This is a genomic window from Providencia sp. NPDC089933, assembly GCF_049545585.1.
In the GTDB taxonomy this organism is placed as follows: Bacteria; Pseudomonadota; Gammaproteobacteria; order Enterobacterales; family Enterobacteriaceae; genus Providencia; species Providencia huashanensis.
Genome location: NZ_JBMWDT010000004.1, coordinates 118,874 through 176,544 on the forward strand (window position 1 = coordinate 118,874; position 57,671 = coordinate 176,544).

The window sequence follows — 57,671 nt, forward strand, 5'->3', positions numbered from 1 at the left end:
CACCTCAGAGCCTCAGACTGAAATTAATATCTAATCGTCTAAATAGTTCAGTTTGTGGCTAGGCGGCAAACAAGAGCAACGCAGGGAGCATACATAAGTATGTGACCTGTGTGGTCGAGTGCAGCCAACAACGCCACAGACTGAAATATGACGACGATTTAGATTAGCCCGGCTTCTTTGGCTAACCTATGTAAATTGTTATAGCCCAATGTCGCGTAAGTCAACGGGTGGGCAATCGCTGGGTCTTGCTCCGCTTCTACCACTAACCAACCATTTTCGTATTGGCTATTTTTTAATACTTTAAAGACTTCTGGGTAGTTAACACAGCCATCACCGGGTACTGTAAACACCCCAGCTAATACTGCATCTAAGAAACTTGTTTTGCGGTTTTTAACATCTTTTAATACATCTGCACGCACATCTTTGCAATGCACATGATTAATTCGTTTTGCCCAACGTTTAGCGACTTCTACTGGGTCCGCACCTGCAAATGTTAAGTGCCCTGTATCCAGTAATAAGCCTACTTCATCACCGGTATGTTTCATCAGGTTATCAACATCTTCTGCTGACTCGATAACCGTCCCCATATGGTGGTGATAGGCGATTTTAACCCCTTGAGATAAGGTATATTTCGCAAACTCAGTCAGCTTCCTGCCGTATTCTTCCCATTGGTCATTTGGAAATAGTGGTCGCATATGAACGGGTTTATTTTGATCGCCATGAATACAGTGAGTCACTTCGGCAAATACCATCACTTTCGCGCCTAAATCACGCAGTAATGCTAAGTGACCTTGTACCGCTTCAATTTCCTCTTCCACGCTGCGAGTCAACAATTCACCCGAATACCAGCCTGAAACCAGTTGTAAATCATGCTGTTTTAAAATTGGCCCTAAGATTTCCGCTTTACGTGGAAACTTATTTCCTAACTCAAAACCAGCAAACCCTGCTTGACGACCTTCAGTTAAACATGTTTCTAGAGACGTTTCTGCCCCTAAAGTGGGTAAATCATCATTGGTCCATGTCAAAGGGTTAATACCAAGTTGGATTGCCATGATGAAGCTCCTGTGTAGGTAAGAGTAATATTATTTACGCTGACGCCATAAGGCGATCAGATTTAAGTAATTGCTTTTTATTTTCTGAACCAGCTCGTCGTCATTGATTTCACCTTTCATCCACTCATAAGAAGGCTTACCAAATAAAGTACGACCAACGGCAAATCCTTTTACGATTGACTTCCCAGCAGCGGCATTAAAGCCCGCTTGTAATTCTGCTTGTGGCGCATCAAGCCCTAGTAATACAACACCACGACAATAAGGGTCACGCTCTTGGACCAATGCATCAACCTCATCCCAATTTTCTGCCTGTAGCGGTGGTAATTTCCACCAGTCTGGCTTGATGCCTAAGTTATAAAAACGTTTAATGGCTCGTAAATACAGCTCATCATTACGCTCCATATCAGCTGGTAATATTACTTCCAGTAATAATTCATGGCCTGATTGGCAGCATGCGCTATACACCTCTTGAACGGTTTTCTCTTGCTCTAAACGCAGCGGATGATTATCTTCAGGGTGGAAAAATACTAAGCATTTCACGATATGCTCTTTCGGCCAGCTAATCAGCTGCGAACCAATATTGCCATGCTCTAAACATAGTGGTCTGGACGCTGGTAGCTCAATGGGTCGCCCTATCCACCAACCACGCCCTGTCACATCATTCAAAACATCCTGACCAAAAGTGCTATCACACAATAAACCTGCTTTACCCTGTAAGTTTGCCTCTTCAGCTACTTCACGGCTGGCACGGAAAATCAATTTTTTCAAATAAGGGATACATGAAATATCTGCACCTGCATTACGTGCCATATCGACAAATTGGATCCGATGGTCAAACGCCATTACACATAATTCATCCCACTGAGTGCTACGTGATGTCACTCGGTGCAAGTGATTAAGCATCGGGTCGAGATCAGGACGCGGTACAGCCGCAGCGCGCTCAAGGTAGTTATCCAGTTCAACTTTCGTTGGCATCGCGGGCGCACAACCGTGGCGCGAAACAACTAATGCCCCACATGCGTTAGCAAAAGCGCAGGCTTTTTCCCAACCATCTCCATTCAAATAACCGCGTAATAGACCAGACATGAAGGCATCACCTGCACCTAATACATTAAGGACTTCCACCCTCACGCCATGTACTGTAATCCCTTCGTCTAAGGTCTCTGGGATCTCACCACTGAACACTGAGCACCCTAAAGAACCGCGTTTACACACTAGTTCAGCATTTGTTAATTGACGAATATTTTTAAGGGCTTGAACAGTATCCGTTGTCCCACCGGCAATATGAAACTCTTCTTCGGTTCCGACAATCAAATCAAACAGTGACAACACGTCTTGTAATTGCTGAGTTACGCTTTGAGAAGCAATAAAACGCGTTTCACCATCACCTAGGGAAGTTAGCCCCCATAAGACTGGGCGATAATCTATATCAATGGCAGTTTTTACATCATTACGTTTGGCATATTCCAATGCTTTTAGCACAGCGGCACGGGTTTTAGGGTTAGATAAATGCGTCCCTGTAATTGCCAGACAACGAGAGGATGCAATATATTCTTCCGTAAAATCGTCTGGACTAATTGCCATATCAGCACAATTATCACGATAGAAAATCAATGGAAAAGTGTCTTGATCTTTGATCCCTAATATTACCAATGCCGTTAATCTATCTTTATCAGTAATAAGATGACTGGTATCGCACCCTACACGCTTTAATTCCTCACGTAAAAAACGGCCCATATGCTCATCACCAACACGGGCAAGCATTGATGACCTTAATCCTTGTATCGCAGTTCCAAATGCCACATTCCCCGAAGAGCCACCTAAATATTTGGCAAATGTACTCATATCTTCTAAACGAGAACCTATCTGTTGTCCGTACAGGTCAACGGCAATACGGCCCATACAGATAACATCTAACTTCTTCTGCTTATCCATTAATCACCCCTTAACTACAACAGAATTAATTGATTTCTTTGACTTTAACCCAGCGCTGTTCTTCATATGAGCGCGCGATTGCATCTAAAATTCGCGATACTTTCCAGCCTTCTTCAAAATCAGGCCACATGGGTGTGCCTGTGGCTACCCCATTAATGAGATCGCGCACTTCTACGGTTTTTTGATCGTTAAAGCCAATACCATGGCCTGCACCACCACAAAACGGTGCATAATCTGGATGTTCAGGCCCAACTAAGATTGTTTTAAAACCTTGACGGTTACTTGGGTCGTCGTGACGATATAGTTTTAGTTCAGCCATTCTTTCTTGTGTGAAGGTTAATGTCCCTTTAGTACCCGTCACCACATAGGTCAGCCCCATTTTACGTCCAGCTGCAATGCGTGAAGTTTCGATAACCCCCATCGCTCCGCTTGAAAAACGTACCATCGCATGTGCTTGGTCTTCATTTTCAACAGGCACCATCACAGATGAGCCTTCTTTCTCTGGGCGTTGTTTAATAACAATTTCCATGTCGCCACAAACGGTTTCAATATCGCCAACTAAAAATTGTGCCATATTGATAATGTGTGCAGATAAGTCACCCAGCGCCCCTAAACCCGCTTTTTCTTTGAAACAATGCCAATGAATGGGGGCATTGGGATCTGCCATATAATCTTCATTATGGGTACCATAAAAATGGATAACCTCACCAATCTCACCATTAGCAATAATTTCTTTTGCGAGTTGTGATGTTGGGTTTTTCATGTAATTAAAACCCACCAAGGTTAAAACACCGGCTTTCTTTGCCGCTTCTACCATTTTTTTTGCATCATCAGAGTTAAGCGCTAATGGCTTTTCACAATAAACATGTTTGCCATGTTTAATTGCTTCCATTGCCATTTCTTTATGCAGAAAATTAGGGGAACAAATATCCACCACATCAATATTTGGGTCAGCCACGAGTTTGCGCCAATCATTGGTTGAACGATTGAACCCCATTTCTTGAGCCCGAGCTTGAGCTAGCTCTGGTGTAATCTCGGCAATCATTTCGCGAACCAATTTTCCTTGTAGTGGAAAAACAGTAGGGGCCTGTGCATAAGCAATGGCATGAGCTCGCCCAATATAGCCAGTACCAATCATACCGATACGGATTTCCTTCATTTGTTCTTCCCCTCGCTCATTTTTAGTGGCGCACTGGCTAACCCAATGCGGGTCTGATTTATTCAGAAGTTGATAATAATGTTATACGGAATATTCATTTCATTTTCAATGGAATCAGGAATATTAGTTTCATTATGTGATCTAGCGTTAATTTTTTATGTAATTAGCTAATATATAAAGAATTAACTCTATTACTCAGGAACCTAAAGAGGTAAGGCGGAGATAAATGATGAAATAAAAGAATAAAAAATGGAATGAAAAAGCAAAAAATGAAATGAAATGAAACATTGCACCTCAGTTGTTCATTGTTGTTTTACACAGCTAAGTAAATAAACAATGTGTTTATTCCCTGTATGTTTGCAGACCATACCGTTCCTTGGGCTCGTAAGTTATCATCGCTGGTTTGTTCTAGGTGTACATTAACTTAGTTAGTTGGTATATGAAATGACATCAATGACTTCCTATCAATTAAGGTAAAGGAGCAATATCATTTTATAAAAAGAGCGACTATCTTCCCAATATTGTCCCTATTGTTACTTTTTCAGTGAATATAAAAAACCGTCATGAGTATGTTATTGTTCTCATAACGGTTTAAGATGAAAACAGTATAATTAGCGATGTAAAATACTGAGAAATTCTTCTTTACTCGATGTTAAAGATAATGCATTAGCAATAAACTCATCACTGAAAATCAATGCAATCTCTTTGAGTACATCAATATGCTCCCTTGATTTAGCAATCACACCGATGGCAATGAACATCACATTGGTTCTATCCCAAATCACCCCATCAGGGAATTGAAAAATTTCCACTCCCGTATGTAAGATGATGTCATTCGCTGATTTAGGTAAATGTGGCAGAGTGATACCATTGCCTAAAAAAGTCGAGATTTGTTGCTCTCTTTCAGTTAGAAAATGGACACAGTCCCTATCTACGTAGCCTTTATTTTTAAACTCGGTACCTACCATCTTTAATACTTCAGCTTTATTTCTGGCCTGACACCCTAAATGCAGATTATTTGTGGTCAGTTGTTCAATCATATCTAACCCTCTTTTAAGTTAACTAGGTACATTCGTATCATGAATGGTTAACAACTACATTGATGACAACTCTTCTTCTAACTGCTCTAACGATTTATTCGATGTTTCAGGAAGTAGTTTCACCACAAAGACAATTGCTAAGTAGTTTATTACCGCGAAAATTAAGAATACAGGTCCTAAACCAAGTTCGGCTTGCAATACAGGGAACAAGTAACTCACGATCGCATTCATAATCCACATAAAGAACACAGAAATCCCCATCGATAACCCACGGATTTTTAATGGGAATAACTCGGCTAATACCACCCAAGTTAAAAAGCCCATTGTCCCTTGCATCACACCAACAAATACCGCACCAAGTAACCAGATCAACGTTGCTTTAATATCCCCAGTTAAGAAATAATCCGTTGCTGCGATTAATAAATGTAACGATGCCATTAAAGCAAAACCACCGACAATTAATGTCTTGCGCTTAAATCGGTCAACTAAGAACAGTACCCCGATAACCATTCCCCCAACAGAGAACACACCATTTAATACGTTAAAAACCAAAGAAGTTTGTTCAGAAAAACCAGCCGTTTTCAGTATTTCTGTACCATAGTACATAATTACGTTAACCCCTGTGGTTTGCTGTAAAGCAGCCCATACCATCCCAATCAAAACTAATTTAAAAATCCAAGGGGTATTGAAAATTAAAGCTAGATTTTGTTTTTTTCCATTTGGGTTTTTCTTTGCTTCTGCGGCTTCAACATCTAACAATGTGACAATATCTTCATATTCCTGAATAGCACGTTTTTCTGGGCGAATTTGTTTTAAAATGTTCAATGCTTCTTCACGACGATTTTTACTCATCAACCAACGCGGGCTTTCCGGAGCTTTCCACATACCAAAAAGTAAGCATAAAGCAGGTACAGCTTGCACTAACAACATATAACGCCAAACGTCTGGTAAATGCCCCCAAATAGAACCAATAATCGCATTAATCGCAAAGGCAGCAAGTTGACCTATCACAATTGCCACTTCGTTTAACCCGGTGAGTTTGCCTCGCATTTCTGTAGGCGCAACCTCTGAAATAAATGTTGGTGCAGTGACTGATGCACCACCAACAGCAAAACCGAGAATAAATCGAGCTACAAGGAGAATTTCAATATTCGGTGCAGCGGCAGATAAAAAAGCGCCAAATAGGAAAAGAAACGAAAGGTAAAGTAAATAGGTGCGTCGCCCGATAAAATCAGCCACTCGCCCGCCGCAAACACTTCCAAGTGCGGCACCAACCAACAAGACACTCATCACAAGGCCTTCAGTGGTCGGTGTTAACCCCATGTTTTCTTTCAGTGAGGAAAATGCCCCGTTGATTACACCAGTATCATAACCAAAAAGTAACCCACCAAAGGTTGCTACCAAGGTGATTTGGTGCAACCTTTTTCTCTGTTGTTCATTGAGATTCATTATTAATGACATATTATTACCTTATTATTTGAATCATTATGTCTACCAAAAAAGCAAATTTTCAGTATTTAAATAAATTCTTTACATGTTAAGTATTAAATAATGAAAAATTTTTGGCGCTCTTATTGAATCACTACTTGCAAGCTTCAAGACTATTTTATAAATCAAAATTCACAAATAAAAACAAATACTTAGATTGAATTTAAAAATTAAACAGTAAAATAGCCACAAATTTTATAGAAGCATTACTGCTTGTAGGGTATTTAATTAATACGTAAGACAAATATTAATGTATATATTTATTAAATAATCGGATGAACATATCTGAATTCTATTGCGGGCGAAAAATCATTTTTTCGTCCGCATATTAATAATCAATTAAAATATAATTTAAAAATATAAATTAGAGTTTAACTTCTTTTCCTGTTTTTAATGATTCAAGTGCTTTGTCTGCAAGATATAATGCAAACTCACCATCGGTACCTGTGGTTTCTGATTCAGCACGTCCAGCTAAAATATCAACAAAATGTTCCCATTCAGCTTTGTATGCCTCATGATAGCGTTGTAAGAAGAAATATTCGGGTTTAGCAGACAAACAACCGACTTCGCTTAATAACGCAACGCTATTTTCTTTTATATTCCCAGCTGTCAGCAGCCCCTTCTCACCATGCAGTTCAATGCGCTGGTCATAACCATACCCTGAGCGGCGGCTATTCGATATGGTCGCCATGGCCCCTGAAGGGAACTTCAAAATAATGAATGCGGTATCGATATCACCCGCAAGGCCAATCGCAGGGTCTACTACATTACTTCCTTGGGCAAATACAGAGCAAGGTTCTTCACCAATCATAAAGCGCGCCATATCAAAGTCATGAATCGTCATATCTCTGAACATACCACCGGAGACTTTGACATACTCTGCTGGTGGCGGTGACGGGTCTCTAGATGTAATAATTAAAGACTCAGCTTTACCAATCGCCCCTTGCTGGAATAAATTTTTGAGATGGCGAAATTGCGGGTCATAACGGCGATTAAAACCAATAAACAATGGGACATTATGTTGTTTAACACTTTTAAGGCATTGTCTTACTCGTTCAAGATCGAGATGAACTGGCTTCTCACAAAAAATGACTTTTTTATGTTGAGCCGCTAACTCAATTAAATCAGCATGTGTATCTGTGGCAGAAGCAATTAAAACGCCATGCACATTTGGGTCTTGCATCGCTTCTTCTGTGGTTTGTACTTTAGCTTGGTACTTTTCAGCCAACGCAGATGCATTAGCTTGGTACGGATCAATAACAGAATAAAGTGCGGTTTCTTTATGGCCGGCAATATTAACAGCATGAACCTGTCCAATACGTCCTGCGCCGAATAGTGCTATGTTGAACATTCAAATGCTCCTTGATACCTTAAATCCACTATTTGGATATTACGAAATATACCAAATAAAACATTCATTTCAATTTATAATTTTTTGGAAATTATGTTTTTGGGCTCTAGGTAACAAATGTTGCATTAAAGTGTATTTTTAGTGTTATTTAGATCACAAAATAATAATGTAACTCATCACTATCTGACAATAAAGTATGTACTTTACTGCAACTTTATTTTCTGTTTCTGTTTTATTAATTCCGACTAACTTAAATTTAAAACATACATTTCAACAAAAAGAAAATTAAACTATTAAAACCATAAAAAAACCCAGCAAACGCTGGGTTTAAAAATACACATGACGACAACTCATAAACACAATAAGTGAAATCCTTGCGGATATTCACAATAATACCCGACGAAATGAGGCCTACACCATCACTCAAAATAAAACACCTCCTCAATGGCATAACACCATCGAGTTATTTTGATGATACGTAAACCACCAATAACGCGTTAATTAATAAAGCCGTACCTTATGTTCAACTTTATGTTTAATTTCCTCAGCCGCCGCAACAATTTCAGGCTTTTTAGCAACTTGAGCTGTTCCTGTACGCCACCACGCTTCATAACCATTAGTCATGGTTTTTGGAAGCACTTTAATATCAATCAATACACAACCTGAATGCGTTTTAGCATCCTCCAAAGCAGAGATCAGCTGAGCTTCATCATGAACTCGATAACTTTTACAACCATAGCTTTCTGCATTTTTAGCGAAATCCACTTTCACTAATGGCCCATCCAGTAGGCCTGTTTGTGGATTGCGTTGGCGATTTTCAGTCCCAAAACTCCCCATGCCTTGGCTCATTTGTAAATTATTGATGCAACCAAAGCCCGCATTATCAAATAATAAAATAGTGATTTTAATATTTTCTTGAATTGCCGTTTGCAACTCACTGTGTAGCATTAAATAGGAGCCATCCCCGACCATGGCATATACAGGTTGTTCTGGAGCCGCAATTTTCGCGCCAACAGCCGCAGCAATTTCATACCCCATACATGAATAACCATATTCTAGATGGTAAGTATCCCGCTGCTTTGGTAGCCAAATACGCTGTAAGTCCCCCGGTAATGACCCCGCTGCCCCCACAATAATCGCGTCACTCTCCATGTGCTGCTGCATCAAACCTAGAACCCGAGTTTGCGCAAGTTCAGTGCCGAGTGTTTTACTGTATTCTTCAAGTTTATCATCAAGGTGGCCTGCAATTTCTGGGATAAAATCCAACGGCCGATACTGAATGCTAAACAACCGGTCTAATTCGTTCTTCCATTGTTGCTTCGCCAGTTGAATTTCATGCCCCCATTGGGCCTGATAGCCTGACCCCTTCATTTTTGCATCAAGAGCTTGCAAAGCTTCTTTTGCATCTGCTACCACTTTTAATGCATCTAACTTACTGGCATCGAATTCAGCAACGTTAATATTTAAAAACCGCACACCTTCCTTACTAAACAATGACTTAGATGCCGTGGTAAAATCAGTAAAACGAGTCCCAACACCAATAACCAAATCAGCTTCTTTTGCAAGTAAGTTTGCCGCAAGCCCACCTGTCGTGCCTATTCCCCCTACATTTAAAGGATGGTTGGCAACAACAGCACTTTTACCCGCTTGAGTTTCACCAAACGGAATACCGTAAGCCTCCGCAAATTGAACGAAATCATTATGTGCTTCTGAATAACGCACACCACCACCACATATCAGAAGCGGCTTTTGCTTACTTTGAATAAGATGAGCGGCTTCCTCTAGACTTACACTTGTTGGCGGCCGGCGTTCAATGCGATGAATTCGCTTTTCAAAGAAGTAATCAGGGTATTCCCATGCTTCCCCTTGAACATCCTGAGGTAAGCAAATGGTAACGGCCCCCGTATCAGCAGGGTCAGTTAATACACGCATTGCATTAATCATCGCTGCCATTAGCTGTTCAGGCCGCGAAATCCGGTCCCAATAACGAGATACAGGGCGGAAACAATCATTCGTGCTGATTGTCCCATCACCATATTGTTCGACTTGCTGCAAAACAGGGTCTGGTTGACGAGTGGCGAAGGTGTCTCCTGGTAGTAATAACAACGGAATACGGTTGGCTGTGGCTGTTGCCGCCGCCGTTACCATATTAGCTGCCCCCGGCCCTACCGAAGAAGTCACTGCAAAAATTTGTTTCCGTTTTTTCTGTTTGGCAAAGCCAGTCGCAATATGCGCCATACCTTGCTCATTACAACCTTGATAAACTCGCAGATGTCCAGGCGCTTCTTCAAGCGCCTGACCCAAACCGACAACGTTACCATGGCCAAAAATCGTAAATATTCCCTGAATAAACGGATACTGCTCACCATCGACATCAACATATTGTTGGTTAAGAAACTTTACCAATGCTTGGGCTGTAGTCATTTTCTGCTTATTCATATGGGTCTCCATTTATTCCATGGTTGGCATTGTGAAACTACTTTCATGATGTTCTAAACGTACACTAGCAGGCCAACGACTAGTCACTGTTTTCATGCGAGTATAGAAGCGAACACCATCATTTCCATGAACATTGAGAGGCCCAAAAATTGAACGTTTCCAACCACCAAAACTGTGGAAAGCCATTGGTACTGGGATTGGGATATTAATTCCGACCATTCCAGCTTGAACATTTTCTTGGAACTCACGGGCTGTTTCACCATCACGTGTAAAAATTGCGGTTCCATTACCGTATTCGTGTTGGTTAATTAGTTTCAACCCTGTTTCAAAATCAGGTACTCGTACAACAGCTAATACAGGCCCAAAAATTTCTTCTTTATAAATATCCATTTCAGGAGTCACATTATCAAATAATGTTGGCCCAACAAAATAACCCTTTTCAAAACCCGTTACTTTGAAATCACGACCATCAACCAATAATGTCGCCCCTTGTTTTTCACCACTCGCAATATAGTCGCAGATTTTCGCTTTATGCTGTGCTGAGATTACTGGCCCCATATCATTTTCTTTGCCATCTGTAATACCGGGTCCCACGGTCATTTTGGCTATCTGAGCTTTCAAATTAGCAATTAATGTATCTGCCGTTTCATCCCCTACGGCTAATACAACAGAAAGTGCCATACAACGCTCACCCGCAGCCCCAAATGCAGCGCCCATTATTGCATTCGTAGCCTGCCCCATATCCGCATCAGGCATTAAAATACAATGGTTTTTTGCTCCACCTAACGCTTGGCAACGCTTACCATGCTGAGATGCTGTGGTATAAATATATTCGGCAATCGGAGTTGAACCAACAAAGCTTACCGCTTGAACTTCTGGTGCAGTTAGCAGCGTATCAACAGATTCTTTATCCCCTTGAACGACGTTAAATACACCGTCAGGTAAACCAGCTTGCTTTAACAATTTAGCCAATTCAAGAGCCAAAGACGGGTCTTTCTCAGATGGTTTTAAAACAAAAGTATTACCGGTAGCAATTGCCACTGGGAACATCCACATCGGTACCATAGCAGGGAAGTTAAACGGGGTAATACCAGCACAAACACCTAGTGGTTGCATTAATGAATGACTGTCCACACCTGTGGCGACATTGGCCGAGTGTTCACCTTTTTGTAAGTGAGGAATGCCACAAGCAAATTCAACAACCTCCAGGCCTCGTGTAATCTCACCCACCGCATCAGAAAACACTTTACCGTGTTCTTTAGAAATAAGGCGCGCTAAATCATCCATGTTATCTTCAAGTAACGCTTTAAATTTAAATAAGATTCGAGAGCGCTTTAATGGCGAAAGTTTCGACCATTTTGGAAATGCTTTATGAGCAATCGCTATGGCGTGTTTCGTTTCATCAGCACTGCTTAATACCACCTGTGCAATTTGCTCGCCCGTTGCTGGGTTGAATACAGGTGCAAATCGACCGCTTTTGCTCAAAACTATTTCACCACCGATGAAATTATTAATCTGTTCCATGTTGCCTCTCTTTAACTGACAGGATTACGTTGTTACCCAATGTATATGAAATATTTGTTTCATTTGCAATGAAATTTGAAATAACATTCAATTTATGTGATCTAGACAAAGTTTTTATGAAATTTCTAATTCAAGATAGAAAATGCCATTTTAAAAAGTCTCCTAATCACTTATTTAATTAGGTATACACGTCTATTGCAGTGCAGACAGAAGCACTTACCAACTAGGCACAATAAGAAAAGCAATCAATGTAACTCATTCAATTTGCTAACCGAAATTCAAATTATTTTAGATATATAAAGATAGAGAATGTAGAAATATGAACTAACCGTTTCAAAATAATTCGACTAACCGTGCAAAACAACTACAATTAGAGCCAAATCATGGAGGTTATATGTCAAGTGCATCAAATTTAAATGAGTTTCAAGAGCAAGTTCGCTCTCGTTATGATGAGCTAAGTAAACGCTTGCAACAGGTGGCTAGGTACGTACTCGATAATACAAATAGTGTCGCATTTGATACCGTTGCCGTTATTGCAAAAGAAGCCAATGTTCCACCATCAACACTAATTCGTTTTGCAAATGCGTTTAATTTCAGTGGCTTTAATGAAATGAAACAATTGTTTCGTATGAACCTTGTTGAAGAAACGGCAAGCTACACTGATAGAGCAAGGCTATTTCGCGAAATGGATAGTGCTCAAGAATTGAGTGATGACCCCGCTCAAATTTTAAAAGAATTTGCTCACTCCAATGCACAAGCCTTGCAGCAAATGGCAGCTAGGACCTCTGCCGAAGATTTAGAAAAAGCAGTTTCATTATTAGCTAATGCACAAAATGTCTACATAATTGGCTTGCGTCGCTCATTTAGTGTCGCGACCTACCTCAGTTATGCATTAAGCCATTTGGAGTGCCGCCCTGTTCTGATAGATGGTCTTGGGGGAATGTTTAAAGAACAGATCAGTAAAATTAGTGAAAACGATGTGGTTATTTCAATTAGTTTCACCCCCTATGCATCAGAAACAGTAATGGTTAGTGAAAAAGCAGCACAGTCTGGTGCTAAACAAATCGTAATTACTGACAGCCAGATTAGCCCACTCGCCAGTTTTAGTGACGTTTGCTTTGTGATTAAAGAAGCGCAAGTGGATGCATTTCGTTCCCAGTCAGCAACGTTATGTTTAGCTCAATCATTGACAGTCGCCTTAGCCTACCGTCAAGGAAGTAAGTTAGTTTAACGCTACTTTGGCTCGAAAACTAAATACCTCCATTAGTTTAGAGCCCCTATTTGGCCGTTTCCATTACTAAATTGATTTCTCTTTGCTACATACCGCCGCTCAAGTGGGTTTACATAAATGATTTCTTTAATTTGTGAGTTTCATCAGAAAATACAAATTTCGACAACACATTAATATGAAATTATTATTTCATCCTGTTATGTTGGGAGCACATGAATTTCTGATTTAAAACCGATAATAAGGAACGACCATGTTAAATACACACTTTCTTTATTTACTGGGCCATCTTCGATTGCTTGAAGAGCAGCACTCTGTCACTTCTCTTCGTCGCTCAGGGATTGGTTTAATCGGAACGTCCATTCATAATCAACCTTATATTCATGCAGTAAAATGCAGTGCTCATCATAGTGAGTTGGTATCTGTTTGTGATATCGCTCCCCCACTTCCCTCTATGTCTTATTTTATGTATCAAAAACAACAAATAGAGGCACTGGTTAATAACGATGACGTTGATTGCATCATCATGACAGCAGTCTGTAGTGATGAGCTATTGAAATTTACAATCAATGCCGCAATTGCAGCAGGAAAAGATATCTTACTCAATAATATCCCAAGCTTTAATGAAAAAGAGCTTGAAGAATTATTCATAAAAGCAATACGAAACGATGTTTTAATTGACTACAGTCAAGCACTCACTTTTGAGGACTCATTTAATCAAATAAAGCATGTCTTGCACACTCAAAACAAATTAGAAACAGGGTTATTACGCTTATCCGCTCACCGGGTCATTGAGCCAGAAAATAGGTTACCATTCAATATACTAAGAGGTACGATTACACAAAAAATTGAACTGTTATTAACCTTACTCCCTGATTTTTCATTTTCTACAGCGTCAATTCAGTTTTCACACCCTTTCGCAAAAATGGAAGATGGGGATGTGCTAATAATCAATTTGCGTCATAAAGGGGGGTTGTTAATTTCATTTGAGCTATTTTTTAATACGGGGAATATTTCAGACAAATTATCTCTAAAACAGTGCAATCAAAGTTATGAGGTTGAAAATAAAGTACTATTTAACCCACAAAGACAACAACTTAATGAAAAAAATACTATTTTTAAACAAATAGACCAATTCATTCTAAAACTGCACGGCGGTACTAAACTTACACAACCAGCTCATTGGGCACGTACTAATGAACTTACCAATGAAATATTAAAACAATTATACGATGAGGGGTTTATTTAAGTACGATAATGACAAATTAAGAGATACAGCAGCTCTGTTAACCTATTTTTTAACTTACAGAGTTAAGTTTTCCAACATTATCGTGTGGATACGTTTAACCAATTGATCATTAAGTTTTTTATTCAGCCAATACTAAACAATGTTAGTGTAGAGTACTGCGCATCCCGCTGTTAACATTCACTACGCCATATAAGAAAGAGGCTGGCTCAATATTGAATAAGTAGGCAAACTGAAATAATGAATCTACATCAATACAACTTTCACCGTTTTCGAAACGTCGCATTTCATCTTCAGTTACCCCAATTAAATTCGCAGTTTGTTTAACGGTCATTTTATGACTTTCTCGTTGATTACGAATTTTTATCCCCAACATCTTAGCGATACTGTCTTTACTCATAATACCCCCCTGGGTTACATACGTATAAGCTATCTAATTAAGCGACGCGTAAATTAACACCACTTTTCAATTTATAAATTGACTTAAAATAACTAAATTCCGATTAAACCAATCATTAAAAGACTATTTCTATCGAAGGAAAACACAATAAAAACATAACATTATGATATTATTATTTTTTATTATTTCATTGTTGCAGATAAGATTCGATTGGTACTACATTAACCCCAATGAAGAATGGGTTAATTTACTCACCTATCTCTAATCGTGAACAATGTATCTATCAGATTACAATAATATTTTAGCTTATTTTTTAAATTTGATGAAATAAACTCTATACATTTAATGTTATTTACTTATGGAAATCGTGACAATTTGTAGTTAAGCGTATCAATAAGTTTCCATACGGCTATTGTATAAAAAAAATAATATTTGTGGTTATAAAAAATAGCCCTATTTTTTATAACTAATCATCGTTTCAGCAACCCACTAAAGATAAACGGCTTATATTTTCATTATAAATCACAACAATCCAAGCTGGATCTGTTTTTTATATCAATCCATTTACAATCATCTCAAAAGGATTATCGGCATTTAGCAATAATAATATTAACTGTTCTTTATCTATTTCTATAGTTGTACGTTTATTTACTTTAAACTTAAATAGTTATTAATACATATTTAATGTTAAACTAACAACAAATAATTGTATTTCAGTCGGTAACAACAATACTTTTAGAAGAAAAACTTACTTAACTTCACATCTTTTTAATCAAACTGTCTGTAGACATGGTATTCTATTGCGAGCATCCATGAATTCTTATCTAGTATCATTGTCAGTATTAAGCATTATTTACTTTATTGATCTAGATAATAGCAACTTGAAAGGATAATCATGCTACAAGAAAGCGTTATCAGGGAAATCATTCTCTGGATAGAACAAAATTTAGAATCTCGCCTATCCCTAGATACTGTTGCCGATAAATCAGGATACACTAAATGGCATTTTCAGCGCCTATTTAAAAACCAAACTGGCTTGGCACTTGGCTCGTATATCCGAGCAAGGCGCCTTTCCTGTTCAGCGGTAGCATTACGATTAACTAACGACAGCATTATGGATATCTCACTGAGATACCGATTTGATTCGCAACAAACATTTTGTCGCGCTTTCAAAAAGCAATTTAACCTTACCCCTTCTGAATATAGAAAGCGCAAAGGTTGGAAGGTCGATGGGTTCTGTCTGCCACTTCGTGAAAATAAAGAACTTCAATTCCAAGTCAGACTTACTCAATTGCCCGCAATAAATTTACTTGGTATTAAGCATCGATATACCAAGGATATAAATGGTTGGAACCTTAAAACCGATGAATTACGCAGACAATATTGGAAAAAATTTCTTGATAAAAACCAATATGTGACGCAGCACCTATATGCTATTCATGGTGTAGACTTGAGCTCTAATGAAGAAGGGACTTTCTTATATATTACTGCATTAGATGAAAAAGATGTTGATATCACCCCACCACAAGCAACAAACTTTCAACTACCGAGTGGAAATTATTTGGAAATTAAATTAGATGGTAGTCTGCAGGGGATTGATTACAACGATATTATCTATACTGCTTATGGTAAAGTTCTAGCTGAAATGGATATTGTCCGTGGAACTGGTTCGGATATAGAAATGTATGTTTTAAACTCCAAACCTACTTACGAAGCATTTATAAATAACCCCCATCACTACATCCAAGAATTGAATTATTATATTCCAGTGCTTGTTTAACTACTCACAAACAACCCGCATTACTCTGCGGGTTGTTTGCAAATTTAATTGAAATTAAAAGGTCACATTAACTTTTGCCCAAAAAGTTCTTCCTGGCTCATTAACAGGCTGGTTTGATGAATAACCAAATCCACTGTTACCCGCTAAATTCAAATGCTCGCTATATGTTTTATCAAATAGATTATCAACCCCTGCACTTAATTTCATATTTTGATTGACAACATACGCTGTATTTAATGAGAAAATAGTGAAACCCGCACTCTGACTAAAATCTTTTCCAACAACATTACCATCATTAATCGCAACACGGTTTTGACGACTCACAACACGTAATAGACCAGTTGTTGTCCAATCCCCTTTTTCCCATGACAACCCTAAACGCCCTTCTAATGGGGGCATTTGTGGCAATGCTTTACCATCTGTACGGTTTTCTCCCCATGAATAAGCGAGACTCGCATCTGCTTTCCATTCATCATTCAGTTTTTGGGCAATACCGAGCTCCCCGCCCATAATAAGCGCATTTACATTTTCTATCTGGCTCATGCGTGGGTTTGTTGGGCTATAACGAAACAAAATAAAATCATCCACATGACCAATATATGCAGAAACCCATGCATTTGTATTTTCATGTGCATATTTAGCTCCAATATCTAACTGGGTTGTTTTTTCAGTTTTCACCTTATCAAATACATTATTGGTACCATCCGGTCCCAGTTTAGGTGAAAATAACTCCCAATAATCTGGGAAACGCTCGGTATATCCTACACCGGCATACAGCATAACAGGGGTATCAGATAACGAATGTTCATAACGAGCAAAGCCTGCTGGCATTACTGTATTACGCCCAGAAGCCCCTATACCTGTATTATTATCAACGATCACACGATCTAACCGTGCTCCACTGACCATTTTGCCTTGTGTGGTTGCATGCCAAGTCAACTCACTAAATACCCCATAGTCTTGGAATTGAGCATCCTTTTTCCAACTATTATTCTGATTTTTTCGGTGCTTATTTGTTTGCATATCCGCACCGCTACGTAGCTCATAGTCAGTCCATAACCATGTACCCATAACACGCCCACCCATGGTTTCACGGTCAACTCGCATTTTCATTGGCATATTCATCATGCCATGACCGCCATGTCCCATATGCCCCATTCCCCCACCTGAAGGTGAACGCAAAGAGTAATTATCCATAATATGATCAGCGTAATTGTAATAAACATTCGCTTCAACCTTATCAAGAACATCACCAATATTGCTCTTTTCAAAGCGCAAACCTAAACTTTCCCGTTTAAATTGAGAACCATCCATCCCTCTTCCAGCATAACGTGCCTCCCCGTCACCTTTCCCTGCGGTTAATTCTAATAAAGTATACTCATCTGGCGTCCAACCCACTGCGACATCAGCATTCCATTTATCCCATTTAGAGGGCACTTTATGCCCATTACCATCTTTATAATCATTAGAACGGGATTTATTACCAATGACTCGAATGTAACCTACTTCATTACCTAAACTGATATCAGCATTACCATCCCAGCGGTTATTTGATGCAGTTAATGCACTTGCATTCCCTTTTATACCAGCTTCAGTAAACAAAGGTTTTTCTCGTTCAAAACGGATCGTGCCAGCAGAATTCCCTGGTCCCCATAAAACGGTTTGTGGACCTTTAATCATATTAAGAACATCGAAGTTTTCTGGCGAAATATAGGATGTTGGAGCATCCATACGGGAAGGACAGGCGCCTAACATTTCACTATCGTTAGTTAAAATACGTAAACGTGAGCCAAACATCCCGCGAAAAACAGGGTCGCCATTTGTCCCACCATTACGAATTTGCGAAAAACCAGGGATAGTTTTTAGGTAATCTGAACCATCACTTGCGGGAACTGGCTGCCTTGGGGTTTTAGGCGATGTAGTGATAGTTAATGGAGAATCAACAGGTGCAGTAACAATCATCACTGAGCTATCTGTAATGAGACTCTGATTAGCCTCATTTTTAGCTGCTGTAGATTCGCTAATAACCGCACTAACCACCAACGCTGCAACGGGGGCAATTTTAAAAAATTGAGTATTCATTTGCTACCTATGTATCGATATCAACACTAATATTTCTGTTATTCACCTTTGTGTCTAAAAATTTGCAACAGGAATACCAATCCTGAAAATAGTAAAAATTCAAGATGATGAAAAACCTTCTGTGCAAAAAAACACAAAATAACAGTCTGAAAAATAATTAATTTTTAGATAAGCATAGGAATTGAGGAGGGGCTCTAGCTAAATGTAATGACCATAGCCTATACAGCCAAAATTGAATACAACGCTCAAAGGGGATAAAAATTGCCAGGGTTGCCAGTTGACGGATTACCGCAGCAACAAACAGAATTAGAAATGGGAAATGAATCAATAACTGGCAGTAACCACAGGCTATGTCTTCCATAGGCGACTGACCAACCCCTGTCATTAACATATGATTCATGGGTACCGATAGCTCACAATTTTCAGGCATTACTTCCCCCTGATGCTTATGCATCAAAGGCGCAGCCGTCTCACTATGTGCTTCTGTGCAAGCGGTTGCATGTTCCATTGATTTTGAAACCAAAGGAGCAATAAACAGCATTGCGACAGCAAGTAAAGCAAGATAAGCAGCTAACTGTCTGATAAAAGGACGCAGGTGCAACGTTTTTCCGTTATTTTCAATACCCATTTTTATAGGGCGAAAGTGTATCTTATTTGGATGCCTAATGTTATTGATTTTCACCATTAATGTTAAATCGCACAGCAATTTTGTACTATTTGTACAGTGAAAAGAGGCTTTCCGCTTTTATACAACTGTTTGTTTTAGGATTTACCTATCCTATTGGCATCATTTGTTGGATGAATATTATTTGAAAGCGGTAAATGAAAACTAGCAGATAGAAAAGACATGATTGCAATCATAAAATAATAAGTAAAAGTAAAAATATAAATAAGTTACCTTTAATATAATTAAAAGCTAAAACCATATTAAAATAATGATTATTAGCTTTCTTTAATAAGCAACTGAAATTAGAAAAAACTGAAGTGAACGATAAGAAATGAATGTTATACAGACTTTCGCCTGTATAACATTATCAAGAAGGATATTACTTACCTGTCGGCGTCCCTTTCTTTTCATGTACCATCATCAAAGCCTGCTCAACACTGCGCTCGATAATCGGCCGACGCTGATCATTTTCAGGTAATAATTTTAACATCATTTGCCAAGCTGAAATTGCCTCTGCATAGCGCTCTTGTTCAAATGCATTGAAAGCAAAAATGCTCAGCGCTTTCACATTCGTGCGATCTTTAGCAATTAATTTTTTGAGCAATTCAGCACCTTGGCGGTTATCTTCAGGGTCAGACGAGCGAGTAAGAACCTCGGCATACCCTATAATGACGTTTTCATCTTTAGGCGCAAGACGATAAGCTCTGCCATAAGCATCTGTCGCCATGGTCGCATTATTGAGTACCATGCCAATTCGCCCTAACATCACCCATGCCTCGATATTTTGAGGGTCTTCTTGTAAACGTGTCCGTAAGCCTAAAGCTAAGTGTTCCATTTCCGCATTGTTCAACGGGGGCTCAGAAGGGTCTAATGCTCTATCTAGTAAAGCTGGGGCTTGTTGGTAAGCATTATTCCAATCCGTGACTTTAGCGTAACTACCCACTTGATAATATGCGCCGCCAGCTACACCTAAAGCAATCACTAACCCTGGAAGGTAAACCCAATTACTGGCACGGGAGGCTTCTGGTAATACGCCATCATTACCCTGTTCCACCTGCTTGATGCGCACCCGTTTTCTCGAACGGGCAAAAATAATCCATCCCCCCAATGCGATGGCGGCAAAAGGTAAGCCCCATAACATCATGGTGAGTGGCGTTAATGGCGGGTTATAAGTCACAAAATAACCATAGCGGGCAACCATGTAATCAACAATCTCGTCCCGGCTTTTACCTTCTTTCATCAACTCATACACTTTTTGACGTAAGTCCAGCGCAATCATTGAGTTAGAGTCCGCAATACTGTTATTTTGGCACTTTGGACACCGTAATTCTTCCGTTAACTTGCGAAATTGTTGTTCCTGCTGTTCGCTATCAAAAGTAAACACTTCAGTAGCCGCATATGTGACTGTTGAGCTGAGTACTAACATGAATAAACCGAGTAAATACCTCATTGGTTCGCCTCCTGATTATAGCGTTCCCAAAGGGGTTTAAACTCTTTTTCCCAAACACGTTCGTCCATTGCCCCTGCATGGCGATAGCGGATCACACCATTGCCATCGATTAAAAAGGTTTCTGGTGCGCCATAGACACCGAGATCAAGGCCCAGCATCCCCTCCCCATCAAATAAACTCAGTGCATAAGGGTTACCAAGCTCTCGCAGCCACACAATCGCTTTATCACGCTTATCTTTATAGTTTAGCCCCACAACCCGTACACCTTGTGCAGACAGTTTATTGAGATACTGATGTTCTGCACGACAAGTCGGGCACCATGTCGCCCATACATTAAGTAAAATCGGTTGCCCCTGTGTTAATACATCAGATTCATAATGTTTCCCGGGGTTTTCTAATGATTCGAGCCTAAATACAGGAACAGGTTTACCAATTAGAGCAGATTCAAGCAAACGAGGATCATCCCCCTCCGCATTACGCATTAGCTGCCATAATAAGACGGCGGCTATCCCTGCAAAGATAATAAAAGGGATTAAAAAGACTTTGCGATTCATGCCGTTTCCCTCTGTAATTTACGACGACGGTAGCGTGGGTCAAACATGCAAAACAACGCACCAACTGCCATCAATACACCACCTGACCAAATCCAGCGTACAAAGGGTTTATAATACAAGCGCATGCTCCATGTACTTTTTGATATTTCTTCCCCCAAAGCTGCGTATAAATCACGGGTAATACCACCATCAATAGCCGCTTCTGTCATTACAGCACGACTAACGTTATAAAAACGTTTTTCAGGCATCAAAATACTAACCACTTTGCCTTTTTCTGTTACAGAGATGCTACCTATAACGCCTTGATAATTAGGACCATCGGCTTCTCTGACGCCATTAAACGTAAAGGTGTAAGCCCGAATATTAATGCTATCCCCTGGCTTCATTTTGACATCGCGCTCAACACTGTAGTTTTGGCTGAAGGCTATCCCAACTATCGTGACGGCTAAGCCTAAATGCGCCAAAACCATGCCCCAATAACTCGGCGTTAGTTTGATTTTTTTGCTTATACGAACTTTCATTTCAGCAAAAGCTAAAATTGCAATCCAGCACGCCATCATCAAGCCAACAACGGTTAACGCCTCAATACGATCTTCCATTAATAGCGGTAAAACAAATGACAACACTAATGTCATTATCGTTGCAATAATAAGCATTTTTTTGATAGCAGCAGGGCGATCTCGCCCCCAGCGTACTAACGGCCCAATCCCCAATAGCAAGGCAAACGGCACCATCAAGGCGATAAACATAGTATTAAAGAACGGCTCACCAATCGAAATCGTCCCCAAACCAATTTGTTTATGCACTAAAGGTAATAATGTCCCTAATAAAACAACCAACATTGCTGCCGTTAAAATAACGTTATTCCCTAATAGCATGGACTCACGTGACCACAATGCGTTGTTGACCCTTGAACGAACCTTATGCCCCCTTAATGCGAACACTAATAAAGAGCCACCGACCACCAGTACCATGAAGGCAAGGATAAATAGTCCTCGGGATGGGTCTGAGGCAAAGGCGTGTACAGAAACTAGAACCCCAGAACGCACTAAAAATGTGCCAAGCAAGCACAAGGAAAAAGCAAAAATCGACAATAATAATGACCATGCTTTAAATGTGGCTCGCTGCTCAGTGACAGATAATGAGTGGATCAGAGCTGTCCCCACTAGCCATGGCATGAATGAGGCATTCTCAACTGGGTCCCAGAACCACCAGCCGCCCCAACCTAATTCATAGTAGGCCCAAGCCGAACCTAGCATAATGCCAAGGGTTAAAAAGAACCATGCCGCCATCGTCCATGGGCGTGCAAAGCGAGTGAAAGAGCTATCTAAACGCCCGCTAAGCAATGCCGCAATGGCAAAGGCAAATGCCACAGAGAAACCAACATACCCCATATACAACAATGGAGGGTGAAAAATTAGCCCAGGGTCTTGTAATAACGGGTTGAGGTCTCGCCCTTCAATCGGGAAAGCCGGCAACGTACGTGAAAATGGGTTTGAGGTGAAGATAATAAATAACAAAAAGCCAACACTGACCATCCCCATTACCGCGAGTACTCTAGCCACAATATCAAGTGGCATACGATAACTTCCTATTGCTACGGCAAAAGTCCAACCGCTCATCAACAATACCCATAGCAATAAAGAACCTTCATGAGCCCCCCATGTTGCGGCTATGCGGTACCAAATGGGTAATTGTGTGTTGGAGTTATTAGCAACATAAGTCACAGAGAAGTCGTTAACAATAAAGGCATTGACTAATACTAAAAATGCCCCTGTGACACATAAGAAAAGTAACCATGCTAATGGACGAGATGATGACATTAAGCGTGCGTCATTACGTGCCACTCCCCATAAAGGGTAAAACGACAGTAAAACCGCAATACCTAATGCTAAGCAAAGCAGAATGCTACCAATTTCAGGGATCATGATGCATTGTCCTTATAGGCAGCTGCTGGCCTGCGGTGATTTTCTTGCATCGCTTTTTCAACTTCTGGTGGAGTGTAGTTTTCATCGTGTTTCGCCAAGACTTCTTTGGCTAAAACATGGTTGTTCGCTTGTAATTCGCCTTGAACAACAACCCCCTGCCCTTCTTTAAATAAATCGGGCAAAATACCGTCATAGCTCACATCTACCTCACCTTCAGCATCATAAACCGTAAAGGTGATTTTTAATGAGTTTGGGTTTGAGTCATCGCGTACAACACTGCCTGGCATTACCATTCCACCCACACGTAAACGCTGCCCAACCTCTGGAATTTGATGGGTTTCCCGTTTACCATAAATAATTTCACCGGGTGTATAGAAGAGGTCAATACTGGAGCGTAGCGCATATAGGATCAACGCCAATGTTAAACCGACACCGACAAGTATGGAACAAATTAACCAAAGCCGGTTACGACGACGAATATTCACATCCCCTCCCTACGCGCTCTTGCCGCTTTTTGCCTTACTTCACGAGCTTGCTGTTTAAGAATTGCGTTTATAATCATTTTTCTTTGAAAAAATGTATGCAAACAGAGTAACAGAATCGGTATTAAGGTTAGCGCAACAGCCAGCCATACATAAAAACCATAGCCCCCCATCGCAAAAAAATCACTCCAAGATGCAAATGCGGATGTCATGACTTGCGGCCTCCCTTATTAACTATGTCTAATACCCATGGGCGATTGCGTTCTAGAATCAATAATTGATTACGTAAACGAATTAATGTCAAAGAAATAAATAAAAATAAGTAACCCAAGATAGCTAAACGGAGTGGTGTGCGCATTGCAGGGTTAATACTTTCTTGCATACGAGTAGAAGGCTGATGCAGCGTTTGCCACCATTCAACAGAGTAATGAATGATAGGTAAATTTATCACCCCGATTAACACTAAAATAGCCGCTGCTTTGCCCGCCATACGACGATCATCAAACGCATGCCATAAAGCAATAATCCCCACATATAGAAAAAGTAAAATCAGCTCGGAGGTTAAACGTGCATCCCATACCCACCACGCGCCCCACATTGGTTTACCCCATGTTGCACCTGTCACTAATGCAATAAACGTAAACACTGCTCCTATGGGAGCCATTGCTGCTATGGCCAATTCCGACACTTTCATTTGCCAAACTAAACCCACAAAGGCCGTGATCGCCATGGCTGCGTAAATCCCCATTGACCACATTGCAGCTGGAACATGGATATACATAATGCGATAACTTTCACTTTGAACTTTATCTGTTGGTGCGAAACCAAAACCCCAAATCCAACCGACAGCTAAACAGACTACACTCAATATAATAAACCACGGTACTAGACGGCCGCATAACCGGTAAAGGTTGACTGGAATGGCAAGTTGATGAAGCTTTTTCCACATAGTTTAGTTACCTTGATTTTTTATATTGTTAGTAAATTCCGCATAACAGCACATCATACAATACACGTTAAAAAAGCAAATATATTGATTTAACACAAATATAACTTAGGCTGATCATACTCAGATGTATAACCAGCCTATTTGTTAACCATTGTTTACAAATCATAGTTATAAGCAATGGTAAAACGACTCTCTAAGGTTAAAAGCCCGGTTCAACTTCACGCATATCCGGTAATTTATGTGCGATCCCTTTATGGCAATCAATACAGGTTTTACCTTCAGTTAAAGCTTGGTCATGCATTTTTGCCGCGACCCCTTTTTGCGCAGTAAAATCCATATACTCAAAGTTGTGACAGTTACGACATTCCTGAGAGTCATTATTTTTCATCCGGCGCCATTCGCTTTGTGCCATTGCCAAACGGTGGTCTTCAAATTTTTGTGGTGTATCAATAATGCCAAAAATCTTACCGTATAATTCTTTACTGGCTTGAATTTTGCGTACCATTTTGGGGCCAAATTCATGGGGTACGTGGCAGTCTGGACAAGTCGCCCTCACACCACTACGGTTCGTATAGTGAATGGTATCCATATATTCTTCATAGACATTTTCACGCATCTCATGGCAACTAATACAAAACTCTTCTGTATTCGCCATTTCCATCCCCGTATTAAAGCCTCCCCAGAAAATCACGCCACCCACAAAACCGATCAGCAATAAGGTGCCTAACGCTAAGCGACTTGGTCTACGCCACCAACGCCATATTCGTCCAATTAAGCCAAAGAGCCCTTTACGCGGCTGTTTTTCGCCATTGACCTGCTTATCATTGTTATTTGCCATGTCTCCCCCTTATTTCCCAAAGCCTTTGGATGGGGTAAATGTGTTATCAATGATAGGTGCCGTATCTGACTGCGGCACATGGCACTGTAAACAAAAATAGCGATTTGGTGCGACTTCACCAAGCACTTTACCTGTTGCATCCATAAAGTGTGTTGGACTCACTCTTGGCGCACCTGTTGTCCGGTAATTCTCAACACCATGGCACTGTAAACAGCGGTTAGTATTCGTCGTAATTTGGTAACCTTCAACGCTGTGTGGGATCATCGGCGGTTGGTTCACATAGTTTAGCGCCATTCTTTCCTGTTCTTTCGGAATATGAATGCTTCCCTCTGTCGTACCAGACACTTCCGGTGATTGAGACAAATCGACACCATTAGCAGCCCAAACAAGACTACTAACAACAAGGGCCATACCTGCAATTGCGCGGCTTAGCGTCTTTTTCAGGACAGGATTTTTCATGATTTAGCTCCCGAGCTCCATCGTAGTGTTATTTTAAAAACATCCTCAGAACAGACATCGATACAACGACCGCAAGTAATGCAGTCTTTATCTGTAATCTGCGCTGGGGCTTGCTTATCTAAGACCGGGGCACGCAGTACTTGCGGCTCCGGACAAATGTGGAAACAATCCATACAGCGGCTACAATTTTGTTTATTTTCCGCTGTAACAACTAATGCGCCTTTACAACCCGCGATGCCATACAGGGCACCCAGAGGGCAAAGGTGACCACACCATCCATGTTCCACAACCAATAAATCGAATAAAAACAGTGCAACGAGGACTAATGCACCGCTACCAAAACCAAAAATTAAACTGCGCCCCATTAATGAAACTGGATTTAACCATTCCCAAAGAAGAGTCCCTGTCACCGCTGAACCAATGAGGATCACTCCGAGCAATACATAGCGGATATAACGCGGTATTGTTGCGGACTGGTTTAACTCAAACTTACGGCGCAACCAAGCTGCCGCATCCGTGATCGGATTCACAGGACAGACCCAACTACAGAAAATACGCTTACCTAATAGTGCATATACCCCGAACACAATAACTGCGCCTACCAGTGCCGAAATACCGGGTAAATATCCACTTGCTAAGCTTTCTAAGGTAATGAGTGGGTCAGTCAAAGGCACAGTATCTAGCAATAAGCTGCTACTGTAGTTCCCATGTAAAACCCAAACACCGAACCATGGCCCACTGAGAAACATAGCGAGCACAAGCAATTGGCTCACACGTCGAAATACCAACCACTTATGGCTATGCCACCAGCCCTTTTTAGCCTGAGCTTCACGTCCGGCATCACGCTTACGATTTGCCATTGTTGCCCTCCAGCCAGCCAAAACGGTAATGATGACCTAATTCACCTTTCGCTAGCGACCTTGGTAATACCTTGATAGCAGCTTCTTCCAGTACACAAGCCTGTTCACACTTACCGCACCCTGTACAGTAATTGCTATTGACTGTTGGTAAGAACCTCGCATGTTTACCTGTTCGGTGGTTTTGTTCCAATTCCAAGGTGATTGCTTCATCAATAAGTGGACATACTCGGTAACAGACGTCACACCTTAACCCTTGAAAATTAAGACAGTTTTCCTGATCTAACAAAACTGCCAATCCCATTCGTGCATCATTAATTGATTCAATGTCTTTATCCAGCGCACCACTTGGACATACCTTGGCGCACGGAATGTCTTCACACATTTCACATGGGTTTTCACGGGCGATGAAGTACGGGGTTCCTGCTGCTAAGCCTGATGCTAATGTTGCTAGTTTCAACATGTCATAAGGGCAAGCTTGCACGCATTGACCACAACGTACACAAGCACTTGAAAATGCCTTTTCATCAAGAGCGCCCGGTGGGCGGAGCCTAACTCCGCTGGCCCGAGATGTTTGTTGCTGAAGCCCCAGTACCACACCAACAGCCGCTAACCCGCCCGCTGCGCGAGCAACATCACGCAAAAAACGACGGCGACTGTTCTGGGACTTAGCCTTTTGAGCTTTCGCTTTCTGGGGCATTAGCTATTACACCTTTTCTAATTTAACGGCACATTTTTTGTAATCCGTTTCTTTTGAAAGTGGGTCCGTTGCATCCAGTGTTAAGTTATTCACTAGCTGCGCAGCATCGAAGAACGCCATGTACACTAAGCCTTTCGGTGGTCTGTTACGGCCACGTGTCTCCACAATCGTCGTCACATCACCACGGCGTGAAACCACTTTGACTTTGTCTCCACGACGTAACCCTCTGTCTTTCGCATCTAATGGATGTATAAAGACTAATGATTCAGGGAAAGCTCGATGTAATTCGGGAACACGGCGAGTCATACTTCCAGTATGCCAATGTTCTAATACACGTCCGGTTGATAGCCACAGGTCATATTCTTTATCTGGAGACTCTGCCGCAGGTTCAAATGGCAATGCAAAAATAACCGCTTTACCATCTGGCTTACCGTAAAATTGATAACCAGCACCGGCTTTAACGTATGGGTCGTTCCCTTCGCTATAACGCCACATGGTTTCTTTGCCATCGACAACAGGCCAACGAATACCACGTGCTTTATGATATTCATCGAAATCAGCAAGGTCGTGACCATGACCGCGTCCAAAGCCTGCATATTCTTCAAACAAGCCTTTTTGCAAATAAAAACCAAGTTCACGAGATTCGTCGTTTAACTGGTCTTCAGCGAGTTCGCTAACAGGGAATTTAGTCACCGCTTCATTGGCAAATAACACGTCATATAAGGTTTTTCCACGTAGCTCCGGTTTTTTCGCCAATAGCTCTTCAGACCAAACCTCATCCGTTTTAAAACGTCGAGAGAACAACACCATCTGCATTAAATCTGACTTTGCTTCACCCGGTGCTTTAACTTGTTGGCGCCAAAATTGAGTGCGACGCTCTGCGTTACCATACGCCCCTTCTTTTTCTACCCACATCGCCGTTGGCAAGATCAGATCGGCGGCTAACGCACTGACTGTTGGATAGGGGTCAGAAACAACAATAAAATTACGCGGATCACGCCAGCCTGGCATGCGTTCTTCATTAATATTTGGGCCTGCTTGCATATTGTTGTTGCACATTACCCAATAGAAGTTCAGCTTACCGTCTTTGAGCGCTCGGTCTTGAGCAACAGCATGTAAACCGACTTTTTCAGGAATAGTGCCAGCAGGTAAGCCCCAAACACCTTCCACTTTTTCACGGTGTTTTTCGTTAGTAACCACCATGTCAGCAGGTAAACGGTGAGAGAATGTTCCAACCTCACGCGCAGTACCGCATGCTGAAGGCTGGCCAGTTAAAGAGAAAGGACCGCAACCAGGCTGAGAGATTTTGCCGGTCAATAAATGTAGGTTATACGCTAAGTTATTTGCCCAAACGCCACGAGTATGCTGGTTAAAGCCCATCGTCCAGTAAGATACCACTTTGGTATTCGGGTCAGCGTAAAGTTTCGCTAACTCTTCTAATTGATCTTTTGGCACACCAGTCATTTCTGCCGTTTTATCTAACGTATATTCTGCGACAAATGCCTTATACTCATCCCATGTCATTGGCTCTGATGCATCGGAACCCGCATTTTTTGCACTTTTTTCTAATGGGTGAGTTGGGCGTAATCCATAACCGATATCTGTTGCACCACGACGTAAATTCACGTGTTTATCGAGGAATTCCTGATTAACTGCATTATTTTGAATAATGTAGTTTGCGATATAGTTCAGGATCACAAGGTCAGATTGCGGCGTAAATACAATCCCGTTATCCGCCAATTCAAAACTACGATGCTTAAATGTGGAGAGTACCGCAACACGTACATCTGGATTAGATAGACGGCGGTTAGTAATGCGTGACCATAAAATTGGGTGCATTTCTGCCATATTCGAGCCCCACAGAACAAATGCATCTGCGTGCTCAATATCATCATAACAACCCATAGGCTCATCCATACCAAAAGTACGCATGAAGCCAACAACCGCAGACGCCATACAGTGACGAGCATTCGGGTCTAAATTATTCGAGCGGAAGCCCCCTTTAAACAGTTTCGACGCTGCATAGCCTTCCCAAACTGTCCATTGACCTGAACCGAACATTCCGATGCCTTCAGGGCCTTTATCCTTCAATGTGGTTTTGACTTTTTCTTCCATAACATCAAAGGCTTGTTCCCAAGTGATTGGAGTAAACTCACCATTTTTGTCATATTCACCGTCTTTCATACGCAACATCGGCTGTGTTAAACGGTCTTTTCCATACATGATCTTCGGTAAGAAATACCCTTTGATACAGTTCAGACCACGGTTAACAGGAGCCTCAGGGTCACCTTGACTTGCTACAATACGGCCATTTTGCGTTCCCACCAGAACGCCACAGCCTGTACCGCAAAAACGGCAAGGCGCTTTGTCCCATTTGATACTTTCCTGTTGACCAACAACAGCTTTCGCAATGCTGGGTGCACCAATACCGGCCGCCGCAGCAGCGGCCGCTATCGCATTGGCTTTCATAAAGCTACGACGACTGAGTTTCATAATCTTCCTCACCTTGCTCATCCTGCTGGTGATACACCAGCGAAACATCTAGTACACCATCAATATCGCGTACTAAATCAATAGTATCTAACAATGCTCTGCTATCTTGACCTTCAACCACAACGATCAGTTTTCCGTTGTCTGGAGAACTTAACGCAACTTCACAATTCGAAAATTGTTCTATTTTTTCGGTCACAGCAGACATTCGTTCACTTTTTACTTGTACGATTAAACTGCACACTTGATAGTTACTGTGCATGTTCATGCTCCACGGTAATGGCTGATACTGGGCAACTTGCAACACAAGCTCCGCAGCCTGTACAGCCTTGCGTTTCTATTTTTGGCTGGTAAATACCTGCCAGTGACGGACGAAAAGAGATGACTTCTGGCTCACAACTGTCTTGGCAACGACGACACTCGATCGAAAGATACGCAAGGCAATTCTGGCCAATCGAAATTGAGATATCCCAAGGTTGGGAATGTTTTGATAGGAAAATAGGTTCAGGGCATGATGCCGCACATGCGTAACAGAAAGTACATTCTCCGCGTTTAAAATCAACAACGGGATAGCCGCCCGCGCCTGGTCGCAAAATTGCAGTTTCACAACTTTCCACACACGCGTTGCAACGGGTGCACAATTCGATAAATTGCACTTCACTACCACTCCATGGCGGCCGAACCACTGGAGCTGCGTTACGCCACGCACCAGTTAATACTCCCCGACGGGTGAGATCAACCATGTTTTTTCCTTTACATTGCCAACAAGAAAACTAAAAAGTACTAATAAACCGCATTTTTTATATGTGTATTTATGAGAAATATTAACGAGAGAGGTTATAAAAATACATACTACCTAGGAGGTAACAGGAGTAATAACACGACTTACGCCCTAAAATGATGACATTGGTTTTATTGATGGGATTGACCTTCAAAATAGAGCCAAAAGAGGTAATTAAGACAATTTTTTAATTATTTTTTAACAATCATTCAATATGATTTTTTAAATTAAACCTAACTTTTAATGTTATGGGTTTAAATTAACACCAAAAACTACTACTAAAGTGGTATATGCAATGTCATTTTGCAAAAAAATATATGCAATATTTTTGATATTACGCACATTTTACTTTTACTCTTTTATTATAAAAATAATACAAGAGTAAATAAAATTTAAAAAAACACATAAAATCAACAAATTAAATTAAAATTAATTTTATTTTAAAAAATAAGAATCATTACGATCCATTTCATTTAAAACAGTTTGAAAACTAGTGACTAATAACTATATCAGATTTAACAGTACCTCATTTTTATTATTTCTCTGCATTCTATTCCTTTAATACAAATTATCTTTTGATCAAAAACAATATTTTTAGTGTGGTTTTTTGTTACACATATAAGCTGGCAATGTCTTGATAGCATCTGTGCGCTTACTATCAAACTTATATAACAAAAATATATCCAAATTCGTCCGAGTTACAGGCTACATGAAAAAAAACAACTCGAACAATGAAGGGATGGCTGGCTAACATTACTCGAGGCCCTTTATGGCAAACATAAGAAATAATGCACTATACTTATTGAGTTTGGTGGCAGGAATATTTCTATTTACCTCTGTGCATGCACAAACCCCTACCACTAAAGATACGACTTCCACTATTAATGCTCGAAATGAAACTTTCGAGGCGGCTCACCCAGATCAATACCATTCATGGAGAGCAACTTCAGAGCAATCCAACCGCGAAGATGCGCTCGCTGAAGATCCTCGCTTAGTGGTACTTTGGGCAGGATACCCATTCTCTCGTGACTATAACAAGCCACGAGGCCATGCTTATGCAATTATCGACGTTCGTGAAACGTTACGAACTGGTGCGCCAAAAGATGCTCAAGATGGCCCATTGCCTATGGCATGCTGGAGCTGTAAAAGCCCAGATGTTGCTAGGTTAATCCAAGAACATGGCGAAGATGGCTACTTTGAAGGCAAATGGGCAAAAGGCGGTCCTGAAGTTGTGAATGTTTTAGGTTGTGCCGACTGCCACAAAACAGATTCACCCGATTTTGCTAAAGGCAAACCGGAGTTAACTCTCTCACGCCCATATGCAGAACGGGCAATGGAAGCCATTGGTAAACCATTTGCTACAGCCAGTCGCTTCGACCAGCAATCCATGGTCTGTGGTCAATGTCACGTTGAGTATTATTTCTCTGGCGATAAAAAATCAGTGAAATTCCCATGGGATAACGGGACAAAAGTCGAGGATATGGAAGTTTACTACGATAATATCGGTTTTTCTGATTGGACAAACTCCTTATCAAAAGCCCCCATGTTAAAAGCACAGCACCCTGAGTATGAAACCTGGAGTGCGGGTATTCATGGTAAAAATAATGTGACCTGTATTGACTGCCATATGCCTAAACTGCAAAACGACAAAGGTGAGCTGTATACCAGTCATAAAATCGGTAACCCATTCGATAATTTCGAACAAACCTGTAGTACTTGCCATACTCAAAGTAAACAACAACTGCAAGATGTTGTCGCTGAACGTAAACACGCTATCCAAGAAATGAAAATCAAAGTTGAAGACCAGTTAGTTCGTGCTCACTTTGAAGCAAAAGCAGCTTGGGATGCAGGTGCAACCGAAGATGAAATGAAACCAATTTTAACCGATATTCGTCATGCGCAATGGCGCTGGGATTTATCTATTGCCTCTCACGGTATTCATATGCACGCACCAGATGAAGGTTTGCGTATGTTAGGTGGCGCGATGGATAAGGCTGCGGATGCACGGACTAAATTAGCTCGCTTGCTAGGTTCGAAAGGGATCACCCATGAAATAGCTATTCCCGATATTTCGACTAAAGAAAAAGCACAGCAAGCTATTGGTTTAGATATGCAAAAAATTAATGCAGAAAAACAAGAGTTCTTAAAAACAGTCGTGCCACAGTGGGATGACCAAGCTCGTAAAAATAACCTATTAGCCAAATAAACTAGATTCGCCCGCAACCTAAGGGCGATTTAACCAATGGAGTGAATATGAGCGTACTACGTTCGTTATTAACTGCTGGGGTGCTGGCAACAGGCTTATTATGGGCAGCGGCTGCATCCGCGACACCTCAGATTGCACAAGAAAATGCAGAAGGCCGTTGGGTTGTTACACCGCAGCGTAGCGCAGATAGCGCTTGCATCGACTGCCATAAACCTGACAAAGAAGGCATGCACGGCACGCACGCAGAAGTTATTAACCCCAATAATAACTTACCGGTAACTTGTACCAATTGTCACGGGAATCCTGGACCAAAACACCGTGAAGGCGTTAAAGATGTTATGCGTTTTAACGACCCAATGTACGGTGTGGAACAGCAAAATAGTGTGTGTTTGTCCTGTCACTTACCCGAACAGCTACAAAAAGCGTTTTGGCCACATGATGTCCACGTCACCAAAGTAGCCTGTGCTAGCTGCCATGACCTTCATCCTAAACAAGACACTATGAAGGTACTGACAGATAAAGGGAAAGTGAAAATTTGTGTCGACTGCCACTCTGATCAACGCAATAACCCTGACTTTAACCCAGCAGCGGTAAAATTGCGTAAGGAGCAACCATGAGTTGTTCTCGTCGTCAATTCATCATCTACTCAGGCGCACTGGCGGCGGTGGGAGGGATAGCGAGTCATACTCTAGCGAATACAATGAAAATAGACGGGGTTCGCTACGGCATGATCCACGATGAAAACTTGTGTATCGGCTGTACGGCGTGTATGGATGCGTGTAGAGAAGTTAACCAAGTCCCCGAAGGTGTTTCTCGGTTAACGATTATTCGTAGTGAACCTATTGGTCAGTTTCCTGATGTTAAATATCGTTTTTTTCGCCATTCCTGCCAACATTGTGAGAGCGCCCCTTGTGTTGATGTATGCCCTACAGGGGCCTCTTTTATCGATAAAACAACTGGAATTGTGGATGTAAACCCTGACTTATGCGTAGGTTGTCAATATTGTATTGCAGCCTGTCCTTACCGTGTCAGGTTTATTCACCCCGTGAGTAAAACCGCCGATAAATGCGATTTTTGTCGTAAAACCAATCTAAAAAAGGGTAAACAACCCGCTTGTGTCGAGTCTTGCCCAACCAAAGCACTGACATTTGGTAATTTAGATGATCCTAATAGCGATATTTCGTTAATGCTAAAAGAAAAACCAACATACCGGTTCAAAATAGCGCTCGGCACACACCCCAAAATGTATCGAGTTCCCTTCAAATATGGGGAGGTTAGCCAATGACAACAGCTTCAGCTTTCCATTTTGAATCTCTCGTTTGGGATTGGCCAATTGCTGTTTATCTATTCCTAATTGGTATTTCGGCAGGGCTAGTCGTACTGGCGGTATTACTACGTCAGTATTACCCCAAAGCGGCAGGCAGTGACAGTACTCTAATGAGAACGACACTGATACTTGCGCCAACAACCATCATATTTGGGCTACTGATTTTGATCCTCCACTTAACTCGTCCGTGGACGTTTTGGAAACTGATGTTCCACTACAGCCTAACTTCAGTGATGTCGATGGGGGTCATGCTATTTCAGCTATATATGGTAGTTCTGGTTATTTGGTTAGCAAAAATATATGAAAAAGAGGTGATTACATTACAACAAAAGTGGCTCCCTAAATTCAGTTTTGTTCCTCGTATATTAAGCTTATTTAATCGCGTTGTACGCTTTTTCGATATCATCATGTTAGTACTCGCGGTACTACTTGGAGCCTATACTGGCTTTTTACTCTCAGCGCTAAAATCGTACCCTTTCTTAAATAACCCGATTTTACCCGCTTTATTCCTATTTTCAGGGATATCGTCGGGGATCGCAGTCGCGCTAATTGCTATCGCCCTACGTTATCGTAAAAATGTTCATAACCCTGAAAGTGCATTTCTACATAAAGTTGAAGGCTATGTGATTTGGTTAGAAATATTCCTATTAGCTGCATTTTTTGTTGGGTTAGCACTTGGCGATGACGGGAAGATACGTTCCTTAACTGCGGCGCTGGGTGGCGGTTTCTGGACCACTTGGTTCTGGATTGGTGTCGTCGGTTTCGGCTTCATTATTCCTTTAGCATTAAAAAAATGGGCTGATAAAGGACTAGGGGCATCTCGAGTGTTGATTATCAGTGGTGCCAGCTTATTAGGTGTATTTTGCTTACGCTTTTTTGTGTTATATGCGGGGCAATTAACAGTTGCATAACTCATTCAATCATAAAGGTGATAATTGGAACTAATACTCCCTGAAATCGGCTTTCTCTGCCTTGTATTGGCTTTATGTATCGCTAGCTTTCAGGCTTTGAGTGGAGTTATTGGTCTCATCCAACACGTTCCGAGGCAAATGCCTCAGAACGTGCTTTGGACTTATTCACAGTTTTTTCTGCTACTTACTGCCTATATTTGTTTGACCATCAGCTTTATCCAAAGTGACTTTTCCGTAGTATATGTTGCACAACATAGTCATCGTTTATCCCCTTTATATATCAAGATTGCCGCAGTATGGGGAGGACATGAAGGGTCAATTTTCCTTTGGTTACTGTTTATATCGGCTTGGAGCGCATTATTTGCTTGGCGCTATCGCCAGCAAAATCATCTTGTCTTCCCACTGACATTAACCTTTCTTGCCATGATCAGTGGCGCTTTATTATGGTTCATTATTTTTTATTCCGACCCTTTTGAGCGGATTTTCCCACCCGCAATTGAAGGGCGTGATCTCAACCCAATGTTGCAGCATTGGGGGCTTATTTTACATCCTCCATTGCTGTATTTAGGCTATAGTGGGTTAATGGTTGTGACCGCCTTAATTCTCGCATCAATACTCACAGGCCAATTTAATCAAATCACGGCTTGGTTGTGTTGGCGTTTCACCGTACCAAGTTGGTGTATACTGACTCTCGGAATTACGCTGGGTTCATGGTGGGCATATAACGAATTAGGCTGGGGGGGTTGGTGGTTTTGGGACCCTGTTGAAAATGCATCACTACTTCCTTGGCTAAGTGCCACTGCCCTGCTTCATAGCTTATCCGCATCGAGGAAAACTGAAGGATATCGGCACTGGTCAATATTACTTGCCATTCTTACCTTCATCTTATCTTTATTGGGTACATTAATTGTACGCTCTGGCATTTTAATGTCTGTACATGCTTTTGCCCTTGATAATGTGAGAGCCGTTCCCCTATTTTTACTATTTAGTATCTTAAGCTTTATCGCTTTGTTTATTTATGGCTGGAAAGCAAAAAATGTAGAAAGTAAAACCGCTAAGGTGAATAAACGTGATACTTACTTATTATTAACATTAGTCCTATTTGCTACAGTATTATTTATTGTTCTTACTGGTACGCTTTATCCAATGATTTATGCCCTCTTTGGTTGGGGGAAAATTTCTGTTGGTGCGCCATATTTTAATCAAGCATTACTCCCATTCGGCATTTTAATGTTACTTATTATGGCATTAAGCGTGCTTAATCTACCGAAGAAAATCCCTTTCATCACCCAATGGCGATTTCCGGTTATATTGCTCCTCAGTACATTACTCAGTATTGTTCTATGGTCACACGGAATAATTATCGCCATTTCGTGTGGGTTTTTAATGGCTATTTTATGCATTTTTTGGTTACGTCCAATTCGTGTAATTAACCAACAATTACCCTCTCTTCTTGCCCATACTGGGGTAATTATTTTTGCTGCGGGTATTGCCCTTTCCGTTGGTAGCCGGCAAGAAATTAGTGTCAACCTTTCCATTGGGCAGTCTGTTTCTTTAGCAGATTATCAGTTCCAATTTAAACAGCTTAAACTCCTTGCTAAGGGGAATTACACAACTGAAAAAGCCGTTATACAAGTTGCCCAAGCCAACCACCCCTTACACCAATTAATTACTGAACGCCGTTTTTATACGGCACGTCAGCAATTAATGATTGAACCAGGAACCTATTGGGGCTGGGTACGTAATTGGTATGCTGTTTTAGGGGAGAAAACAGGTGCAAATAGCTACGCAATACGCTTTTATGTGCAAGATGGCATTCAATGGATTTGGGGAGGTGCGTTATTTATGTGTTTTGGGCTGCTAATTGGTTGGGTAAAAGGAAGAACAAAGCATGAATAAAGCTTTAGTCACTTTCATTTTCTTATTTGCTTCGTTTATGGCTAAAGCACAAATTGTAGACGTGTGGCAATTTAATTCGCAGGAAGAACAAGACTATTCTTTGCAAATTGCCTCATCACTACGTTGCCCACAATGTCAAAATCAAAATTTATTAGAGTCAAATGCCCCTACTGCGGTCAGTATGCGGCATCAAGTATTCAAAATGGTAGCTGAAGGTAAAAATAAGAGCCAAATCCAACAATATATGACTGATAGATATGGTGAGTTTGTTCTTTATAACCCACCGCTAACGCTAGGAACTGCTTTATTATGGGGATTGCCCATCATTGCTCTGGCGGGGATTTTAAGTTTAACATTCTACTTAACTCGCCGACAAAAATATCATTATCGCCATGATAGCGCCGAAGTAACCCAAACTACAAAACAACTTTTAGTCTCCGTGACTGATGAATCTCCTTCTCAACAGAAACGAAACACGGTGTTTATCATTGTATTATTCTTCGCCATTATTGGTTATTTCTTTATACCCCGCTTTGAACTGACGTATCGCGAATATTTACGTATATCTGATCCTCTTTTATCATTCACTCCGTTACAACAAGAACAAAATGACTTGTTACGTTTACAAAATGATATTCGTCAGTCACCTGAAAATAGTGAACTATGGGCAACACTTGGTGAATATTATTTATATCAAAACAGCTATGACAACGCACTAATCGCTTATTATCGAGCACTAAAATATGGCGATGAGAATGCACAAATATACTCCGCAATTGCAACTGTATTATATTATCAAGCAGGGCAGCACCTGACTCCAGATGCCCATGCTGTAATTAATAAAGCCCTAGCTCTTGATAACAATGAGGTCACAGCCTTAATGCTAGTTGCTTCTGATGCATTTATGAATGCAAATTACGAGCAAGCAATTGATATTTGGCAAAAACTATTAGATAGCAATAGCTCCCGTATTAATCGTTCACAACTAATTGAAGCCATCCATATGGCAAAAATAATGGGAAATAAAAAATAATTAAAATATATAAAATTAATATCTTTACATTAAGTGTTAATACATACTAAATTATCACTATAGTAACAAATATACCCCCCTAATTAATGTCAATTCATTTTAATATGTAATTTTTCGTTTCTTACTGCTCATCATTATTTCATCTCTATATTACATTAAATAATTTTATGCTACATTCGCTATATTAAACTCCTAAAATTAAACCTGTGTATAATAACGTAAGTAAAATTAACTCTCTTAATCTTACTTATATACGATTAAACATTTTTCTTTTACGATGTAATTTTAGGAATGTAAAACAATCACATAAGAAATAAAAAACATGAAAAATAAAATATTTTCATTCTTGGTTGTTGGCCTTATTGCTGGCGCGTCCTTTATTGGCGGTGTCGCGAGTAACTATACACCTGATCTAGATATTATTGAAAAATCACAAAAAGCAGTTGAGGATTTTTTAGTTGACCCTAAAACAGCAGAGTATAAAAATGTTAAATATCATGAGATAAGAGAAACTCTTGACCACGGAATGTTAGGTTATGTTTGTGGAGAAGTACTCATTTTTACCAGTCAAACACCATATTCATTTAAACGTTTTATCGTCAAAACATATCGTCATGACGATGGTCGTAATGTTGTCTCTATCCCAATTATTGATGATAAAGACAAAGAGTTCCCTAATGATAATTTTAATATAATATGGGGTAAATATTGTAATAATTAATCCACCGGATAAAAATACAATCAAGGTTAAATTTAACACATTAATAATATAAAAATAATATTTAAATTACGTCTAAAACCATCACTCAATCCTACACATTTCAAACGAAATAAAGTATGTTGTTTTTATATTGATTCAATTACATATAATAAAAATATAATAAATGGTCGAATAAACCAGCACAAGCAATATTCTCATATTCTCAACTTGTTTATTTCTGCATTCAAGATAAGTTAGAATTAAGATGAGCACTATATGTTAATTTTCTATCTACCTCCATATACTATAGTGCATACATCTGCTTAAGAAAGGTTAAAAATAGTTCCATAACCTTAATCACACAACTGACTTTGAGAAAAGCGAAGTCATGCCTATCTTATCATTTTCTAATCTTGCAACGTTAAATTAACTAGCTATTTTGGTAGTAATTCTTGATTGCTTGATATAAAGTCACAACCCTTTTTTTTCAAGGTTACTATTTTGGAGGCGAGATGTTTATAGGCTTTGATTACGGTACATCCAACTGCGCTGTCGCAATCATGAAGGACGGAATACCGACACTATTACCATTAGAGGGCCATAGTAAATATATTCCATCAACACTGTGTGCGCCAACAAGAGAATCTGTATCTGAACACCTATTTCGTCATTGCAAAATCACACCTTCAGATGAAATTGGGCAGCAAATATTAAGAAGGTCGATAACTTTTAATCAAGATGAAGGGGTCGATTTAATGCCTGAAGATATTGTTTTCGGGCAAGCTGCCTTAGATTTATATTTAAGTGACCCAAGAGATGTTTATTATGTAAAATCACCTAAGTCGTTTTTAGGCGCTTCCGGGCTTCATGAAACACAAATTAGTTTTTTCGAAGACCTTGTTTGCGCCATGATGAAAAATATCAAAGATACTGCTGAACATACCTTACAACAAGTTATAGACGATACAGTGATTGGACGGCCAATTAACTTCCATGGTCGCGGTGGAGAATTAGCTAACCAGCAAGCAGAATCCATATTATATCGTGCCGCAAAACGTGCAGGCTTTCATCATATTACATTTCAATTTGAACCTGTCGCTGCTGGCCTTGAATATGAATCAACTTTAAATAGTGACCAAATAATCCTAGTTGTTGATATTGGTGGCGGAACAACTGATTGCTCATTAATTCAAATGGGGCCAAGTTACCGAACCGCACAAGATAGAACCCCTTCCTTATTAGCCCATAGTGGCCAAAGAGTGGGCGGAAATGATCTTGATATCTATATTGCGCTAAAACAATTGATGCAACTTTTTGGGATGGAAAGCCAGTCGCTTTCAGGTATTAAAATGCCATTTTTACAGTTTTGGAACCCAATTGCGATAAATAATGTTGAAGCCCAAAAAGAATTTTATTCGCGGCAAAACCTTTCAGCGCTGACTCGATTAAAACAAGAAGCAAAAGAGCCTAAAAAATTGGCTCGCTTACTAGAAGTATATAACGAAACCCTTGGGTATAGCCTTGTCCGTAAAGCTGAAGAGGCGAAAATTGCCTTATCTGAAGATGCTAATTATTTAGCTAAAATTGCGCTATTGAATGAAACGCTTGAAGTTAATATTCAACGAGAGCATTTAATTGAATCAATAGAATCACCAAAGAATAAAATGATTGAACTAGTTAAAGAGGCTGTCAATCAAGGGGGAGTGCAACCTGATGCTATTTACATTACGGGGGGAAGTGCTCGCTCACCCATATTGCATCAAGCTATCTCCCAAGAATTGCCTAATATCCCTATCGTACGCGGAGATGATTTTGGTTCCGTTACCGCAGGGCTAACTCGCTGGGCTGAAACCTGTTTTAAATAAAAACACATTATTTTCTAAGTGACTACTTACAATAAAAGGTAATGTTTAACATTGCCTTTTAACCTTACTTCTTCAGTTGCTGGTAGTCACATGAAAATTAATAATATTCTCAAAAAATTTAAGCTAACAGATATTAGTCAGATCGAAAGCATCTATCCTTATTCGCCAGTATATAAAATACATAAGAATAATCATGATTATGTACTAAAACAGACTTGCTCTAATATTGATGATGCCAACAGATTAGCAAGCTATTTATCCAATTTAAATAATAAAAAAATAAATATTGTCACACCAATTTCAGTAGTTACCCCGAATCCACAAGAAATAAATAATGATGTTTGGGTGCTCTATCCGTTTATTAAAGGAAGTAAATATAGCGTTTCTACACATGAAATTATTGAAGCAGGCCGTTTACTGGGGAAAATACACTCGGTTTCCTCTATCAATAATCAAGAAAAACTCAGTGAGTATAATGAATATGAGCTTGAGGATAGCGATATAATCAATGATATCAATATCATACATGACCATTGTATAAAGCATAAATTAGCTATAGATATAAATCAGTTTAAAAGATTAATGCTAGAGACTATTGAAAATCAATCGGTTTTAAGAAAAAATAATTTACCCGCTGTTGCTACGCCTTATGACTACAAAGCTGATAATTTAATTTATTTAGAGTGCAACCAAGCCTTTATTATAGACCCCGATAATGCAACTTATATTCCTAGGATTTTCGATTTAGCCTTAACATTGTTACTTTTCCATAATGTATTAGAAACAGCACCAAATCGTATTTTTACTGTAGATGAATGGGAATTGTTTAAACTCGGTTATTCTGAATTCATTACAGTTACCCCTTTTGAAAAGTCTTGTTGGCAACAAGCTATCAAACATTTATTTTTAGATGAAGTGATTTGGTTAATGTCTGATTTTGAACAAGGATGGGAAAATACACGGCAACGAAATTTATTTATTTCATTGTTATCATTAATATTAGATGAAAAATTGTTAAAAAAATACACGCTATAATTTAAAACAGCACGTTGCTAGATAATATGGATGCCGCTCAAAGCGGCATCCATAAGAAAATTATTTTTTAACTTTATGTACAATATCAAAGTACTTATCTTTGTTATCTTGCTCTGGATAAATACGATAAGTATATTCTTCAGGTGTTACAGTGACATTTTCTACAACACGAGTAAATAACACTTCCCCTTGATCATTTTTTGCAGTTAATGAACGGGTTTTTCCATTCTCATCAAATGACCAATCACCTTTCATTTTTGGTTTCCCATCAAATGTAGTCATATTAAAGGTGCCATCTGGATAATATTCAGCTAAGCCAAAGAAGTTAGAAACTTGCTTATCATCGGCACTGACTTCTTTTTTGTTTTGGTCTAAAGCTTCCGTTGTTGTCCAGACTTTACCAACCATGATTTCTTCGTAAGCATTTAATTTATGCTCAGCATTTTGTGATTGCGTTGCTGCTGGAGCCGTAGCGGCTTGAATACCAAATGACATTGTAGATACAACAGCAAATAATGTAGGTACTAATAGTCTTTTCATTTTATTTCCTTTAACTAACAAGCTCAAACAAGCATTTGATTTAACTTAAGGGTAACTACATAAGACTTATTATCATAATGTTATTACGTTTATTTACATGGAAATGTTTTGTTACATACGAGGAGGAGTTCTAAATAAATTACAGTTATACCAACAATTACAAATTAATTAGAATAAATATATTCAATCCTAACTATTTAACAATTTATTGATCAACCAATATCCCGCTTTACCTGGTGGATTATGCTTAGACCACACTAAATCTACATTAATTTTACGCGGCCATAGGTCATAATTAAGGCTCACCAATAGGCCATGACCGAATTGCTTGACTAACCAAGTGGGTAGTATTGCCCAGCCAGTCCCTTGTTCAGCCATTTCTAGTAACAACAAATAATTGGGAGCCAGCCAGTTTTTTTCGCTGTTAATGACGGTTTCACTGCTGCTACTTAACCGTAGTTGACGTGTCGTCGTGAGATGTTGATAGGTAATTTGTTTTTCTTTTGCTAACGGATGGCTAGCTAACACATACAACCCTAGCTCCCCTTGAACAGGTAAACGTGAAAATGAAATATCAGCAGGATATTCGATTCGTGACTCCATCATGCCAACATGAGCCTGCTGATTTTGGATCATTTCAATGACATCATTGTTTTCGGCTATTAAGAATTCAAATTCAATATGAGGAAATTGTCTATCTAATATTGTTAATACATGCTCTGCGTGTGGAGGTTGATAAATATCTGAAAAAGCACAACTTAACCGTGGTTCAATATCAGGTGACAATTCAACTCTCAAGGCTTGTAATCGTTCATCAGCTGATAAGATATCCTCAACTAGACTTAATACCTTTCTTCCAGCAAAAGTCAGTGTTGATTCACGCCCTTGCCTATCAAATAAAGCAAATCCCATATCATCTTCAAAACCACTAATAGTCGTACTCACTGTCGATTGGCTTTTATTAAGCTTTCTCGCTGCCGCAGAGAACGATTTCAGTGCAGCGGCTTCCACAAAGGTACGCAATGTTTCTATAGAATAGTTCATAAGGTATCGATTTTTCCGATGGCTGCCATTTTGTATATATATATAAAATAGCAAATAATTGCACCTGTTTTTTTTATAACATATTAGATAGCTATATATTTGAGGTAGTTATGAGCAAGCAGACAAAAACATTAACTGAACGAATTTTTCATGCAGTTTCATTTGAAATCATCGCAATCGCGATAACTGCTCCGGTCAGTGCATGGATTTTAGGACGCTCAATTTTCCAAATGGGTACCGTCGCGATTATATTATCGACACTCGCCATGTTATTAAACCTATTCTATAACATGCTATTTGACCTCTACTGGCCTCTTTCTAAAGGGCTACGCCCAACTAAAGTACGTATTGCCCATGCTGTTGGTTTCGAATTAAGTTTTGTGATCCTCGGCCTACCGATACTGGCAGTACTCCTAGAAATGACTTTATGGGATGCATTTTTACTTGAGATTGGCTTCTTTGCTTTTTTCTTATTTTACACTTATGCATTTAACCTACTCTATGACATTTTGCGTGACCGTTGGTTTACTAACCAAGAAAACCAATCAAACTCGATTAAGCCAGCCATAAAACGTACATAGTTCAGCAACGACACCGAACACGAAACATGTTCGGTGTCCTTGTCAAATAGTGACCCGATATTAGCTATCATTGCAAAAAACTTTGGAGAAATGGATAGCCATGAGAAAGCAGTGGCAGCGCTTAGTTTTACACAGAATAACCAATCCTCTGCGACAATTTATGCCATGGAACAACATTTAATCCGGAGTAAAACTAAATAAGATAATAAGATACTATTAACAGTCATAATTTATCATATAAGTCATTTCATCAAGGTTTAGTTATTTGCTAAGCCTTTTTGTTTTAATAGAGAAATAAATATCCCCACTTTATCTGCTGTTAATTACTTTAATGACACTATAAAACTGAGAAACCACGACGTACCTCACGATAATGACAATAACTTGCATTTGCAATTGATAATCATTAACATAAAATAAAACATCATATTATCTTATGATTTATAACCAAATGAATTCTTTTACCCCTTATAACCTTAAAGCAATGTTAGCAATTACTTATCTTAAACACGTTTAGCCGTTACCTTTTTGGCTTTAACTGAAAGAATACCGAGGTCTTATGATGAGTCAAAAACTACTTACTTTTATTCTGTCGATAACATTGCATATTTTAGTTATCGGGTATTTTATTTATATAACGACTCAATCATTATCTCAATCTCAGAAAAACCAAGCGTTGCAGGATGCTCCAGTTATTTCTATTGCATTGACTCAGGCCGCTCAAGAAACTCAACCTGAAGAAATAGCACAAGCCCACGCTATCCTTAGTAAAATAAAGTTAGACACTGTGGTGGAAAAAGCCACTATTGTCGTCCCTAAAAAACAAAAAGAAATAAAAAAAACCGTCAAAGAACCGGTTAAACCAACAACATCTACAATGGTTAAAAATACAGAGACGCCTAAGAAGCCAGTAGAGAAAAAAACACCTCTACACACTGAAATTGCCCAACAGCAAAAAGCAGGTGGTCAAGTGACGTCCTTATCCTTGGGAAATAAAAGCCACAAAACACTACAAGCCCCTAGTAATATAGACAGTCAATTAATAAGTTCCTATCGTGAAAAATTACGTCAAGAAATTGAACGCAATAAACAATATCCACGTAGAGCTAAAAAAATGAAAAGTCGAGGTGTCAGCACAGTTCAGTTCCAATTAAGCCAAACGGGAGAAATTAGTTTAGTACGCTTAGCGAGTAGTTCTGGAAACGAATTATTAGACAATGCCGCATTAACAGCGGTACAAAAAAGCCGCTCAGTAGGTAAGCCACCAGCGGGCTTTGCTCAATCAATTACCCTTAATATTGAATTTAATTAACGCTAAATAAAGCTAATAACCCGCTATCGTGATATGAGTTACTATGCTGTTAATACCTGCAATATATTGAATAGTGAACAGCCTGATTATCATTGGGTTTAGCTGTTTGGCTTTACTATACATAAAAATGAAAAAACCGTTGAGAATAGGCTTTCTAATGCTGTTTTATTAATCGTGTATGATGAACTAATCAGTAGTGAAATTCTCTACAGGCTACAGATGATTGTTGCCAAGGCTATTGCGGGGTAATCATTACCTAATACTGTTTATATAGGACGAGAAAAAGCTTATTTCTTGTTATCATCGACAAAAGCCTGATGTTTGGTTACGATCGGCTTAAAAAGCGAAATCAATATATCAAGTGGATCAATATGGAACAAAAACTACTGGCGGATTTTTCACTTTGCGCACAAACTCTTGGCGCATTATTTAGTTATAACCCTTCTGATGCCCGTGTAAATAAATTAATTCACTTATTTAGCTCAAGTGAATGGCAATCTGAGTGGCCTTTCAATAATATCTATGATTGCCAACGTATTGATAAACGCTTTCAAGATAGCTTAAATGAGCAAGAAACATTACAAGAAGCTTATCAGCGCTTATTTATTGGCCCTGATGCGCTTCCCGTACCACCTTGGGGCTCTGTTTACCTTGATAAGGAAAATAATGTTTTTGGTATATCCACCCTTGAACTAAGGGCTTGGCTACGCAACAACCAAATTAATATTGAATTAAATCAAAATGAACCAGAAGATCATATTGGTTTATTATTGTTACTCACTGCTTGGGTTGTTGAAAATAAACCCGAGCTATTACGGGGCCTACTAGAAATGCATTTGTTACCCTGGGCTTATCGTTATTTAGAGAAAATGCAATTACAAAGTGGCCATGCTTTTTATGAAGCAACTGCACTATTAGCGAATGAAACTTTAAAATACATACAGCAAGCTATCCAATTAAATCCGATAAATAAAGAAATTTACCTTTAGTTGTTTCAATAGCTATTTGAATAGAAAATAAATACGTGTGAATAATAGCCCTAAATCAGGGTATATTTAGGGCTATTATTATACTATGGGTGTTTTTTAGGTATATGGTAGGCATCATTTAAGAACAGGATAATTTTGTCCAAGTCAGAAATATAAGCAGTATTATTGTAAACCCCCGTTTGATGTACCGAACTAATCCCTTCAGGCAATACCAACACAGGCAAAGATTGGTTCACATCCCCGATAACAGTGATCAGTTCTTGTCTAGGTTTTTCAAAACCAATATAGACCACATCAATAAATTCCCTTAAATTAGTGTTCTTAGCAAGAATGCCTTCTAACATTGTGCAATCAGGGCAATAAAATACTTCACCTTCATAATTTTTATCTGAAAAACCCATATTTAAAAGATATAACTTACATTTCATAATGTTACCTAATTGAACTGATGAGTAAACCAAAATAAACTATTCGGCATTATTGTTACTTTATTTGAGCAAGTGCAATATCAACATCTGCAATAATGTCTTCAATATCTTCACAACCTAATGAGAAACGCAAAAGCCCTTCAGTAACACCTTGTAATAGGCGTTCTTCTTCAGATATGCAAGCATGAGACATGATCCTAGGATAAGAAACGATAGATTCTATCCCCCCTAAACTCACGGCAACTAATGGTATGCGAATTGTATCTAAAAATAATTTCACATTCTCATAACTGCCTAAATCAAAAGAAACAACCATTCCCCCATTTTTAGATTGCCGCATATGAATATCATAATTTGGATGAGAGGGTAGACCTGGATAAAATACTTGCTCAACTTTAGGATGTTCATGCAAATATTCAGCAAGCTTTTGTGCGTTTTCACTGGATCTTTCAACTCGCATCGCCATCGATTTCAACCCACGCATGGTTAACCAGCTATCAAAAGGTGCAGCAATACTACCAATAGCTACCGCAGATTTATGTAGCAATTTAGCATATTCGGGGTTGTTTGTTGCTGCCGTTCCTAAAATCACATCGCTATGGCCATTAATAAACTTTGTAGCGCTATTAATCGAATAATCAATACCTAATGAAATCACATCAGACAATAACGGTGTCATAAACGTATTATCACAAATTGTGATGAGTTGCTTTTCTTTTGCAATACGGATCACTGAGATTAAATCTGTCACCTGTAATGTTGGGTTTGATGGAGTTTCAATATAAAAAGCCTTGGTATTCTTTTTAATTGCATCCGCATAATTTTGCGGGTTTGTTGCATCAACAAATGTCACTGAAATACCATATCTTGGTAAAAATTCAGTCATTAATTGAAACGACCCGCCATAAATACTTTTGCAAGCAACAATATGGTCACCATGGCTAAAACTCAACAAAATAGCACTAATTGCTGCCATTCCGGAGGAAAAAATTTCAGCATACTTGGCATTTTCAATCGCACAGATAGCATCACTTAATGCATCTCTAGTAGGGTTAGAAAAACGTGAATAAATATAGGAATAATTTTCTTCAATATCCGATTGAGAATAAGTCGATGATTGATATAACGGAATAGACGAACTTCCAGTATATTTATCTGTCATCGGGTAACCATGTATAACTTTGGTATTAATTTTCATAAGTAAATCGCATTATTAATAAGTATATTTAAATATTTGCCACATTAATTTCAGAGTAAGCAAACATAGCGGGTGAACCGCCAGTATGAATAAAGAGTAATGGCTGATTGCCACCAATCGTTTCTTTTAAAATATTATCAATTAACCCTGCCATTGCTTTGCCTGTATAAACAGAGTCAAGTAAAATCCCTTCTTTTCTCGCCAATAGTTCAACTGCTTGTTGGCCTTTATCATTAGGCATTCCATAACAAGGGGCAAAATATTGATCCCATAATTTAATTTCAGGTAATGCTGAAAGATTAAATTGCACGGCAAGTTGATTAAGTAAATATTCAACTTTAGGCTTTTGTTGTTCTACCGTGCGAGAAACTGTAACCCCTATGACTGGGGTATGTGGTAAAAACGCTTGTAAACCAACTGCCAACCCCGCATGTGTTCCAGCACTCCCTGAGGCCACAATTACAGCCGCAAACTCGATTTCTTTTGGTTTTTGCTGCACAATTTCTAAAGCACAATTGACATAACCTATTGACCCTAATACGTTTGAACCACCTACAGGAATAATATAACTACCTTGCAAATTTAGTTTTTCAATAAGTTCCTGCAGTTGTGTATTTGGGTCTGTCAGTTCATCACAAAAATAACAATCCGCATTAAATAAGTCGGTTAGCAGCTTATTTCCATTATTCAAAAATAGTGAATTATGGCTTCGTATTGGGTTTTCTAATAGTGCAACACACTGTAAGCCATACATTGCAGCAATAGCTGCTGTTTGGCGAACATGATTAGATTGAATAGCCCCCGCGGTAACGATAACCTTGGCTTTTTTACTCAATGCATCTGCAAAAAGATATTCTAATTTACGAAGTTTATTTCCCCCCATAGCAAGGGGGGTCATGTCATCACGTTTAATATAAATATCACGGCCTAGATACTCTGAAATATTATGTAATTTCATTAAGGGAGTTACCCCATGAAGTAAATCTATTTTGGTAATAGCCGAGATTTTTTCTTGAAAATTCATTTTTAACGTATCCCGCTAATAAGTAAAACCTAAATAGAGATAAACCATTAACGCAAAGACAGCTGTTACGGTGGCATAAGGCATTTGAGTACGAATATGTTCAATATGGTCGCAATCCGTTGCCATTGAAGCCACAATCGCATCACTGGATATTGGAGAAGTCATATCGCCATAAATAGAACCCGCAATAGCTGCACCAATCATATATTCAATAGGCATACCGACGGAAATCCCTAGTTGAACGCCAATCGGGATCATAATGGCAAATGTTCCCCATGATGTTCCCGTTGCAAGAGACATCACCGCACTAATTAAGAAAATAAACCCTATTGAAAATGCAGGTGAAATAACCCCTGATGTAATTTCTGCAATATAGGCCCCGGTATTTAAATCTGAAGATACGGTCCCCATTAAAAATGCCAAAATCATCACAGAGCTAATTTTGACCATGCTGGCATAGCCGATATACAGTTCTTTAAAAAAAGTCTCAATGTTCAATACACGACGAGCTAAGAACCAAACAAAAGAAACTAAAGTTCCAAACATGACGCCCCAATATACCGAAGTTGAGCCACTACCTTTGCTAAAATCGCCATTACCAGTGATATAAAGCGCAAGAGGTACCATTAATACTGTAGATAGAATAGGAATAAAGAAATTAAGGGATGTATGGCAGTTAGGGTGGTCAATAATATCTTCATCATCCTGTTCTGTTTCTTCTGCCGCCAACATTGTCAAAGCCTGTTCTTGCGCACGTAAATCGGCTTTTTTCATTGGCCCCCAAGATGTATTAGAGAAGATATAAAACAATACTGATGCTAAAGAAAACCACGCCATGATATTAAATACCATTGAGCTTGCTAAAATTTCAAATGGTTCTCCTGTGATGAAACCTTTGGATATTTGTACGCCAATCACCCCCATCATTGCCGCCCCCCAACCGTTAATCATGGCTGAAGAACAAACTGAAACACAGGATGTTTGAACAATATATGACATTTTCTCAGGCGATACGCCGTATTTTTTAGCCAGTGTTTTAGTTGAAGCCCCTGCGATTAATTGATTAATCGAACTTTCGATAAAAATTAATGAGGTTATAATCATCGCCATTAATTGAACGGCTTTTTTATTTTTAATTAATTTTGTTTTATTCGTTAATAATCTAACCAGTGATTTTACGCCCCCAGTAACAACAACCAGTCGCATAATACCGCCAATCATTACCATAAATAGAATTGTTTTTGTATTCCCTGGTGAAGCAAACGTATTAATAATCCCATCAAGTGTCCCATTCACACCTAATAATATATTGTGATCATGTATAACGGTAAAACCGACTAATATTCCCAGTAATAATGATAATATAACTTGTCGTGTAAAAATGGCTAAAAGTATTGTCACCATTGGCGTGACAATAGTCCAAATCCCATAATCATTCATTAGATGCTCTCTTATTATATTTTATTGTGATTTTAATAAATTAAGATAATGCGTTTTCTAAATCATTTAATAAGTCAGTAATATCTTCAATGCCTACAGATAAACGTAATGTCGTATCATAAACACCAATACTCTCTCTTTCTTCTTTTGTCATTGAGCCATGGGACATAGTTGCAGAATGATTCACCATACTTTCTACACCACCAAGAGACTCAGCTAATACAAAGTACTTCACTTTAGATAAGAAATACTTTGTATCTTCAATATCGCCTTTTAATTTAATCGTGACGACCGCCCCACCAGTACGCATTTGTTTTTTACATAGTTCATATTGTGGATGCGAAGACAGCCCTGGGTAATAAACTTGTTCAACCTTTGGGTGTGTAGATAAATATTTTGCAACTTGTTCTGCGTTACAGCATTGTGCTGACATGCGAAGTGCTAATGTTTTAAGTCCACGTAAAGCTAGATACGCATCAAAAGGAGAAGCAATCGCGCCTAGTGTGGTTTTCAAAAAATCTAGACGATTCGCTAGCTCATCACTCTGAGTAATCACTGCACCACCAATTAAATCAGAGTGGCCACCTATATATTTACTCGCCGATAGCATCACTAAATCAGCACCTAATTCCAACGGTTTTTGATTCCATGCCGTAGCGAATGTATTATCAACACAAGTTAAAATATGATGCTTTTTAGCTAATGAACAAATTGCTTTAATATCAACTAATTCTAATAATGGGTTTGTTGGGCTTTCTTTCCAAATTAAACGGGTGTTTTCTTTTATTTTTGCTTTAACTTCTTCCAGATTATTAAGGTCAACATAGTCTATTTGGTGCCCACAATTTAATGTTGAGACGCGTTCAAATAACCTAAACGTTCCACCATAAACCCCTTTCATCGCAATAATATGCGAATCTTTAGGTAATAAGTTTAATACTAAGCTCGAAGCGGCAACACCTGAGGCGGTTGCTGTTGCATAAACCCCACCTTCAATTTCAGCTAGTAAGGTTTCATATGCATAACGTGTTGGGTTACTACAACGTGAATAACAATATTCTCCATGATCTGTTAAGCTTTGTTGAACAAAAGTACTGGCCGTTGTAATTGCAGGGAAAATAGCGTGATTAACTGCATCTTGCTGCTTTCCACCATGAATTAAAATTGTAGCGATATTCTTAGTCATTATCTAAACCCAGTAATAGTAAAATAAAGAACGATATATTTATATTTGTTGCTAAAAGGAATATGCCACAGAGAAATAGAAAATTTTTTCTAAAAATTGATGACATGTTGCAAATTAAGAGAAAATTTTTCTAAACTGAGTTTAATAACATTAAAAATCAATAAATTACTATAATTACAATAAATGAGTTCAGCGTCACAATATTATTATTTAGTCACTTAACGAATAGAAAAAAGGCGGCAAAGAAGCTATAACCAATTAAAAATAAACAACAAATGTATGTGAGAAGTTAAATATATCAGTGTCACATGTAATCAATCAGTATCAATATTTAAATAAATTTAACTTATTTCTTAGGGGATTTGCTTATTCCCCCTCTATCAATACTACTGAACATGGGTTTAAGAGAATTTTATTCTCTTTGCTTTAAAATTAAAATAGATCATTGGATTAACTATTCTAGTTAAGTATTCAGAATTAAAAACAGACAGCGCAACGCTAGGATAGTATCATTAGCATCATTAGCCTTTTATTCTATTTGAGATTTTATAGTGACTTCATTTGCTGACCTTAACGCTCTTTCTGCTGAACAACTTTCTAACCTACAAGAATTAGGTTATCTCAGTATGACCCCTATCCAAGCCGCCGCCCTTCCGCCAATCCTTGCCGGAAAAGATATTCGAGCACAGGCTAAAACGGGGAGTGGCAAAACCGCAGCGTTCGGTCTGGGGTTATTGCAACATATCGATGCTAAGTTGTTTAAAACACAATCATTAGTCTTATGCCCTACTCGTGAACTCGCAGAGCAAGTGGCAAACGAACTACGTCGGCTAGCACGTGCAATTCCTAATATTAAGATTTTAACCCTGTGTGGTGGCGTCCCATTTAGCATACAACGGGATTCCCTCGCCCATGCTGCACATATCATTGTCGCAACGCCGGGCCGTTTACTTGACCATTTAAACCGTGAAACCGTTCAGTTAGATGCTTTGCAGACTCTAGTGTTAGATGAAGCTGATAGAATGTTAGATATGGGTTTTATGCCTGACATAGAAACCGTGATTGATTACTCCCCAGTGAATCGTCAAACCTTATTATTTTCAGCAACTTGGCCAGATGAAATCGCACGTATCAGTCAGCAAATCCAGCACGAACCACAAGCTATTGAAATTAATAGCATTGACGAATTACCCGCTGTCGAACAACAGTTCTATGAAGTTTCACGTCATGGGAAGATAGCCCTATTGCAAAAATTATTAAGCCGTGAGCAACCTGCATCCTGCGTAATTTTTTGCAATACTAAAAAAGATTGCCAAGCCGTATTTGACGCTCTAACAGAGAGTAAACAGAGTGTTTTAGTACTACATGGTGACATGGAACAACGTGACCGCGACCAGACTCTAATACGTTTTGCCAATAGCAGTAGCCGCGTTTTAGTCGCAACAGATGTTGCTTCCCGTGGGTTAGATATCAAAGCACTAGAAATGGTGATTAACTATGAATTGTCATGGGACCCAGAAGTGCATATTCACCGCATTGGCCGAACTGCAAGAGCAGGGGAAAGCGGCCTAGCAATTAGCTTATGTGCACCTGAAGAAGCTCAACGCGCTAACGTGCTCGAAGAAATGCTAAATATGAAGCTCAATTGGCACGCTGAGCCTGAGGGGCTTCATATCACACCATTAGAAGCAACAATGGCAACATTGTGTATTGATGGCGGCAAAAAGGCCAAAATGCGCCCAGGTGATATTTTAGGAGCACTAACTGGTGATGTCGGTTTAGTAAGCGATGATATTGGTAAAATTGTTATCCATCCTACCCATGCCTATGTTGCCGTCAAACGCTCTGTTGCTCAACAAGCATGGAAACAATTACAACAAGGGAAAATTAAAGGCAAAGCGGTTAAGGTTAGGTTACTAAAATAATATTGGGCAATCTGTGTTTCCTTCCGCAATAAAAAAGGAAGGAAACACGCTATTTGTTTTATGATACGGCTTTATTATCTTGTGGCAGAGCTGATTTAGGCAACCCAAAAATTTTATCGAAAGCCCAATTAAAAAAGAAAGTATAAATTGGGATAAAAATAATTAATGCAAAATCAAGTATTAACGCCTGTAAAAGACTAATCGAGAGCCACCATGCAATTAACGGTATTAAAAAAATTACCAATGTTAATTGAAATAATATGGCATGCACAAACCGGCGCCTAAAGGTTCTAATTCGTGATTTTTGTTTTGACTCCCAATATTCAAACCCTGTATTAAAAATAAAATTCCAACTAACAGCAATCGTAGTTATCACCAATGCTAATGGCCCTGTTGTTCCCGCTGAATTCCCTGAAAGAAAGGCCAGTGCTAGCGCTGAAATCACCCACCCAACAACTTCATAGATAGTAACAAACACAATTTTCCGTTTAATTCCCTGCATATCTCCACCTCTAAATATATCGTCATCAATAGGTGGTAAAATAAATATAATTCAATGATAATAAAAGTCAGCTACTATCAATTTTATTGAAAGGTCTACCATGTCATTCAATAGTGACAATCTTATTATTTTCCTCACTGTTCTAGACAAAGGCTCATTTTCTGCCGCTGCAAGATCATTACAACGAGTCCCCTCGGCAGTCAGTATGGCAATAGCTAATCTTGAAGCAGAATTGGGTTTTGAGCTATTTGATCGTCACTCCCGTGAGCCCAAACCGACAGAGAAAGCCCTTTCATTAGCCCCCTATGCACGCCATATTATTGAAAACTTATCACAACTTAATACATTTTCCAGAGAGTTGACCCAAGGGGTAGAAAGCACTCTGGCTATAGGTGTTGCGGCAGGTATTAATTCAAATATACTCTTTGATGCTCTACGTGTTTTGAGCCAACGATATCCCTTGTTACATATTGAACTTGTCACCGCGCCCCAAGATGACCTATTACCACTACTACATAAAAAACAACTCCAGCTCGCTATTGTATTTGGTGGAATACATGTTAACTCTCAAGAACAATTTCATTATATTGGCGAGGAGTCTATTATTGCGACTATTTCGACAAAGCACCCTTCTTTGCAAGAAAGAACTTCACTTTATATTGAAGACCTCGTCGAAAGCCGACAAATTATTATTGGTAGCCGGCAGCACGAGCTCAGTGATATGCGCATTGTTGTTTCCAGCAACTATTGGAAAACAGATAGCTTTTCCCTAGCACTAGGCTTAGTCGAAGGGGGCATGGGCTGGGGGAATTTTCCCTTGTCCCTGATTAAAGATAAGCTAGCGACAGGGACTTTAAAGCCGTTACAGTTTAAAAATACGCCTAATGGTTTGAAGCTCCCTATTCATGTGGTTAGCTTAAAGAGCCATGCACTTAAACGCGGCGCACAAGAATGCATTGAATTACTGAAAAAAACACATCTTACATAAAAATTTTCATGACCCCTTCTGACTTATTTCCTTAAATTAAATTGTTTTTTAATAGATTAATTATTTTAATACCACCAACGAAAACGTTTGCTTTTTATTTTTCTGGCTATAAAATGCGTCGGATTTTTTTGCCCTGAAAAAATAATTGGAGACTATCGTGAGCGAAGATAAAAATTATAGTCATGGCCCCGTGCCCATATCCGCGCGAAAAGGCGGGCTAGCATTAACCTTTGTAATGCTAGGATTAACCTTCTTTTCCGCCAGTATGTGGACCGGAGGCGCTCTTGGTACCGGTCTTGATTTTCATGATTTCTTCCTCGCAGTACTCATCGGTAATCTTCTTCTTGGTATCTACACCGCATTTCTTGGTTTTATCGGTTCTAAAACTGGCTTAACAACCCACCTCCTTGCACGCTATTCTTTTGGTATCAAAGGTTCTTGGCTTCCTTCTTTCTTATTAGGCGGCACCCAAGTCGGCTGGTTTGGTGTTGGAGTTGCTATGTTTGCAATTCCTGTCGGGAAAGCTACTGGTTGGGATATTAATTGGCTAATTGGTATTTCAGGGGTCTTAATGACGGTGACTGTTATTTTCGGTATTTCTGCACTTACGGTTCTTTCTGTCGTTGCTGTCCCTGCTATCGCCATACTGGGCAGCTATTCCGTTTATCTTGCGGTTACTGATATGGGGGGCATGAATGCTTTACAATCAATTACCCCGACAAAACCAATTGATTTTAACCTTGCATTAGCCATGGTCGTAGGGTCTTTTGTGAGTGCAGGCACATTAACCGCTGATTTTGTTCGCTTTGGTCGTAGGCCAAAAATCGCCGTCCTCGTCGCCATTGTTGCCTTTTTCCTTGGTAATTCATTAATGTTTATCTTTGGCGCGGCAGGAGCCGCTTCATTGGGTATGGCAGACATTTCTGATGTTATGATTGCTCAAGGACTTTTATTACCCGCAATTATTGTTTTAGGGCTAAATATATGGACTACCAATGATAATGCCCTCTACGCATCTGGCTTAGGCTTTGCAAATATTACGGGGCTATCCAGCAAAACCTTATCTATCATCAACGGCTTAATAGGTACTTTATGTGCTTTATGGCTATATAATAATTTTGTTGGTTGGCTCACTTTCTTATCTGCCGCTATTCCTCCAATTGGGGGAATTATCATTGCAGATTTCTTAATGTATCGTCACCGTTATAGCACCTTCGATAGCAATAAAATGCGTGATGTTAACGTTAGTGCATTATTGGCCGTTGCTGCTGGTGTCATTGCAGGTAATTATTTACCTGGGATTGTCCCAGTTAATGCCGTGCTCGGTGGCGCATTATGTTACGCTGTTCTTAACCCATTATTAAATCGCCGCCGCACAACAGACTCGGAGATGACACGTGCTTAATCAAACTTTCAAACATATTCATAATGCCCATTTAGCAGAACGTGATGGACTATGGCGCATTGATATCGAAAACAAAAAAATTCAAGCCATTGTGCCACAACCCGCCGGGGAAATATTGCCTGAAAGCTTGGATGCTGAAGGTGGCTTAGTGACTGCTCCCTTTGTTGAGCCACATATCCATTTAGATACAACGCAAACTGCTGGGCAACCTAGCTGGAACCAATCAGGCACCTTATTTGAAGGTATTGAGCGCTGGGCTGAACGTAAAGCAATGTTGACTCACAATGATGTTAAAAGCCGAGCGTGGCAAACATTAAAATGGCAAATTGCTAATGGAATTCAACATGTTCGTACCCATGTGGATGTTTCTGACCCCACATTAACAGCCCTGAAAGCCATGTTAGAAGTTAAGCAAGAAATCGCCCCTTGGGTCGACTTACAAATTGTCGCCTTTCCACAAGAAGGGATTTTGTCATATCCAAATGGCGAAGCCCTATTAGAGGAAGCATTACGCTTAGGCGCAGATGTGGTAGGAGCAATTCCACATTTTGAGTTTACCCGCGAGTATGGTGTTGAGTCGTTACATAAAACCTTTGCACTGGCTCAGAAATACGACCGCTTAATTGATGTGCATTGTGACGAAATCGATGACGAGCAATCACGCTTTGTGGAAACCGTAGCCGCATTAGCGCATGCACAAGGGATGGGGGCTCGTGTGACTGCTAGTCATACAACTGCCATGCATTCCTATAATGGCGCTTACACTTCGCGTTTATTCCGTTTATTGAAAATGTCAGGGATTAACTTTGTCGCGAACCCACTCGTCAATATTCACTTACAAGGCCGATTTGATACTTACCCTAAGCGCCGTGGTATTACACGTGTTAAAGAGATGCTAGCAGCAGATATTAATGTTTGCTTCGGTCACGATGATGTATTTGACCCTTGGTATCCTCTCGGTACAGCAAATATGCTGCAAGTGCTACATATGGGGTTACATGTTTGCCAGTTAATGGGTTATCAACAAATCAATGATGGGCTGAAGTTAATTAGTGAATACAGTGCGCGTACATTGGCTTTAGCTGACTATGGTATTGGTGAAGGGAAGCGGGCTAACCTGCTAGTTTTACCTGCCGAAAATGGTTTTGATGCGGTACGCCGACAAGTCCCTGTTCGCTATTCTATCCGTGATGGGCGTGTGATAGCCAATACTCAACCTGCGGTAACACAAATCCAACTTGAGCAAGCCGAAAT

Annotated in this window: 52 protein-coding genes (1 of these 52 cut by a window edge); 20 read left to right on the top strand and 32 right to left on the bottom strand. The window is 39.6% G+C overall.

Translation table 11 applies throughout. From position 1 onward, the window contains the following. Positions 1–158: 158 nt before the first annotated feature. The 8 genes from iolE to ACPEH5_RS07755 form a co-directional block, all read right to left on the bottom strand. Positions 159–1,052 (bottom strand): myo-inosose-2 dehydratase, encoded by an 894-nt coding sequence (gene iolE / locus ACPEH5_RS07720; protein WP_042845183.1) that lies wholly within the window; start codon positions 1,050–1,052, stop codon positions 159–161. Between the two features lie 30 nt (positions 1,053–1,082). Continuing rightward, the gene (locus tag ACPEH5_RS07725) at positions 1,083–2,987 is read right to left on the bottom strand and encodes a bifunctional 5-dehydro-2-deoxygluconokinase/5-dehydro-2-deoxyphosphogluconate aldolase (RefSeq protein WP_042845185.1); all 1,905 of its coding nucleotides are present in this window, start codon (positions 2,985–2,987) and stop codon (positions 1,083–1,085) included. Positions 2,988–3,012: 25 nt separating this feature from the next. Next, on the bottom strand, positions 3,013–4,146 hold the full coding sequence (locus ACPEH5_RS07730) for a Gfo/Idh/MocA family protein (RefSeq protein ID WP_048607968.1): 1,134 nt from the start codon (positions 4,144–4,146) through the stop codon (positions 3,013–3,015). Between the two features lie 611 nt (positions 4,147–4,757). Next, positions 4,758–5,186 carry a PTS sugar transporter subunit IIA gene (locus tag ACPEH5_RS07735; RefSeq protein WP_042845189.1) on the bottom strand — a complete coding sequence of 143 codons (429 nt, stop codon included), beginning with the start codon at positions 5,184–5,186 and terminating at the stop codon, positions 4,758–4,760. 54 nt (positions 5,187–5,240) lie between these two features. Continuing rightward, a complete protein-coding gene (locus ACPEH5_RS07740; protein ID WP_042845190.1) occupies positions 5,241–6,647 on the bottom strand; it encodes a sugar porter family MFS transporter in 1,407 nt (468 codons plus the stop codon). 391 nt (positions 6,648–7,038) lie between these two features. Further along, entirely contained in the window at positions 7,039–8,025 is a 987-nt protein-coding gene (gene iolG / locus ACPEH5_RS07745) for an inositol 2-dehydrogenase (RefSeq protein WP_042845192.1), read from the bottom strand. Between the two features lie 501 nt (positions 8,026–8,526). Beyond that, positions 8,527–10,464 carry a 3D-(3,5/4)-trihydroxycyclohexane-1,2-dione acylhydrolase (decyclizing) gene (gene iolD / locus ACPEH5_RS07750; RefSeq protein ID WP_094301216.1) on the bottom strand — a complete coding sequence of 646 codons (1,938 nt, stop codon included), beginning with the start codon at positions 10,462–10,464 and terminating at the stop codon, positions 8,527–8,529. A gap of 12 nt (positions 10,465–10,476) precedes the next feature. Next, positions 10,477–11,988, bottom strand: a complete 1,512-nt coding sequence (locus tag ACPEH5_RS07755; protein WP_042845196.1) for a CoA-acylating methylmalonate-semialdehyde dehydrogenase — start codon at positions 11,986–11,988, stop codon at positions 10,477–10,479. A 394-nt stretch (positions 11,989–12,382) separates the two neighbouring features. Here ACPEH5_RS07755 and ACPEH5_RS07760 point away from each other — a divergent pair, with 394 nt between their 5' ends. Beyond that, positions 12,383–13,219 (top strand): MurR/RpiR family transcriptional regulator, encoded by an 837-nt coding sequence (locus ACPEH5_RS07760; protein ID WP_042845197.1) that lies wholly within the window; start codon positions 12,383–12,385, stop codon positions 13,217–13,219. 250 nt (positions 13,220–13,469) lie between these two features. Continuing rightward, positions 13,470–14,465, top strand: coding sequence for a hypothetical protein (locus tag ACPEH5_RS07765; RefSeq protein ID WP_226619208.1), 996 nt, complete (start codon positions 13,470–13,472; stop codon positions 14,463–14,465). A gap of 142 nt (positions 14,466–14,607) precedes the next feature. On the opposite strand, the gene ACPEH5_RS07770 is transcribed toward ACPEH5_RS07765, so the two are convergent. Further along, positions 14,608–14,862, bottom strand: a complete 255-nt coding sequence (locus tag ACPEH5_RS07770) for a helix-turn-helix domain-containing protein (RefSeq protein ID WP_042845200.1) — start codon at positions 14,860–14,862, stop codon at positions 14,608–14,610. Between the two features lie 895 nt (positions 14,863–15,757). Here ACPEH5_RS07770 and ACPEH5_RS07775 point away from each other — a divergent pair. Further along, positions 15,758–16,642, top strand: coding sequence for a helix-turn-helix domain-containing protein (locus ACPEH5_RS07775; protein ID WP_042845201.1), 885 nt, complete (start codon positions 15,758–15,760; stop codon positions 16,640–16,642). A gap of 54 nt (positions 16,643–16,696) precedes the next feature. Here the strand turns inward: ACPEH5_RS07775 and ACPEH5_RS07780 are convergent, their stop codons facing one another. The 15 genes from ACPEH5_RS07780 to napF form a co-directional block, all read right to left on the bottom strand. Next, positions 16,697–18,724, bottom strand: a complete 2,028-nt coding sequence (locus ACPEH5_RS07780) for a TonB-dependent copper receptor (protein WP_042845202.1) — start codon at positions 18,722–18,724, stop codon at positions 16,697–16,699. A gap of 157 nt (positions 18,725–18,881) precedes the next feature. Then, positions 18,882–19,325, bottom strand: coding sequence for a DUF2946 domain-containing protein (locus ACPEH5_RS07785; protein WP_210787117.1), 444 nt, complete (start codon positions 19,323–19,325; stop codon positions 18,882–18,884). Positions 19,326–19,770: 445 nt separating this feature from the next. Beyond that, positions 19,771–20,841, bottom strand: coding sequence for a cytochrome c-type biogenesis protein CcmH (locus ACPEH5_RS07790; RefSeq protein WP_042845203.1), 1,071 nt, complete (start codon positions 20,839–20,841; stop codon positions 19,771–19,773). After that, positions 20,838–21,395, bottom strand: a complete 558-nt coding sequence (dsbE, locus tag ACPEH5_RS07795; RefSeq protein WP_042845205.1) for a thiol:disulfide interchange protein DsbE — start codon at positions 21,393–21,395, stop codon at positions 20,838–20,840. Before dsbE ends, ACPEH5_RS07790 begins: the two co-directional genes overlap by 4 nt. Then, positions 21,392–23,323, bottom strand: a complete 1,932-nt coding sequence (locus tag ACPEH5_RS07800) for a heme lyase CcmF/NrfE family subunit (protein ID WP_210787119.1) — start codon at positions 23,321–23,323, stop codon at positions 21,392–21,394. Before ACPEH5_RS07800 ends, dsbE begins: the two co-directional genes overlap by 4 nt. Next, positions 23,320–23,808, bottom strand: coding sequence for a cytochrome c maturation protein CcmE (gene ccmE, locus ACPEH5_RS07805; RefSeq protein WP_042845209.1), 489 nt, complete (start codon positions 23,806–23,808; stop codon positions 23,320–23,322). Before ccmE ends, ACPEH5_RS07800 begins: the two co-directional genes overlap by 4 nt. Next, positions 23,805–24,017, bottom strand: coding sequence for a heme exporter protein CcmD (ccmD, locus tag ACPEH5_RS07810; protein WP_048607973.1), 213 nt, complete (start codon positions 24,015–24,017; stop codon positions 23,805–23,807). The genes ccmE and ccmD overlap by 4 nt, the downstream gene beginning before the upstream one ends. Next, a complete protein-coding gene (locus ACPEH5_RS07815) occupies positions 24,014–24,754 on the bottom strand; it encodes a heme ABC transporter permease (protein WP_042845213.1) in 741 nt (246 codons plus the stop codon). The genes ccmD and ACPEH5_RS07815 overlap by 4 nt, the downstream gene beginning before the upstream one ends. A 199-nt stretch (positions 24,755–24,953) precedes the next feature. Then, positions 24,954–25,592 carry a cytochrome c-type protein NapC gene (gene napC / locus ACPEH5_RS07820; RefSeq protein WP_048607975.1) on the bottom strand — a complete coding sequence of 213 codons (639 nt, stop codon included), beginning with the start codon at positions 25,590–25,592 and terminating at the stop codon, positions 24,954–24,956. Between the two features lie 9 nt (positions 25,593–25,601). Beyond that, positions 25,602–26,051 carry a nitrate reductase cytochrome c-type subunit gene (gene napB / locus ACPEH5_RS07825; protein ID WP_042845215.1) on the bottom strand — a complete coding sequence of 150 codons (450 nt, stop codon included), beginning with the start codon at positions 26,049–26,051 and terminating at the stop codon, positions 25,602–25,604. Continuing rightward, complete coding sequence (napH, locus tag ACPEH5_RS07830) at positions 26,048–26,911, bottom strand: quinol dehydrogenase ferredoxin subunit NapH (RefSeq protein WP_042845216.1); 864 nt, start codon at positions 26,909–26,911, stop codon at positions 26,048–26,050. The genes napB and napH overlap by 4 nt, the downstream gene beginning before the upstream one ends. Further along, a complete protein-coding gene (gene napG, locus ACPEH5_RS07835; protein ID WP_042845217.1) occupies positions 26,898–27,608 on the bottom strand; it encodes a ferredoxin-type protein NapG in 711 nt (236 codons plus the stop codon). Before napG ends, napH begins: the two co-directional genes overlap by 14 nt. A gap of 6 nt (positions 27,609–27,614) precedes the next feature. Further along, complete coding sequence (gene napA, locus ACPEH5_RS07840) at positions 27,615–30,101, bottom strand: nitrate reductase catalytic subunit NapA (RefSeq protein ID WP_048607977.1); 2,487 nt, start codon at positions 30,099–30,101, stop codon at positions 27,615–27,617. Next, positions 30,082–30,360, bottom strand: a complete 279-nt coding sequence (napD, locus tag ACPEH5_RS07845) for a chaperone NapD (protein ID WP_071548302.1) — start codon at positions 30,358–30,360, stop codon at positions 30,082–30,084. The genes napA and napD overlap by 20 nt, the downstream gene beginning before the upstream one ends. Beyond that, positions 30,350–30,841 carry a ferredoxin-type protein NapF gene (gene napF, locus ACPEH5_RS07850; protein ID WP_129466237.1) on the bottom strand — a complete coding sequence of 164 codons (492 nt, stop codon included), beginning with the start codon at positions 30,839–30,841 and terminating at the stop codon, positions 30,350–30,352. The genes napD and napF overlap by 11 nt, the downstream gene beginning before the upstream one ends. Before the next feature lie 807 nt (positions 30,842–31,648). Here napF and nrfA point away from each other — a divergent pair. The 9 genes from nrfA to ACPEH5_RS07895 all read left to right on the top strand — a co-directional run bounded on the left by nrfA (position 31,649) and on the right by ACPEH5_RS07895 (position 41,855). After that, entirely contained in the window at positions 31,649–33,085 is a 1,437-nt protein-coding gene (nrfA, locus tag ACPEH5_RS07855; protein WP_042845221.1) for an ammonia-forming nitrite reductase cytochrome c552 subunit, read from the top strand. Between the two features lie 47 nt (positions 33,086–33,132). Then, complete coding sequence (nrfB, locus tag ACPEH5_RS07860) at positions 33,133–33,702, top strand: cytochrome c nitrite reductase pentaheme subunit (protein ID WP_042845222.1); 570 nt, start codon at positions 33,133–33,135, stop codon at positions 33,700–33,702. Next, a complete protein-coding gene (gene nrfC, locus ACPEH5_RS07865; protein WP_042845223.1) occupies positions 33,699–34,370 on the top strand; it encodes a cytochrome c nitrite reductase Fe-S protein in 672 nt (223 codons plus the stop codon). Before nrfB ends, nrfC begins: the two co-directional genes overlap by 4 nt. Continuing rightward, positions 34,367–35,323 carry a cytochrome c nitrite reductase subunit NrfD gene (nrfD, locus tag ACPEH5_RS07870; RefSeq protein WP_206227039.1) on the top strand — a complete coding sequence of 319 codons (957 nt, stop codon included), beginning with the start codon at positions 34,367–34,369 and terminating at the stop codon, positions 35,321–35,323. Before nrfC ends, nrfD begins: the two co-directional genes overlap by 4 nt. 24 nt (positions 35,324–35,347) lie before the next feature. Further along, a complete protein-coding gene (locus ACPEH5_RS07875) occupies positions 35,348–37,222 on the top strand; it encodes a heme lyase CcmF/NrfE family subunit (protein WP_206227037.1) in 1,875 nt (624 codons plus the stop codon). After that, entirely contained in the window at positions 37,215–38,255 is a 1,041-nt protein-coding gene (gene nrfF, locus ACPEH5_RS07880; RefSeq protein WP_042845226.1) for a heme lyase NrfEFG subunit NrfF, read from the top strand. The genes ACPEH5_RS07875 and nrfF overlap by 8 nt, the downstream gene beginning before the upstream one ends. A 322-nt stretch (positions 38,256–38,577) precedes the next feature. Continuing rightward, positions 38,578–38,976, top strand: coding sequence for a hypothetical protein (locus tag ACPEH5_RS07885; protein ID WP_129466240.1), 399 nt, complete (start codon positions 38,578–38,580; stop codon positions 38,974–38,976). A gap of 491 nt (positions 38,977–39,467) precedes the next feature. Continuing rightward, positions 39,468–40,820, top strand: coding sequence for a molecular chaperone (gene yegD / locus ACPEH5_RS07890; RefSeq protein ID WP_048607984.1), 1,353 nt, complete (start codon positions 39,468–39,470; stop codon positions 40,818–40,820). 90 nt (positions 40,821–40,910) lie between these two features. After that, positions 40,911–41,855, top strand: coding sequence for a phosphotransferase (locus tag ACPEH5_RS07895; RefSeq protein ID WP_281110433.1), 945 nt, complete (start codon positions 40,911–40,913; stop codon positions 41,853–41,855). Between the two features lie 60 nt (positions 41,856–41,915). Here ACPEH5_RS07895 and ACPEH5_RS07900 read toward each other — a convergent pair whose 3' ends face one another. Further along, positions 41,916–42,395: a DUF4822 domain-containing protein gene (locus ACPEH5_RS07900; RefSeq protein ID WP_071548305.1), complete on the bottom strand. Its 480-nt coding sequence runs from the start codon at positions 42,393–42,395 to the stop codon at positions 41,916–41,918. Positions 42,396–42,584: 189 nt separating this feature from the next. Then, positions 42,585–43,439: a LysR family transcriptional regulator gene (locus tag ACPEH5_RS07905; protein ID WP_042845235.1), complete on the bottom strand. Its 855-nt coding sequence runs from the start codon at positions 43,437–43,439 to the stop codon at positions 42,585–42,587. A 110-nt stretch (positions 43,440–43,549) separates the two neighbouring features. Between ACPEH5_RS07905 and ACPEH5_RS07910 the strand changes: the two genes are divergently transcribed. From ACPEH5_RS07910 to dmsD, 4 genes are all read left to right on the top strand, one after another. Then, entirely contained in the window at positions 43,550–44,020 is a 471-nt protein-coding gene (locus ACPEH5_RS07910) for a multidrug/biocide efflux PACE transporter (protein WP_264403654.1), read from the top strand. A gap of 33 nt (positions 44,021–44,053) precedes the next feature. Next, positions 44,054–44,221 carry a hypothetical protein gene (locus tag ACPEH5_RS07915; protein ID WP_164975508.1) on the top strand — a complete coding sequence of 56 codons (168 nt, stop codon included), beginning with the start codon at positions 44,054–44,056 and terminating at the stop codon, positions 44,219–44,221. A 358-nt stretch (positions 44,222–44,579) separates the two neighbouring features. Then, positions 44,580–45,332: an energy transducer TonB gene (locus ACPEH5_RS07920; RefSeq protein ID WP_281110434.1), complete on the top strand. Its 753-nt coding sequence runs from the start codon at positions 44,580–44,582 to the stop codon at positions 45,330–45,332. 371 nt (positions 45,333–45,703) lie between these two features. Next, the gene (gene dmsD, locus ACPEH5_RS07925; protein WP_166685697.1) at positions 45,704–46,321 is read left to right on the top strand and encodes a Tat proofreading chaperone DmsD; all 618 of its coding nucleotides are present in this window, start codon (positions 45,704–45,706) and stop codon (positions 46,319–46,321) included. A gap of 83 nt (positions 46,322–46,404) precedes the next feature. On the opposite strand, the gene ACPEH5_RS07930 is transcribed toward dmsD, so the two are convergent. The 5 genes from ACPEH5_RS07930 to ACPEH5_RS07950 are packed head-to-tail and all read right to left on the bottom strand — an operon-like array spanning position 46,405 to position 51,597. Next, complete coding sequence (locus ACPEH5_RS07930; RefSeq protein ID WP_052219313.1) at positions 46,405–46,749, bottom strand: DUF3088 family protein; 345 nt, start codon at positions 46,747–46,749, stop codon at positions 46,405–46,407. Positions 46,750–46,804: 55 nt separating this feature from the next. Further along, the gene (locus ACPEH5_RS07935; protein WP_129466241.1) at positions 46,805–47,947 is read right to left on the bottom strand and encodes a trans-sulfuration enzyme family protein; all 1,143 of its coding nucleotides are present in this window, start codon (positions 47,945–47,947) and stop codon (positions 46,805–46,807) included. 28 nt (positions 47,948–47,975) lie between these two features. Beyond that, the gene (locus ACPEH5_RS07940) at positions 47,976–48,971 is read right to left on the bottom strand and encodes a D-cysteine desulfhydrase (protein ID WP_281110436.1); all 996 of its coding nucleotides are present in this window, start codon (positions 48,969–48,971) and stop codon (positions 47,976–47,978) included. 15 nt (positions 48,972–48,986) lie between these two features. After that, positions 48,987–50,411 carry a Na+/H+ antiporter NhaC family protein gene (locus ACPEH5_RS07945; protein WP_042845248.1) on the bottom strand — a complete coding sequence of 475 codons (1,425 nt, stop codon included), beginning with the start codon at positions 50,409–50,411 and terminating at the stop codon, positions 48,987–48,989. A gap of 40 nt (positions 50,412–50,451) precedes the next feature. Continuing rightward, positions 50,452–51,597, bottom strand: a complete 1,146-nt coding sequence (locus ACPEH5_RS07950; RefSeq protein WP_281110437.1) for a trans-sulfuration enzyme family protein — start codon at positions 51,595–51,597, stop codon at positions 50,452–50,454. A 551-nt stretch (positions 51,598–52,148) separates the two neighbouring features. Between ACPEH5_RS07950 and dbpA the strand changes: the two genes are divergently transcribed. Further along, complete coding sequence (gene dbpA, locus ACPEH5_RS07955; RefSeq protein WP_048607997.1) at positions 52,149–53,522, top strand: ATP-dependent RNA helicase DbpA; 1,374 nt, start codon at positions 52,149–52,151, stop codon at positions 53,520–53,522. 58 nt (positions 53,523–53,580) lie between these two features. Here the strand turns inward: dbpA and ACPEH5_RS07960 are convergent, their stop codons facing one another. Further along, positions 53,581–54,024, bottom strand: coding sequence for a PACE efflux transporter (locus ACPEH5_RS07960; protein ID WP_042845253.1), 444 nt, complete (start codon positions 54,022–54,024; stop codon positions 53,581–53,583). A gap of 100 nt (positions 54,025–54,124) precedes the next feature. On the opposite strand from ACPEH5_RS07960, the gene ACPEH5_RS07965 reads away from it, so the two are divergent. The 3 genes from ACPEH5_RS07965 to ACPEH5_RS07975 all read left to right on the top strand — a co-directional run. After that, entirely contained in the window at positions 54,125–55,012 is an 888-nt protein-coding gene (locus ACPEH5_RS07965; RefSeq protein ID WP_042845255.1) for a LysR family transcriptional regulator, read from the top strand. Between the two features lie 157 nt (positions 55,013–55,169). Then, positions 55,170–56,417: a cytosine permease gene (codB, locus tag ACPEH5_RS07970; RefSeq protein WP_042845257.1), complete on the top strand. Its 1,248-nt coding sequence runs from the start codon at positions 55,170–55,172 to the stop codon at positions 56,415–56,417. After that, positions 56,410–57,671, top strand: partial view of a cytosine deaminase gene (locus tag ACPEH5_RS07975; protein ID WP_042845259.1) — the 5' portion only. 34 nt of this gene lie beyond the right edge of the window; 1,262 of the gene's 1,296 nt are visible here — the first part of the coding sequence; it begins with the start codon at positions 56,410–56,412; its stop codon lies beyond the right edge, outside the window. The genes codB and ACPEH5_RS07975 overlap by 8 nt, the downstream gene beginning before the upstream one ends.

Bases quoted from the DNA above. Each gene is read 5' to 3' on its own strand.
- nrfF (WP_042845226.1), top strand. From the start codon at position 37,215: ATGAATAAAGCTTTAGTCACTTTCATTTTCTTATTTGCTTCGTTTATG.
- ACPEH5_RS07940 (WP_281110436.1), bottom strand. From the start codon at position 48,971: ATGAATTTTCAAGAAAAAATCTCGGCTATTACCAAAATAGATTTACTT.
- ACPEH5_RS07765 (WP_226619208.1), top strand. From the start codon at position 13,470: ATGTTAAATACACACTTTCTTTATTTACTGGGCCATCTTCGATTGCTT.
- ACPEH5_RS07885 (WP_129466240.1), top strand. From the start codon at position 38,578: ATGAAAAATAAAATATTTTCATTCTTGGTTGTTGGCCTTATTGCTGGC.
- iolD (WP_094301216.1), bottom strand. From the start codon at position 10,464: ATGAATAAGCAGAAAATGACTACAGCCCAAGCATTGGTAAAGTTTCTT.
- ACPEH5_RS07800 (WP_210787119.1), bottom strand. From the start codon at position 23,323: ATGATCCCTGAAATTGGTAGCATTCTGCTTTGCTTAGCATTAGGTATT.
- ACPEH5_RS07900 (WP_071548305.1), bottom strand. From the start codon at position 42,395: ATGAAAAGACTATTAGTACCTACATTATTTGCTGTTGTATCTACAATG.
- ACPEH5_RS07755 (WP_042845196.1), bottom strand. From the start codon at position 11,988: ATGGAACAGATTAATAATTTCATCGGTGGTGAAATAGTTTTGAGCAAA.
- ACPEH5_RS07960 (WP_042845253.1), bottom strand. From the start codon at position 54,024: ATGCAGGGAATTAAACGGAAAATTGTGTTTGTTACTATCTATGAAGTT.
- nrfC (WP_042845223.1), top strand. From the start codon at position 33,699: ATGAGTTGTTCTCGTCGTCAATTCATCATCTACTCAGGCGCACTGGCG.
- ACPEH5_RS07815 (WP_042845213.1), bottom strand. From the start codon at position 24,754: ATGTGGAAAAAGCTTCATCAACTTGCCATTCCAGTCAACCTTTACCGG.
- ccmD (WP_048607973.1), bottom strand. From the start codon at position 24,017: ATGACATCCGCATTTGCATCTTGGAGTGATTTTTTTGCGATGGGGGGC.
- dmsD (WP_166685697.1), top strand. From the start codon at position 45,704: ATGGAACAAAAACTACTGGCGGATTTTTCACTTTGCGCACAAACTCTT.
- ACPEH5_RS07905 (WP_042845235.1), bottom strand. From the start codon at position 43,439: ATGAACTATTCTATAGAAACATTGCGTACCTTTGTGGAAGCCGCTGCA.
- napC (WP_048607975.1), bottom strand. From the start codon at position 25,592: ATGGCAAATAACAATGATAAGCAGGTCAATGGCGAAAAACAGCCGCGT.
- napD (WP_071548302.1), bottom strand. From the start codon at position 30,360: ATGCACAGTAACTATCAAGTGTGCAGTTTAATCGTACAAGTAAAAAGT.
- napF (WP_129466237.1), bottom strand. From the start codon at position 30,841: ATGGTTGATCTCACCCGTCGGGGAGTATTAACTGGTGCGTGGCGTAAC.
- nrfB (WP_042845222.1), top strand. From the start codon at position 33,133: ATGAGCGTACTACGTTCGTTATTAACTGCTGGGGTGCTGGCAACAGGC.
- ACPEH5_RS07760 (WP_042845197.1), top strand. From the start codon at position 12,383: ATGTCAAGTGCATCAAATTTAAATGAGTTTCAAGAGCAAGTTCGCTCT.
- ACPEH5_RS07920 (WP_281110434.1), top strand. From the start codon at position 44,580: ATGATGAGTCAAAAACTACTTACTTTTATTCTGTCGATAACATTGCAT.
- napG (WP_042845217.1), bottom strand. From the start codon at position 27,608: ATGCCCCAGAAAGCGAAAGCTCAAAAGGCTAAGTCCCAGAACAGTCGC.
- ACPEH5_RS07965 (WP_042845255.1), top strand. From the start codon at position 54,125: ATGTCATTCAATAGTGACAATCTTATTATTTTCCTCACTGTTCTAGAC.
- napA (WP_048607977.1), bottom strand. From the start codon at position 30,101: ATGAAACTCAGTCGTCGTAGCTTTATGAAAGCCAATGCGATAGCGGCC.
- ACPEH5_RS07775 (WP_042845201.1), top strand. From the start codon at position 15,758: ATGCTACAAGAAAGCGTTATCAGGGAAATCATTCTCTGGATAGAACAA.
- napH (WP_042845216.1), bottom strand. From the start codon at position 26,911: ATGGCAAATCGTAAGCGTGATGCCGGACGTGAAGCTCAGGCTAAAAAG.
- ACPEH5_RS07780 (WP_042845202.1), bottom strand. From the start codon at position 18,724: ATGAATACTCAATTTTTTAAAATTGCCCCCGTTGCAGCGTTGGTGGTT.
- ACPEH5_RS07730 (WP_048607968.1), bottom strand. From the start codon at position 4,146: ATGAAGGAAATCCGTATCGGTATGATTGGTACTGGCTATATTGGGCGA.
- ACPEH5_RS07935 (WP_129466241.1), bottom strand. From the start codon at position 47,947: ATGAAAATTAATACCAAAGTTATACATGGTTACCCGATGACAGATAAA.
- ACPEH5_RS07790 (WP_042845203.1), bottom strand. From the start codon at position 20,841: ATGAGGTATTTACTCGGTTTATTCATGTTAGTACTCAGCTCAACAGTC.
- iolE (WP_042845183.1), bottom strand. From the start codon at position 1,052: ATGGCAATCCAACTTGGTATTAACCCTTTGACATGGACCAATGATGAT.
- napB (WP_042845215.1), bottom strand. From the start codon at position 26,051: ATGAAAAATCCTGTCCTGAAAAAGACGCTAAGCCGCGCAATTGCAGGT.
- iolG (WP_042845192.1), bottom strand. From the start codon at position 8,025: ATGTTCAACATAGCACTATTCGGCGCAGGACGTATTGGACAGGTTCAT.
- ACPEH5_RS07910 (WP_264403654.1), top strand. From the start codon at position 43,550: ATGAGCAAGCAGACAAAAACATTAACTGAACGAATTTTTCATGCAGTT.
- nrfA (WP_042845221.1), top strand. From the start codon at position 31,649: ATGGCAAACATAAGAAATAATGCACTATACTTATTGAGTTTGGTGGCA.
- ACPEH5_RS07930 (WP_052219313.1), bottom strand. From the start codon at position 46,749: ATGAAATGTAAGTTATATCTTTTAAATATGGGTTTTTCAGATAAAAAT.
- dsbE (WP_042845205.1), bottom strand. From the start codon at position 21,395: ATGAATCGCAAAGTCTTTTTAATCCCTTTTATTATCTTTGCAGGGATA.
- ACPEH5_RS07950 (WP_281110437.1), bottom strand. From the start codon at position 51,597: ATGACTAAGAATATCGCTACAATTTTAATTCATGGTGGAAAGCAGCAA.
- ACPEH5_RS07725 (WP_042845185.1), bottom strand. From the start codon at position 2,987: ATGGATAAGCAGAAGAAGTTAGATGTTATCTGTATGGGCCGTATTGCC.
- nrfD (WP_206227039.1), top strand. From the start codon at position 34,367: ATGACAACAGCTTCAGCTTTCCATTTTGAATCTCTCGTTTGGGATTGG.
- ACPEH5_RS07770 (WP_042845200.1), bottom strand. From the start codon at position 14,862: ATGAGTAAAGACAGTATCGCTAAGATGTTGGGGATAAAAATTCGTAAT.
- yegD (WP_048607984.1), top strand. From the start codon at position 39,468: ATGTTTATAGGCTTTGATTACGGTACATCCAACTGCGCTGTCGCAATC.
- ACPEH5_RS07945 (WP_042845248.1), bottom strand. From the start codon at position 50,411: ATGAATGATTATGGGATTTGGACTATTGTCACGCCAATGGTGACAATA.
- ACPEH5_RS07740 (WP_042845190.1), bottom strand. From the start codon at position 6,647: ATGTCATTAATAATGAATCTCAATGAACAACAGAGAAAAAGGTTGCAC.
- ACPEH5_RS07895 (WP_281110433.1), top strand. From the start codon at position 40,911: ATGAAAATTAATAATATTCTCAAAAAATTTAAGCTAACAGATATTAGT.
- ACPEH5_RS07735 (WP_042845189.1), bottom strand. From the start codon at position 5,186: ATGATTGAACAACTGACCACAAATAATCTGCATTTAGGGTGTCAGGCC.